Annotated in this window: 33 protein-coding genes, 2 tRNA genes and 3 pseudogenes; 24 read left to right on the top strand and 14 right to left on the bottom strand. The window is 48.9% G+C overall.

All coding sequences use genetic code 11. The features are described from left to right. Positions 1–120: 120 nt before the first annotated feature. Complete coding sequence (locus EA392_12505; GenBank protein TVR37577.1) at positions 121–489, bottom strand: XRE family transcriptional regulator; 369 nt, start codon at positions 487–489, stop codon at positions 121–123. Positions 490–745: 256 nt separating this feature from the next. Here EA392_12505 and EA392_12500 point away from each other — a divergent pair, with 256 nt between their 5' ends. After that, positions 746–1,786, top strand: coding sequence for a DUF1016 domain-containing protein (locus EA392_12500; GenBank protein ID TVR37576.1), 1,041 nt, complete (start codon positions 746–748; stop codon positions 1,784–1,786). A 942-nt stretch (positions 1,787–2,728) separates the two neighbouring features. Continuing rightward, a complete protein-coding gene (locus tag EA392_12495; protein ID TVR37575.1) occupies positions 2,729–3,247 on the top strand; it encodes an ORF6N domain-containing protein in 519 nt (172 codons plus the stop codon). A 393-nt stretch (positions 3,248–3,640) separates the two neighbouring features. Here the strand turns inward: EA392_12495 and EA392_12490 are convergent. Together EA392_12490 and EA392_12485 are read right to left on the bottom strand one after the other, a co-directional pair. Next, positions 3,641–3,717 (bottom strand) — tRNA-Asp (locus EA392_12490). A 72-nt stretch (positions 3,718–3,789) separates the two neighbouring features. Further along, a tRNA-Pro gene (locus EA392_12485) sits at positions 3,790–3,865 on the bottom strand. A 201-nt stretch (positions 3,866–4,066) separates the two neighbouring features. Between EA392_12485 and EA392_12480 the strand changes: the two genes are divergently transcribed. The 4 genes from EA392_12480 to EA392_12465 all read left to right on the top strand — a co-directional run bounded on the left by EA392_12480 (position 4,067) and on the right by EA392_12465 (position 11,079). After that, entirely contained in the window at positions 4,067–5,362 is a 1,296-nt protein-coding gene (locus EA392_12480) for a DNA repair exonuclease (protein ID TVR37574.1), read from the top strand. Further along, positions 5,359–8,844 carry a hypothetical protein gene (locus tag EA392_12475; protein ID TVR37573.1) on the top strand — a complete coding sequence of 1,162 codons (3,486 nt, stop codon included), beginning with the start codon at positions 5,359–5,361 and terminating at the stop codon, positions 8,842–8,844. The genes EA392_12480 and EA392_12475 overlap by 4 nt, the downstream gene beginning before the upstream one ends. Positions 8,845–8,905: 61 nt before the next feature. Next, entirely contained in the window at positions 8,906–9,826 is a 921-nt protein-coding gene (locus tag EA392_12470) for an L-lactate dehydrogenase (protein TVR37572.1), read from the top strand. After that, complete coding sequence (locus EA392_12465; protein TVR37571.1) at positions 9,826–11,079, top strand: NAD(P)/FAD-dependent oxidoreductase; 1,254 nt, start codon at positions 9,826–9,828, stop codon at positions 11,077–11,079. The genes EA392_12470 and EA392_12465 overlap by 1 nt, the downstream gene beginning before the upstream one ends. On the opposite strand, the gene EA392_12460 is transcribed toward EA392_12465, so the two are convergent. Continuing rightward, positions 11,051–12,199, bottom strand: a complete 1,149-nt coding sequence (locus EA392_12460; protein ID TVR37579.1) for an acyl-CoA dehydrogenase — start codon at positions 12,197–12,199, stop codon at positions 11,051–11,053. The two genes, EA392_12465 and EA392_12460, sit on opposite strands and share 29 nt — an antisense overlap. A 211-nt stretch (positions 12,200–12,410) precedes the next feature. Here EA392_12460 and EA392_12455 point away from each other — a divergent pair, with 211 nt between their 5' ends. Further along, complete coding sequence (locus tag EA392_12455) at positions 12,411–12,752, top strand: hypothetical protein (protein TVR37570.1); 342 nt, start codon at positions 12,411–12,413, stop codon at positions 12,750–12,752. A gap of 148 nt (positions 12,753–12,900) precedes the next feature. Here the strand turns inward: EA392_12455 and EA392_12450 are convergent, their stop codons facing one another. From EA392_12450 to EA392_12425, 6 genes are all read right to left on the bottom strand, one after another. Next, a complete protein-coding gene (locus tag EA392_12450; GenBank protein TVR37569.1) occupies positions 12,901–15,951 on the bottom strand; it encodes an ATP-binding cassette domain-containing protein in 3,051 nt (1,016 codons plus the stop codon). 372 nt (positions 15,952–16,323) lie between these two features. Further along, positions 16,324–16,965, bottom strand: coding sequence for a potassium channel protein (locus EA392_12445; GenBank protein ID TVR37568.1), 642 nt, complete (start codon positions 16,963–16,965; stop codon positions 16,324–16,326). Positions 16,966–17,006: 41 nt separating this feature from the next. Further along, positions 17,007–18,467 carry a hypothetical protein gene (locus tag EA392_12440; GenBank protein ID TVR37567.1) on the bottom strand — a complete coding sequence of 487 codons (1,461 nt, stop codon included), beginning with the start codon at positions 18,465–18,467 and terminating at the stop codon, positions 17,007–17,009. A gap of 46 nt (positions 18,468–18,513) precedes the next feature. Then, the gene (locus EA392_12435; GenBank protein TVR37566.1) at positions 18,514–19,101 is read right to left on the bottom strand and encodes an NADPH-dependent oxidoreductase; all 588 of its coding nucleotides are present in this window, start codon (positions 19,099–19,101) and stop codon (positions 18,514–18,516) included. After that, positions 19,079–19,321: a CDGSH iron-sulfur domain-containing protein gene (locus EA392_12430; GenBank protein ID TVR37565.1), complete on the bottom strand. Its 243-nt coding sequence runs from the start codon at positions 19,319–19,321 to the stop codon at positions 19,079–19,081. The genes EA392_12435 and EA392_12430 overlap by 23 nt, the downstream gene beginning before the upstream one ends. A 41-nt stretch (positions 19,322–19,362) precedes the next feature. Further along, positions 19,363–20,223, bottom strand: coding sequence for a mechanosensitive ion channel family protein (locus EA392_12425; protein ID TVR37564.1), 861 nt, complete (start codon positions 20,221–20,223; stop codon positions 19,363–19,365). Positions 20,224–20,454: 231 nt separating this feature from the next. On the opposite strand from EA392_12425, the gene EA392_12420 reads away from it, so the two are divergent. The 6 genes from EA392_12420 (at position 20,455) to EA392_12395 (ending at position 30,067) form a co-directional block, all read left to right on the top strand. Beyond that, positions 20,455–24,591, top strand: a complete 4,137-nt coding sequence (locus EA392_12420; GenBank protein ID TVR37563.1) for a T9SS C-terminal target domain-containing protein — start codon at positions 20,455–20,457, stop codon at positions 24,589–24,591. Positions 24,592–24,684: 93 nt separating this feature from the next. Beyond that, positions 24,685–25,536, top strand: coding sequence for an SDR family NAD(P)-dependent oxidoreductase (locus EA392_12415; GenBank protein TVR37562.1), 852 nt, complete (start codon positions 24,685–24,687; stop codon positions 25,534–25,536). 65 nt (positions 25,537–25,601) lie between these two features. Then, positions 25,602–27,728 (top strand): ComEC family competence protein, encoded by a 2,127-nt coding sequence (locus EA392_12410; protein TVR37561.1) that lies wholly within the window; start codon positions 25,602–25,604, stop codon positions 27,726–27,728. A 33-nt stretch (positions 27,729–27,761) separates the two neighbouring features. Continuing rightward, complete coding sequence (locus EA392_12405) at positions 27,762–28,460, top strand: DUF2490 domain-containing protein (GenBank protein ID TVR37560.1); 699 nt, start codon at positions 27,762–27,764, stop codon at positions 28,458–28,460. A 527-nt stretch (positions 28,461–28,987) separates the two neighbouring features. Continuing rightward, positions 28,988–29,365: an XRE family transcriptional regulator gene (locus EA392_12400; GenBank protein TVR37559.1), complete on the top strand. Its 378-nt coding sequence runs from the start codon at positions 28,988–28,990 to the stop codon at positions 29,363–29,365. Between the two features lie 36 nt (positions 29,366–29,401). Beyond that, positions 29,402–30,067, top strand: a complete 666-nt coding sequence (locus EA392_12395; GenBank protein TVR37558.1) for a uracil-DNA glycosylase — start codon at positions 29,402–29,404, stop codon at positions 30,065–30,067. Here the strand turns inward: EA392_12395 and EA392_12390 are convergent, their stop codons facing one another. Further along, complete coding sequence (locus tag EA392_12390) at positions 30,068–30,307, bottom strand: hypothetical protein (protein ID TVR37557.1); 240 nt, start codon at positions 30,305–30,307, stop codon at positions 30,068–30,070. Continuing rightward, positions 30,304–30,624, bottom strand: a complete 321-nt coding sequence (locus EA392_12385) for a thioredoxin (protein ID TVR37556.1) — start codon at positions 30,622–30,624, stop codon at positions 30,304–30,306. Before EA392_12385 ends, EA392_12390 begins: the two co-directional genes overlap by 4 nt. Before the next feature lie 372 nt (positions 30,625–30,996). Here EA392_12385 and EA392_12380 point away from each other — a divergent pair, with 372 nt between their 5' ends. The 9 genes and pseudogenes from EA392_12380 (at position 30,997) to EA392_12340 (ending at position 45,730) form a co-directional block, all read left to right on the top strand. Further along, entirely contained in the window at positions 30,997–31,371 is a 375-nt protein-coding gene (locus EA392_12380; protein TVR37555.1) for a hypothetical protein, read from the top strand. A 102-nt stretch (positions 31,372–31,473) separates the two neighbouring features. Continuing rightward, complete coding sequence (locus EA392_12375; GenBank protein ID TVR37554.1) at positions 31,474–32,691, top strand: T9SS C-terminal target domain-containing protein; 1,218 nt, start codon at positions 31,474–31,476, stop codon at positions 32,689–32,691. 142 nt (positions 32,692–32,833) lie between these two features. Next, complete coding sequence (locus tag EA392_12370; GenBank protein ID TVR37553.1) at positions 32,834–36,421, top strand: hypothetical protein; 3,588 nt, start codon at positions 32,834–32,836, stop codon at positions 36,419–36,421. 224 nt (positions 36,422–36,645) lie between these two features. Then, complete coding sequence (locus EA392_12365) at positions 36,646–40,233, top strand: hypothetical protein (protein TVR37552.1); 3,588 nt, start codon at positions 36,646–36,648, stop codon at positions 40,231–40,233. 91 nt (positions 40,234–40,324) lie between these two features. Continuing rightward, positions 40,325–44,155 (top strand): PKD domain-containing protein, encoded by a 3,831-nt coding sequence (locus tag EA392_12360; GenBank protein TVR37551.1) that lies wholly within the window; start codon positions 40,325–40,327, stop codon positions 44,153–44,155. A gap of 72 nt (positions 44,156–44,227) precedes the next feature. Beyond that, positions 44,228–44,434 (top strand): annotated as a pseudogene (locus EA392_12355) (Kazal-type serine protease inhibitor family protein). A gap of 54 nt (positions 44,435–44,488) precedes the next feature. Next, positions 44,489–44,779, top strand: a pseudogene (locus EA392_12350) (hypothetical protein). 69 nt (positions 44,780–44,848) lie between these two features. Next, positions 44,849–45,088: pseudogene (locus EA392_12345) on the top strand (hypothetical protein). A 135-nt stretch (positions 45,089–45,223) separates the two neighbouring features. Continuing rightward, positions 45,224–45,730, top strand: coding sequence for a T9SS C-terminal target domain-containing protein (locus tag EA392_12340; protein TVR37578.1), 507 nt, complete (start codon positions 45,224–45,226; stop codon positions 45,728–45,730). Between the two features lie 49 nt (positions 45,731–45,779). Here EA392_12340 and EA392_12335 read toward each other — a convergent pair whose 3' ends face one another. Next, the gene (locus tag EA392_12335; GenBank protein TVR37550.1) at positions 45,780–46,475 is read right to left on the bottom strand and encodes an NAD-dependent deacylase; all 696 of its coding nucleotides are present in this window, start codon (positions 46,473–46,475) and stop codon (positions 45,780–45,782) included. A 41-nt stretch (positions 46,476–46,516) separates the two neighbouring features. Here EA392_12335 and EA392_12330 point away from each other — a divergent pair, with 41 nt between their 5' ends. Continuing rightward, positions 46,517–47,509: a T9SS C-terminal target domain-containing protein gene (locus EA392_12330; protein TVR37549.1), complete on the top strand. Its 993-nt coding sequence runs from the start codon at positions 46,517–46,519 to the stop codon at positions 47,507–47,509. Between the two features lies 1 nt (position 47,510). Here the strand turns inward: EA392_12330 and EA392_12325 are convergent, their stop codons facing one another. Then, positions 47,511–48,110 (bottom strand): transferase hexapeptide repeat family protein, encoded by a 600-nt coding sequence (locus EA392_12325; protein TVR37548.1) that lies wholly within the window; start codon positions 48,108–48,110, stop codon positions 47,511–47,513. A gap of 75 nt (positions 48,111–48,185) precedes the next feature. Here EA392_12325 and EA392_12320 point away from each other — a divergent pair. Then, positions 48,186–49,091, top strand: a 906-nt coding sequence (locus EA392_12320) for a peptidase S10 (GenBank protein ID TVR37547.1), incomplete at its 3' end; no start/stop codon positions are given.

Genomic DNA, 49,091 nt, shown 5'->3' with positions numbered 1-49,091 from the left:
AAACTCATATCACGCATTTTTGTGCGCGAAATTCAACAGGTTTTTAGCGATTGCCCAGATGGGGTTGGTCGGGGGGATACAGCGTAGCGATGCTTGTGTGCCTACCCAAAGCCCTCCCCCTCACCTTTTAAAAGCCGCCACCACGGCCTGTAGTGCCTCGATCTGCGCTCCGTCCAATCCTTCCAGGTCAAGGTCTGGCGGTGCGTGAAGCCCGCAGAGCCTGTCGAGAGAAACATTGTAGAACCTGGCCAGCAGCGCGGCATTGTCAATAGATGGGGCGGTCTGCCCGGCCTCCCAGCGCCATACCTGTGTGAGAGAAGTACCAATATGTTCGGCCACCTGCTGCTGAGAGAGGCCTTTTTGTACTCTTATGTCCCTGATATTGTCTCCAAAAACGCCCATAAAAAGATTTTTTTGTGCCCTGAGCCCTCTCTGGCCAGCGCGTGTCGCACGGACCAAGTGTAGAATGCGCATTGCGCAAATCTTCATTTCATCGGTTTTTCAGCAACGGATTGAATTAGCCCTGACTTACCGGAAAATGCTATTTTAGTGGGGTGAATGGTGCTAAAAGAATCTACCGGAATGCAATACTGCCCATGTGAAAGGATTGGTTACGCCGAATTTGCGTTCGCACGGGAGTGGGGAAATCCGGAACTAACTCCGGGGTTCCACCCGATTGGATAAATGGAATGTATTTTAGCGTTTCCTTTAATCAGGAGTTATTTTAAAGACCAACACCAGATAAATGAGTAAAAAGAACATCCCTTCAAAGCAGATAGAAGCCCTGTACGATGAGATCAGGCAAATTATAGAAGAAGCACGCAACACGGTTTACCGGACGGCCAACTTTGCAATGGTTCAGGCCTACTGGAATGTGGGCCGGCTGATTGTAGAGCAGGAGCAAAAAGGAAAGGAACGTGCAAAATATGGCGAAGAGCTTATCCGGCAGCTATCCGAACAACTTACATCGGAATATGGGAGAGGATTTACCGCCACCAATTTAAAGTACATGCGCCAGTTTTACAGCACTTTTGAGAAAAGTCACGCACTGCGTGACGAATTAACCTGGACCCATTATCGCTTGCTTTTAAAAGTAGAAGAGAAAGAAGCCCGGGAGTTTTACTTGCAGGAGGCAATTGAATGCAATTGGAGCACAAGAAGCCTGGATCGACAGATCAACAACCTTTATTATCAGAGAATGGTAATGAGTAAAAACAGCAAAGAAGTTAAGAAAGAAGCCATCCGGAAAACACAAAGACAAGAAGCGAGAGATATCATTAAAGACCCTTATGTATTGGAATTTCTCGACTTGAAAGACAATACTGATTTTAGGGAGAATGAACTGGAACAAGCTATTATAGACAAGCTGCACGATTTTTTACTGGAGTTGGGCAAGGGCTTTGCTTTTGTGGGCAGGCAATACAGGCTAACTACAGAAACAGGCAAACATTTTTATGCAGATTTGGTTTTTTACAACTACATTCTAAAATGCTTCTTAATTATCGATCTGAAAACTAAAGAGCTAAGCCATCAGGATATTGGGCAAATGGACATGTATGTGCGCTATTTTGAGGATAAAGTAAGACAAGAAAATGACAACCCGACAATCGGGCTGATCCTCTGTGCGAAAAAAGACCACACTATTGTCAAGTACAGCGTACTGAATGAAAATAAACAGCTTTTCGCTTCAGAATATAAAACCTACATGCCCAGTGAAAAGCAGCTGAGACAAGAAATAGAAAGAGAAAGAGAGATCGTAGAGCAGGAGAAGCGATTAAAGAAGTAAGTTTTTGGATACAAATGGATACGTCTTGGATACCGGCCTGCCGGACGGGCAGGTATCCATTTAACATTGAAACAGGAAAAGTCGTGTTCGTCATCGGTCGTCCGCAAAAAGCCACCCCGCTACCGCGCGAAATGAAATTCGACGAAGTCAATCCTTTCGCGTGGGCTTTACTATCAATGAAATGAACTCCACCCCGTACCCGCAAAGCCCTGCTTCGTAGGTGTTACTCCGGCCAATCAAAATCGTTGTTCAAAACACTCCAAAACAACAAAAGCGATGGTGTCTGGGGCTCAAATGAGGTTGATTCCACGTAAAAACCTGAGTTCGATTATTCTTCAGGATTCAGAACGCCTATAAATAGTGAGTTTCATGTGTTCATGTTTACTTTAAAAGGTCACATGGAACTCGCCATTTCAACCATCCTCCTGTGTTTTAATATTTTCTACGTAGCTCGTTTCAACTAAAAATGATGAAGGAATAGCGGGCTATTTCATCTGTTGTATTCTGATTTTAAGCGGTCAGATGGAACCTCGCAGGCTCGGTTTCAAGTCATTTTTAGGCAGAAAATCGCTGTTTAGAGGTGTAAATTTTATTGGCTTGTCCATAAAACACCAAACTACTTCGTTGCATTCTCGCGCTTTAGCCCGCTAAAGCTTTGAAAATGCGCCTTGTATTTTGGTGTTTATGAACCTCTGAATTCCCGAATAATAATCGAACTCAGGTTAAAACTTTGAGACTTTACCGAACCTGCGGAATTAAGGATTAATGACATGGATGATCTGAGCGAAGACATTACCAGGTTCCATCCTATCGGGTAGGTCTTGATTTTCCAAATGGGAATATCAAACCGAAATAATAGTTTTACAAACCCAATAAAAGCCTGGGTCAATGAGCAAAGAGACCAACAAATAAGGTCCGCAAACACCAGTAAAATCAGAAGAAATGAGTGAGCAGATAGCGATACCGGAAGAAGTCATTGTAAGCAAAATCTATCACATCAGAGAAAAAAAAGTCATGCTGTCCCATGATCTGGCAGAGCTCTACCAGGTGGAGACAAGGCGGCTGAATGAACAGGTAAAAAGAAACCCCGGTAAGTTCCCGGAAAGGTATATGTTCCAGCTTACACAGGAGGAATACAAATCTTTAAGATCGCAGAATGCGACCTTAAAGAGAGGACAACATTCCAAATATCCTCCTTATGCCTTTACAGATCATGGAATATTGATGCTGTCCAGCGTATTGAGAAGCGAAAGAGCAGATAAAGTAAACATGCTCATCATCGATACGTTTGTAAAGTTGAATGAAATGCTCTTGACCCACAAGGATATTTTGCTCAAACTCGAAGAAATGGAGAAGAGAGTAGCCGGTCAGGATGAGAAAATACAAATGGTCTTTGAATACCTGAAACAGTTCATCAGAGAGCAGGAAACCCCAAGAAAAAAGATCGGGTATAAGAAATAACGACAGGAAAAAATAACCCCCGTACCCGCAAAGCTCTGCTTCGTGGGCTGTTAATGCGGCAAGTTCTGCTTTGCCGTACAACTTCCACAAAGAATCCGTAGTAACCACTCCGGTATACCGGAGTTTTGAAATGGAAGAATGAAAACAAGCTGTACATTAGCGCAGCGGAGAAATCTATTATGAGATAAAAGTGTGAACTGAATGAGATTTCTCTCCCGAAATTCTTCGGGGCTGGCTACTCCGTACTTCGACCCTCAGCACTCCGGTCGAAATGACAACGGGATGTGGATGGGTTCTTGTTCCTGATTTTGATTTGGACTCGAACCCGCTATTCCGTAATCAACGAAAACCAATGGCAAACAAAAAAGCCTCGAGAGCAAACTCCCAAGGCTTTAGCGGTCTGGACGGGACTCGAACCCGCGACCCCCTGCGTGACAGGCAGGTATTCTAACCAACTGAACTACCAGACCTCTTAAAAAGGTGCCTTTCGACTAAGGCGCTGCAAAATTAGCGCAATTTTTAATCCGCGCAAATCATTTTTTTCGTCGGGGTGACTGGACTTGAACCAGCGACCTCTACGTCCCGAACGTAGCGCGCTACCAACTGCGCCACACCCCGAAAATCAACACATTCACTATACAAGCGCATGCTGTGGTGTCAAACTAAAAAGATCGCTTTTTCTTTAAAGGAGGGCAAAAATAGCGAAGAGTGACGCTCTTTTGCAAGTCCGGAAAAATCATTTTCAGGCCATTATTTTGCCCGGCCACACTTTGCGGCAGATGTGTATCTTCGGGGCATGGGAAATAAACCATTCCAAAGATGATTAAGCTGCTGGCAACAGGAGATTTGCACCTCGGGCGCAGTTCCACCCAACTGCCCGCCGGCGCCGACGAGTACCCGGTGTCGAAAGTCTGGAAGCGCATCGTTGAAAAAGCCATCAACTTGAAAGTAGATGCCTTGCTGCTTTCCGGGGATATCATCGACCGCGAAAACCGGTTTTTCGAGGCGGTGGGGCAGTTGCAGTCTGGTTTTGCGAAACTGCGCGATGCCGATATTCCCGTGTATATGGTCTCGGGAAACCACGATTTCGATGTGCTGCCGGATGTGCTCAACCATGATAACTCCGCTCACGTTCACCTTTTGGGTGCTTCGGGAAGTTGGCAGACAGAAGTTTTCGCCAAAAACGGCATCCAACTGCAACTTGTCGGCTGGTCCTTTCCAACCCAATATTTCCGCCAGGATCCAATCAACAGTCTTTTACGGGAGCAACTCAATCCATCATGGCCCACCATCGGTTTGCTTCACGGAGAAGTGGGCGCGCCAGATAGTTCGTACGCTCCGCTTGAGGTTTCCCGGCTACAGTCGGCAGGAGTGGGGTTGTGGGTGCTCGGCCATATTCACAAACCAGAGCATTGGGCATCGCCGGGCTGCGATATTTGGTACCCCGGTTCTCCGCAGGCACTCAGCCCAAAAGAGCAGGGGGTACACGGACCATTGCTGATTGAAGTTCATGGCATCAGTGATATTCGAACCACCCAGGTTCCGCTTTCCCCGGTGCGGTATGAAACGTTGTCGGTTCCCATAACGAGGTCTGCGGGGATTCGCGCTGAAGTAATGTCGGCTTTTAACGCCTTTGCCCATTCTGAGGATTTTGCTGCGATGGGCGTGGAGCATTTGGTGATTGACCTCATACTGACCGGAGAACAAGATGATATTACGTCAGTGGACGGTGCCTTGAAAAATATGGTAGAGGACTTGAATCTCGACCTGAACGGCATCGGTTTGTCTGTCAGAAAAGTAATCAATCAGCTCGTGCCGGCCATCAGCAATATGGAGGAACTGGCTCAGCAGTCGTCGCCGGCCGGATTGCTGGCTGAGTCTATTCTCGCGCTCCAACGCGAGGAAAGTACTCCGCTGCTCGAGAAAATGAAGGAGGAGTGGAACAACGCATTCTCCAGGGTGAAATCCGGAACGGCCTATACGGATTTGCAAGGGCGCGGTAAGGATGTGCTTTTTTTGGATGAACAGCAAGCGCGTAAAAATGACTACCTGCTCAATGCCTGCAAAAAGCTGCTCGGCGAATTGATGCAACAGCAAAACTCCGGACAACCATGAGCCCGCAGGTGCTCCATATCAGCAAGCTGAAGATATCTCGCATGCCGGGATTCAGGGACGGATTGCGCATCGACTCCGAATTTTCGCCACAACTCAATATCGTGTACGGCCCGAACGCCTCGGGAAAAAGTTCGGTGGCCCGCGCTATTCAGGAGGTTATCTGGAAAGACAATACGCGGGAATACACCATCAGTGCCCACGCCAAACTGGAGAGCGACGATTGGTATTTTGAATTGGACGCCGGTTTTTCAAGGTCGCAGCGAAACGGTCAAACGCAGGATTTCCGCACTCCACTGGCCGAGGACCGTCAGCGCTACCTCCTTGCGCTGCACGAACTGGTGACTGCAAAGGAATCGGAACTGGCAAGTGAAATTCACCGGCAGCTCAGCGGTGGCTTTGATCTCAACGCAGCACAAGCCAAACTGGAGTTTTCCGACAAAGTCAGCCGAAGAACCATTGCTGAAACTTCGAATCTTAAGAATGCGCGGCGGAATGTGCGCGATGTTCAAAACAAACAGGCGGAACTGAAGCGGAAGGAAGACGAACTGGCCTCGCTGCGCAAAAAATTACAGCACCTCGACGAGCAGCTGGGCAAAGAACGGCTGTATGAATACGCGTTGAAATTCAGAAAAGCAGCTTCCGCCAAAAACGCTGCGCAACTTGAACTGGAGAAGTTCCCTGTAGAGTTGAGCAAACTCAATGAACAGGACTTGAGTGACGTTGAAAAATGGGAAGGTGAATGGGCCACTGTAGATCAAACCGTCCGCCATGAAATGGCAAAACTCGCCGATCTCGAAACCGAACGCGACGAACTTTCTTTGCCGAAGGAGGGAATGAGCGACCAACAGGAAAGTGATTTCAACGCTGTTTTGCGCGACCTCGAAGAATTAACCCGACAGCACCGGGAGATAGCAAAAGACCTCACTTCTGCGGCGCAAAAACTGCAAAATGCCTCCGACAATCTCGAGCTCAAAAATCCTGACACCGAGTGGCCCGGACTTCGAATCAACCAGATTAAGCCCATTGAAGACGCATGGCTCAACACCTGGCAGCAACTGTCGGAGCAGAGAGCGCTGGAAAAAGAACTTTCTGCATTCAATGAAAGGTTAAATGCGCTTCCGCCCGAATTGGCCGACCGCGACACCCTGGTAAAGGGCATAGGTATGCTGACCAGTTGGTTGCAGGAGCAGCAGCCATCCACAGGGTCTTCGGTAAACACAGTACCTCAGTGGTCGCTTGTTGCGCTTTTCTTGCTCGCCGTGTTGGCAGCCGTCGTGCCTGTGTATTTTCCGTGGTTGGGATGGGGTTTGGTGGTGGCCCTGATTGCGGTTGCTATTGTTTTTCTCGCAAGGCGGAATCAGTCCGCGCAGCATGCTACAGTTAACGCAGGTACCTACCAACGCGATTATGAGCGTACGGGGCTTACCACGCCTTCATCCTGGAATCCCGAAGGAGTGAGCACATGCCTGGGTGAATTGGCGAAGCAGATTCAGCTTGCCGAAGAAAAAAGAGCGATAAACGAACACATCTCCCGCTGTGAAAAAAGACGAACCGACGTCAAGGGCGCTTTGGACGACTTCCAAAAACTGCTCGATCAACACCGCGAAGCGCTTGGTATGGCTCCTGTCACTGTGGATGCACAATCGCCGGGTGCGATGTACTTCTTGCTCAGCAATGCACGCATCTGGCAGCAGGCGCGTGATGAACGCGATGCACTGAAAGCCAATCTGTCGGAGATAAAAGAAAGGGCAACCAATAAAATAGCGACCTTCAATCATCTGCTCGCAAAATTTGATCGTCAACCTGTAGAAAGCTCCAGCCAGGCTACAGAGGTTTTTAAGCAATTGGAGAAAGCCGAACGCCGCAGAAAAGAACTGCGGTTGGAGATCAACGCTTGCAACCGCACCATCGAAGATAAGAACGGAGAGTCTGAAAAACTCAACGAACAAATAGATGCGGTCTATGCGCGGCTTCAGATTGAAAACCGCGACAAGTATCAGCTCCGCGAACTTCACAAGCAGTTGCCCGATTATCTTTCCGCAAAAGAAAAACTAAGCAATGCAACGCGCGATTCTGAGTTCACCCGGATTGATTTGGAGAATCACGCGCTGTACCAATCAGAGCGCACGGAAGTGGAAGAGTTATCGGCCGAAGAACTCGAGCAACGAATGGCCCGATTTGAGGAAATCCGCGAGAAGCGTAAAAAAGTTTACGACGAGGTGATCGAAATTCAAACCCGCGTAAGTGATACCAAAAAGGGCCACGACCTGGAAAAGGCCTTGCTGGAACAAGAACATTGCTTTGAAGCACTGGAAGGGGCATTTGAATCGAACCTGCAACAATTCACCGGAGCCGTTGTTGCCGAAACCTTGCGCAGCGCACACCACGACCAAAACGACTCAAAACTCTATCAGCAAGCCAATGTGTTGTTTAGAACCATTACCCAGCAACAGTATTCGCTGCAGATTCCCGACGGAGCCAACGAATCTTTCCGCGCGATGGACGAGGTGAAACGGGTAGGGCTTTCGCTCGAAGAACTCTCCACCGGAACGCGCATTCAGTTGCTGCTGGCGGTGCGATTGGCTTATATCGAAACACAGGAAAACCAATACCGCTTGCCGCTGCTCGTGGATGAATTACTGGCTAATGCCGACGACGTTCGGGCGCAGGCCATCATCGAGGCACTGGTGGCCATTAGCCGAAGCGGGCGACAGGTGTTTTACTTTACCGCACAGGCCGACGAGGTGAACAAATGGCGAGCTTATCTCCATGATCACTCTGATGTGGAGTACCGCGCTATTTCGCTCGACGGAAAAGCCGGAGCGCCTTTGGATTTTCAATCGCTGCCGGAGATCTCAGAAGTCACCGCACAAGTTCCCGGGCCGGGAGACTTGTCGCACCGGGAATACGGTGCTGCCATTGGCGTCAAGCAATTCAGTCTGATGCAAGACCCCATCGAGCGTTTGCACCTATGGTACCTGGTTACCGATACCGAAACCTTGTACCAGTTGCTTCAAAACCGTTTGCAATTCTGGGGGCAATTGCGCCAAATGGAAACAAGGCCGCCCGCTTTTGCCGGAAAGGATTGGTCGAGTCGTTTTAAACGTTGGCTGAACCGCGCCACTTTGGTTGAAAAGTTCCTGTTGTTGTACCTGCAAGGCCGGCCGGCGCCCGTTCAGCGACAGCATCTGGTTGATTCTGCGGCTTTTTCGGATGCACAAATAGAGCCTGTGAACGAACTGCTCGTATCGCTCAATCACAATCCTGAACTGCTTTTGCAGCGTGTCACTGAAATTCCAGGAGTAGGGCCGGGCCGGGTAGAAAAGTTCCGCGAATACCTCGAATCGAAAGGCGTACTTGCTGACGGGCAGCCGAGGTTATCGCAAGACCAAATGCTGGAAGCGCTTTACCCCATTGCCGCCGGTCTCCATATCGAACCCGGTGAAATGCTGGCATTGGTGGAGACGTTGTGGGTGGATTAGTCGGTTCCCAATGAGGTTTTTATGATCGTTGAGAGGATTCAGGAAATAAACACATAAAGGAATGAAGGGTAGCACTGTAGGAATCATCGGAATGGGTTGGGTAGGAAGCAGCATTGCCATTTCCTTGCTTCAGAATGGCATAGCCAAAAACCTTTTGCTCAACGACGTTCGCGAGGGAATTGCAGAGGGCGAGGCGATGGACCTCAATCACGGATCTTCGTTTTTGCCCGCCTTCAATGCACGTTCGGCAAAAATCAGTGAGATGCACCATTGCGACGTGGTGGTGGTTACGGCCGGTCGCGGGGGGAAACCCGGCGAAAGCAGACTGGAATTGCTGAAGGAAAACATCGAGATTACCCGAAGGATTTCAGAAGAGTTAAAGGGCTTTGAAGGCGTGCTGGTGGTGGTGTCGAATCCTGTGGATGTGCTGACTTACGTCTACCAAAAATTTACCGGATTGCCTGTTGGAAAGGTGATTGGCACCGGTACTTTCCTCGACTCGGTTCGTTTGCGCGACATGATTGGCGAAGAGATGGGTATAGAACCCAAGAGCATTCAGGCGGATGTACTTGGCGAACACGGCGATTCGTCTGTGATGTTTTGGTCCAAGGCGAGTATTGGCGGTATTTCGCTGCGAAACTGGGAGGACTGGAACCCTGAAGAGGAGCATGTTTTCCGCGACAAAGTGCGCAAGGCAGCGCAGGAAATCATCCGACGAAAAGGAGCTACCAACCACGCTATTGGTTTGGTTACGGCTTCTCTGGTAAAATACATTCTCCGCGATGACCGCCGCGTGGTTACGCTTTCGGTGGTGATGGAAGGGGCTTATGGCCTGAAGAATGTGGCGCTCTCGTTGCCCTGCCTTGTGGGAGGAAACGGTGTTGAGCGCGTGTTGGAGCCCCGTCTTGACGAACATGAACGCGAGCAACTTATGCATTCTGCCGAGGTGCTGCAGCGCGCCATTCAATCTGTTGATGCCTAATGGAATACTGCCCGATTGTAGTTGTCGGAGGCGGTGCTGCGGGCTTTTTCGCAGCCATCCATGCCGGGCAATCCGGCCATCCCGTAGTTTTGCTGGAGAAAACGCAAAAGCTGCTCGCCAAAGTAGCGATTAGCGGAGGGGGGCGTTGCAACGTTACCCACGCTTGTCCGCACACCAGTCAATTGGTGCGCCATTATCCGCGGGGCGGCAAACAACTTAAAAAGGCATTTGATATTTTCGGAACGCTACACACGGTCCATTGGTTTGAGAGTCGGGGAGTGGCCCTGAAAACCGAGGCCGACGGGAGGATGTTCCCCGTTTCTGATAACTCGGCCAGCATCGTGAATTGCCTGATGAAAGAAGCCGCGAAAGCCGGGGTTGAAATTCGGACGGGCTGGGCTGTTCAATCGCTGCAAAAGAAGCCTGATGGAATGTATCTGCTCCGCTCGAAATCGGGCGCCGAACTGCTCACCCAAAGCCTGATTATTGCCGCTGGTGGTTTCTCAAAAGAGACGGATTACGATTTGTTTGAGTCGTTGAATATGAAAACAATAAGCCCTGTTCCTTCACTCTTTACTTTCAATATTCCGCAGGGCGGCATGAACGACCTGATGGGGCTGTCGGTGCCAAAGGCTGCGGTGCAGATTGAAGGCACAAAATGGAGGGAAGAAGGCCCCGTGCTCATTACGCATTGGGGGTTGAGCGGCCCGGCAGTTATCAAGCTTTCTGCCTGGGCAGCACGCGATCTGCACGGCCGAGCCTATCGCTTTAATGTGTTGGTGAACTGGACCGCCACAGGAGAAGAAGAAGTGCGAAACGCGCTGCTCACAAGGCGCGAGAAGCATCCTCGTCAGCTCCCGGCGTCTCACTCCATGTTTGATCTTCCCGCGAGGCTTTGGCATCGCCTGCTGGAGCGTGCTGGCATTCACCAAAAGCCCTGGAGCGAACAATCAAACCGCGAGTTGAATTTGCTCACGGAGCAACTGGTTCGCAGCAAGTTTGAAGTGAATGGAAAAACCACGTTTAAGGAGGAATTCGTTACTTGCGGCGGCATTGATTTATCGGAAGTTAACCTCAAAACTTTTGAGTGTCATGCTCACCCCGGACTTTTCTTTGCGGGCGAAGTACTCAATGTGGACGGTATTACCGGAGGATTTAACTTTCAGCACGCATGGACCAGCGGTTTCCTCGCGGGAACCCGTGCAGCGCAGAAAATGGCTGAACTTAGTCCTTTAACAGGTGACGTGAAATAACCAGCTTCTGGATCTCAGAAGTACCTTCGCCAATGGTGCAGAGCTTTGAGTCGCGGTAGTACTTCTCCGCCGGAAACTCTTTGGTGTAGCCGTATCCACCGTGAATCTGAACCGATTCATTGGAAATCCACACCGACGCTTCAGAAGCGTAATACTTTGCCATGGCCGATTCCTTGGTCATCGGTTGGCCGTTTTCTTTGAGATAAGCGGCGTTGCGCGTAAGAAGCTCAGACGCTTCAATCTTTGTTGCCATATCTGCCAGTTTGAACCCGATAGCCTGAAACTTAGCAATGGCCTGCCCGAATTGCTCGCGCTCTTTGGAGTATTTCAGGGCACATTCGTAGGCTCCGCGAGATATACCGATAGAGAGGGCAGCAATTGAAATTCTTCCGCCATCCAGTACTTTCAGCGCCTGAACAAAGCCTTCACCTTCCTTGCCTAACACGTTGTCTTTGTGTACGCGGCAGTTGTCGAAAAAGAGGCCCGCTGTTTCACTGGCGCGCATGCCGAGTTTGTCTTCTTTCTTTCCACCGCTGAAACCGGGTGTACCTTTCTCAATCACAAATGCGGTCATACCCCGCGAGTCGCCTTTTTCTCCGGTGCGCGCAATCACCACGGCAATTTCACCGCTGATAGCGTGGGTAATAAAGTTCTTGGAGCCGTTCAACACGTAGTAATCACCGTCTTTCTCAGCAGTGGTGGCCATCCCTCCGGCATCTGACCCAGTACCCGTTTCGGTGAGGCCCCAGGCGCCAATCCATTGCCCGGTAGCGAGTTTGGGTAGCCATTTTTTCTTTTGCTCCTCATTTCCGAATTGGAGAATGTGGCCGGTGCAAAGCGAATTGTGTGCAGCCACTGAAAGCCCAATGGAGCCGCATACTTTGGAAATCTCCACAATCACAGAAATATACTCCTGGTAATTCATTCCTGCACCGCCGTATTCTTCGGGTACAAGAACACCCAGGAAACCGAGTTCACCCATTTTCTTGAATGTCTCAACCGGAAATTCCTGGCTTTCATCCCACTTCATCATATCGGGGCGGATGTACTGTTCCGCAAAGTCGCGTGCACTTTGCTCAATAAATTTCAGGTTTTCGGCGCGTTCTGGACTGAGATACATCATTGCTTTGGGGTTTGCAGATTTGGGCTGCAAAAATAGCAGTTCCCAAGGATTGAATCAGATTTCGGTTTCAAAACGAATGGATCTTCTCTTTTGTTCACGAAACGCAGCGAGCCTTGCGGTGAAATGAGAATCATTACCTTCGCGCCAAATCCACTCCATGAAAGCGTCTTCCGTTTTTTGTCTGATCGCCATTGTTTTTTCATCCGCAATGATTACCGGATGTGGTTCTATCCTGAAGTCGCTGGTGGGATACCACAATGTGAACTCTGTTGACCTTGCACGGGAGTGCATGACAGACTCCGCTCTGGTAGTGGTGCGTAAGGGCAAGGAACATCACAGTGCGCTCACATTGTCGCACGGTTCTGTGCTTGAGGTGTTGTATTTGCAGGAATTGGGCAGAGATGATGAAGCGCGCGCGCTTTATAGCAATGCGGTTAAGAAGTCGCCTTTTCTCCGAAATACGAAGCAGTTGGAACGCGAAGTGAAAAAAGCCCGTAAGGACCTTGAGCGCCATCGAAAGCGTCGTGGGTACACTTCGGATTGCCGTTAGTTACGGCCTGCTGAAAAGCGACGAAGATTTTGATTGCTAAGCCTTGGTTCATTTTTAAGGAATCAAACTGCAAGGATTTTGAAGATTTACAGCCGCTGCACCTTTTACTTTTTCACTAGACACTGATTCGTTGGCGTGATAAGGTGGGCTATTTTCTACCCAAACGGCTTGTCCACCGCAAAAACTTCTTTAGCCAGTTGCCCAGAAGCGCTGCATAAAGAAGCAGATTCATGGCCCAGATAACCCCGATATTAAACCAGGAGGTCTCTATGAGTTGATTTCCTAATCGTTTGACCGGCGAATAGAATGGGGCGCCACCTGCAGGGTGGGAAGGAGTTTGATAAATGTAGTCGGCCTTGCGGATAAGACGGCCATTCACCTCGCGCAGTTTTTGCAATTCCTGCTGGTTGCGAAGATGATTTTCAAGCTTTTCGTTGTGGTGTTTTTCCATCAGAGCCGTGGCGCCGCCCTGATGGGCAAATATCTCGTCCAGTTCCGCATGGGTAGCACGAATGCGGTCATCGGCTGTTTGCCAATGTTTTCGGTAAATGCGCTCCATTTCGCGCAACCACGCTCCGAGCAGTTCTGAGGTCAGGGTATTGAAGTTTTCAGGTGCAAGTTTCTCGTACTCACTGAATTTCAGCATGCTCACAGTTTGTAACTGCTCTACTTCATCGCGCAGGAGGTTGAGGTTGCTCACGAGTTCTTCTCTCCGGTCTTCCTTGCCGATTAGTTCCTCACTTTGCTCGTTGATGGCTTGCAATTTTGGAATTCGCAGCGAAAACATAAACAAGGCCTCGTTCTTATCACGTTCGTATTCAAAGAAATGCTGGTTGAATTTGTTTCGCTTAAAGTGCCCCACAGCCAGGGCTTCGTAGGCCCAGCGCGACACCATTATATTGGCCACGACAGGCGTTCCCTGGCCTTGTTTTTCAGGACTTTGAAGGGTGTCGAAATCCACAATCACCCCGCTCAGCAGTAATTGGGGTACCACCAAAAAGGGCACCAGGATGTAAATAGTAACCACCGATTTCAAAGCAGAGGATATGTTGAGGCCCAGTAGATTGGCGAAAATGAAAGTAGGGAAGAGGATGGCCAGGAAGGTCAGCCAAAGTCCCTCAATTCCCATCCAGAGGTTGCCAATGAGCACCAGCAACACGGCTTGAATGGCAGACAAAATAACAAGATATAACACCTTGCTGTTTAGGTAGCTGAACCTACTCAAGTTAAGAAATGATTCACGCTTGAGTATTTTGCGGTCGCGGATGATTTCCTCTGCACTGATTTGTAGTCCAACAAATATGGCCACCACAATGCTCATAAAGAGGAATGCCGGAAGGTTTTTGTTGTAGTAGAGCAGGTAAGCGCCGGGGTCGTCGTTTGTTCCTGCGGCATAGCGGGTAAAGTAGCCAATCATTGCAGCCAGCACAGGCACTTCCAGCAAGGCAATGACCATGTACGACCTGTTTCTCAATTTGGATTTCAGGTTACGGGCAAAGTACACGGCAAATTGCTCCCACACGCCGGGTGTGTTGTATTGGGCTTCTGATTGAACGGAAAAGCCTGATATTTGAGGGGTTTCTGTATGTTTAGTTGATTTTTGCTGCCGGTAGATGTCGTACCATTCCTGCGGGGTGCGAACTCTGTTTTGGGTTCTTCGCCCGAATTCGTCCACTTCGCGGGCCTCGAGTATGCGCAGCATTTCATCGGGGTCGGCGTAGGCAGCGCCTTTGCTGAGTTGCCCCGTCGCATCTACATAACCTGCTCTTTCCCTGAACCAGGCGGGAGCGGTCATGGGATGGTTGTTGTACACCAGCCTCCCGCCTTTGTCTAGCAGTATCAACCTGTCTAGCAGTTTGTAAAGATGCAGCGAGGGTTGATGAATCACCGCAAATACCAGTTGCCCCTTAAAAGTGAGTTGCCTGAGCAGCCCCATTACCATTTCTGAATCCTGCGATGAAAGTCCGCTGGTGGGCTCATCCACAAACAAAACAGCAGGCTCTCTCAGTAATTCCAGTGCAATATTGAGCCGTTTTCTTTGACCGCCGCTGATGAGCTTATCGAGCACCGAACCCACGCGCAGATTTCTGATTGTGTGCAGATCGATGCGCTCCAGAAGTCGATCAATTCTGGCAGTGAGCTCGTCGTCTTCCAGGCGCGGCAAACAAAGTTTACCGTTGTAGTAGAGGTTTTCAAAAACGGTGAGCTCTTCAATCAGAAGATCGTCTTGCGGAACGTAGCCAATCCACTTCTTGGCTTCCCTGCTGGCGGTTTCCATTCCATTGATGGCGATGCTTCCTGTATGGGCCGGCAGATTTCCGTTGAGAACATTGAGCAGGGTGGACTTACCCGCACCAGACGCCCCCATCATGCCGATGAGTTGCCCTGAAGTGGCCAGCAGATTCATTGGGTGAAGCCCAATCGATCCATCGCTGAATTGATGCGTTATTTCCCTGGCTTCAAAGAGAATATGTTGCGAAAAATCAGCACGGAAGTAGTGTTGAAGCAATTCGCTCTGGTAGATATACCCTATCTGTTTGCCGAAAAGCAGACTCCCGCGTTCCATTTGGTACACGGTTCCGGGCTCAACTGTTTCGTTGTTGAGCAATATCAAATCACTGCCCTGGTAGCGCACGTACACATCGCCGCTTTCCGGCAACACATGGGCCACCAGTTGTCCGGCCATTTCCCGGCGCACAAGTTTTCGTTTGGCATCGCTTTGGGCGGAGATGTAAAGCAACTGGTCGTGGTCATTTTCACCTCCGGTAACAAAATGGTCTATAAGCAGGTAAACAGATTCGTCAATATTGAAAATGCGCGTAAGTGTATGGAGAAATCCTGTTTCGCGAAAAGCAATCCGGCCGCCTTTGTGCACAAATTCTATCAGCCTTATCAGGACTGTAATCTTTTCCGGGCGCATCAGCTCCTCGTTTATTTCCTCGCAGAGCATCAGTACTTTTACTGAGCTGAGGGAGCTTTTTTTGCGAGCCGATTTTTCGCTGTCGGGCCTGGCCGGTTTGTGAAAAGCGCGCAGGTAATCGTCAAACTGACCGAGGTAATCTTCCAGCTTATCGGGAGCTACTCGTGGCGCCAGAAAGGCTTTAACCTGTGCGTGTGCCAGTGAGTCACTTTGCTGTTCGGAAGTTTCTGTAACCAGCGCAAACAATTGCAGCAGTGCATTGAGAACAGATTCCCGCATTAGCTTAAAAAATTATTGCGGCATTGACCTAAACAGTTCATGAAGAGTAAAAAAGTTGGTGCCTGGTGTGACTTCTTGAAATAGGTTGCGATGCAAGGTAACAATTCAAAAACACCCATGGTTAAAAGTACAAAAACTCCGGCTACGCCCAATTCCAGGTTTGATTGTTTATTCGCTCTGTGCCGGCTTCCAAGGTCAGGTTTCGTTTTTTTGAGCTTGACGTATGATTTGTTGAGATGGGGAGTTTCGCTTAGATAGGGTCGTGAGAAGAATCGCAAATCAGGAAAAAAGCATCACCAAGGTTGGTTCGGTTTGCACCGGGCCTCATTCTGGTTGTTCAATGAACAAATGAGACAGGTGAGGATCTCACAATTAGAGCTCTTTACCGGTGTCGGGCCCTGCATCATTGATTGAGGCCAGCTTTTCGTTCATGTAGGTAAGTACAGTCCCAAAAGCAACTAATCCGTTGAAAATTAGCACTACAGACAAAATCCGGCCCAATCCCGTGGTTGGGTAAAAATCGCCGTATCCAACCGTTGTGATGGAAACAAAGGTCCACCAGAGTGCCTCATCGGCTGTACGGATATTACCAGTGTCTTTTTCCACATAAAGTACGGCCACCGAGCATACAATCACCGACAATGAGATGAGGAGTACAACGATGCCGTACAATGACGAGCGCCGGTGGCTTCGCAAGAAAATCCACAAAAGGTTAAGTGACTTGATGACCCTGAAAACCCTGAAAACCCTGAAAAATCTGGCAAACCTGAATGCACCTATCATGGGAATGGAGGAGAGCAAATCCAGCCAGCCGTAGGTAAAAAAATAGCGTGCTTTACTTTCGGCTTTTGAAAACTGAATATAGAAGTCGTACAGAAAAACGAGACACAACCCGAAGTCATAATAGCCTATCAGTCTGGCCACCTCAGAATCTTCAGGCATAAACACAGATGCGCTGAGCAGCGCAATGGAAAACAACGAGAGTACGGCAATAACCAGTTTGTAAACGCTCATAGCAGATAGGTCTGCCAAATATAGGGGATTTCAATCGGCGGTTATTGAACTTTGAAGCCAATCATCACCACATCGTCAAGTTGCTCTTCACTTCCTTTCCAGTTTTTGAATTGATGCTGAATCATTTCGTTTTGCCTGTGCATGGGGTAGTGGTACACTTTGCTCAACAATTCACGCAGTTGTTTGGACCCGAATTTGCGATTCTTCGGACCTCCGAACTGATCCGTAAAACCATCTGAGTACATGTAGAAACCGTCTCCGGGTTCAATCTTTATTTCTGTCGTGCTAAAACAAAGGTGGTCTTTTCCGGGGTAAGCTCCTACGGGCATGCGGTCGGCTGAAATTTGGGTAACTTCACCGTTGCGCACCATCAACAGCGGGTTGAATGCTCCTGCAAAATGTAAAGTGCCGGCCTCGCGGTTGATCACACAAATGCTCATATCCATACCTCCTGATGCAGCCTCGGTTCCGTTTGGCCGAAGGGATTGAATCACGCCGTGTCTCATAAAATCGAGAATTTTAGCAGGGTCTGTTTCATGGTTATCAACTACAGCTCTGCTGAGCAAAGAGTGACCCAGCATGCTCATCAGAGCCCCCGGAACCCCATGGCCGGTGCAGTCAACAGCAGCAACGATTAAGTGCTTGCCTGAGTCGTAAAACCAATAGAAATCACCGCTTACAATGTCCCGGGGTTTAAAGAACACAAAAGACTCGTCCACCATCTCATTGAGTAAGTCGGGGTTGGGCAACATGCTGTGCTGAATTTTCTCGGCGTAGCGAATACTGTCGGTAATATCGCGGTGGTTTTCCTCGATGATTTCTTTTTGCTCTTGAAGAATCTTCTTGGATTCAGCAAGTTGTAGCCTCGCAATAATCTCGCGCTTGTTCAACCTGTAGCGTGTTTGGATCAGCAATACCGAAAAACATGCCACCGAGCCTACCAAAATTCCGCCATTTGTCATGATTTCTTCCAGGGTCAATTGGCTATGGGTTTTCAGAAAGGCCACATTGGCGAGAGTGGAAAGAATCACCACGGCTACAGAAAAGTAGTATTGCCAAACAATCAACATGGCCGCACCTATATAGATAGCCATGTACGCAAGAGTGTGCGTTCGAAAATCGACGACCTCCATGAAACTCCACATGTAAGCGTTCTCAATACAAATCAGCACATATGGTACAAAAATCATGTAGGCCGATGGGAATCTGTAGTGCCGCCAGATCAGCAGTGTAATGAGTGTTGCTGCCGAAACCCCGGCACGAAAAACAAAGAAACGGAACCACTCCTCCTGAATAACAAAATAGTCGTTGAGCGAGAAAACAAGGTTAAAAACCACCGCCACCCAAGCGCCAATTTCGTGGTAGCGATCAGCAGCTTTATTGAGCTCTTCTTTCCATTTCAGGTTTTTGGCTTCTGAAATGCCGGGTAGCAGGGGGCGTAGCCCGAGAGAAAGCGACTTTAGAGGTAGCTGAAGTGGGTATGTTTGAACTCTGCGAGGCACCGGAGTTTGTACGCTGCCCTGCTACAAATGTTACTGAAAACGACGATTACCTTGATGCGCTTGTGATGGCGTCGGCGAACCAGGCAAACTCATCGGCAAACCTTGCAGACGCCTTGAGATACCTTTCGCCCACGGCATTACCGTCCTCTTCGAACATTTTACCCACTTCGGATACATACAGCCGACTGGGTGAAACAAAGGCGCCTATTCGCATAAACATCACCGTAAGTTCCTTGTGGGCAAGGTTTCCGCCCATGCTTCCGCTGCTCACGCTCACAATACCCACAGGTTTCTTGCGGTATTCGTCGAGGTAATAATCCAGCGCGTTTTTCAGTACTCCGGGATAGCTGCCGTTGTATTCGGGTGTAACCACCATCAGAGCATCTGCATTTTCGAGGGCTATACCAAGTTTCTCGGCTGCGGCCGGCAAGTTCGGGTGCTGTCCGCGACGCTCCTGCATCATGGGCAGGTTGAAGTCTGCAAGATCCAGCAGTTCTACCGACTCAAAGGCAGGGTTGGATTGAAAGGTGGTTTCCAGGTGCCTGGCTACGTGAATGCTTTTTCGGCCCATCCGGACGGAGCCGCAAAGAATAGCGAGTTTCATAGGGTTTTTAGCAGTGTTTGTGCGATCCATCGCAGTACGGCGGATTGCTGGTTTGTTTGCATTGGCAGAGCCACACAGACTGATCTTTTTCAGCTGTCACAATCATCGGCTTCATATCTGTTGAGCGGTGCGAGCCGTCGCAGTAGGGTTGCCTGGCTGAGTGACCGCATGTGCACCACGCGTAGCTCTTGCCAGCTTCAAACTGACATTGAACGGGGACTTTGGCGGCTATTTTCTTTTGATCGGACATAATGAAGTATTTGGTTACCTCTTTCTAACGCGGGTGGCTAATCATTTGTTTGCAGCATCGGGTTTTTCGTAGTTTTTGATTTCAATAATACTGCCAGGCATGGCAATCCCTTCGTTTAGCAGCATTTCGTGTACGCGCTTCATAACGCGGCTCTTGATGATCGGTGACGACGTTTCAATTTCACGCAGGTTGAGCCACAAAAATACCTTGAGTTTTACCGTATTCGACCCAAATGAGTCAATCAAAACAAAAGGCTTGAGTCGTTGAGCTTGCTGAACCTGCTGTACGCCCTCCATTGTTTTAATAATGAGTTGAGTAACCTTTCCAATATCTTCGCTGTCGTCAATTTCAATCAAGAAGTCGTGGCGCATTAAACCATCACGCGTATAGTTGGTGAGCACCCTGTTAACCAGTAAGCTGTTTGGGATGAACACGTCTCGTCCGTCGGAAGTGCGCAGGTGTGTATTGCGTAAATTGAGCTGCAGCACACGACCGCTGTTACTGTCAACCTCAATTCTGTCGCCTATCTGAAAGGGTCTGCTGAATGCAAGCAGGATACCTGCCAGAAAGTTTTCACCAATATCCTTAAAGGCAATCCCGATTACAATGGAGATGAACCCAGCCCCAGCCAGCAATCCGGCGGTGAGCCTGCTCCAGCCCATCTCGCGCAGAAACAATGAAAGCCCAACCACAACCATTACAGCCATCATAATATTCCCAATAAAGCCAATGACCACACCTTTTTCGGGTGTTTTGGCGGCTTGTTTCAGGAGTTTTTTTCTTAGAAATGAGCCGATAAAACTGAAGAGAGCCAATAAAATGACTCCAACCAGCAGGTCCGCGCCTTTGGTCGAAAACCAATCCAGGGTATTGTGTAGTTTTTCCGCGAGACTTTCAATCATTTTACATGACTTGGAGAGGTGAAAGGTAGTTTTTTTCGGGTTTTTAGACTCTTTTCCGTGATTTGCTAGAACGGGGATGAATATTACAAAGACCTTTCTTGGCTGCGATTACAATAAACTAAAAGGTTTTGCTACCTTTAAGGCAACCAATCTGAAGCATCAGCCAGTCCGTTTCAACGAAATCACGCGTAGATACCGGACTTTCGTTAGCTTGAGCAAATCTTTACTGCCATGATTTCTTACACTACTTCACACAACAGATTCTTCGTTTCGCTATTTACGCTTCTTCTTTCTTTTTTCCTGTCAACCGGTTTAATTGCTCAGAATGAGTGGACTGTTTCGGTCTGGTCAAACTCGTGGGGTGATGCCACCACCTGGCAGTTAAAAGACAATACAGGAGCGGTAATTCTTTCTGGTGGGCCTTATGGGAATGGCTACATGGAAAACCTGAGCATTGAAACAAGTAATGAACCTTTGAGTTTCACCATTTCATCGGGCTTGAGTGATAATACACCCTACTTTTCTGTTTGGTGTGATGTGAATGTGGTTGAAGGAGTGGTAACCGAGGAAGCAACCTACGTTTTCAGTAATCTGAATTGTGGTGTGCCTGTTTCAGAGCCTGACCCTACAGTTTCCGTAAGTGGAACAGTAATCATTGACCAGAATTGCAACGGACAGCTGGATTCAGATGATATTGGCATGGGGGGTGTACCCGTGTATAGCTCGGTGGATGGGCTTTTAGGTAACAGTGGCCAAAATGGGGTTTTCAGCTTTGAAATCACCACGGGAGCTATACATGAGATTTATACAGACGCCGCTGCCGGGTTTGACCAAACGATTAACGTATTTGTAGATGCTACGGACACCGTTTTGGTTTTTCAGGATATGGTGTTATCTCAGTGTCCGGAATTTGACTACCACGATCTCGGTATCACCTGGTCGCACACCCCAAACACAGCTTCTCTATGGTCTCCCGGGCAGATAAAGACATTTTCGCTTTGCGTAACCAATCACGGCATAAACGCTGCCGATGGAGATCTTGTGTTTCAAATTACAGCCGACCCGATTGTTGTTGTGGATGGTGGTGGCGGAGCACAATCGGGTATTGGTGATTTTCAGGTAGTCACATTTGAGGTGGACGATTTGGCACCCCAGGATCAGGTTTGCTTTGAAATTTCTCTTTTGGTTGACTCTACGCTGGCTGCTTCTACCACTATCAACGTTTCAGCCGAAGTTACACTGACTTCTGCGGGCGGGCTGGATTACAACAGCGCGAATAACCTCGTATCGCAGAACTTCGAGAGTATCATTGCTGGTATTGGTAATTTTTTCTGCGACCAGATACAATCCTTCCCCGGATTTCCTGCAGACCCAGCCTGTGAAGCGGTTGTTTGTGCAGCAGATATATTTTGCTGTACAAATTTTTGGGATGGCGTTTGTGCCAGCATTGCCAGCAATGCACCGCAATGCGCGGATTGTTTATCAAGTGCTGTTCTGAGTACTATTGAAGGTGCGGTCTTTATAGATTACAACTGTAATGGAGTGTGGGACATGGAAGACCTGCCTTTACCTGATGTTTCGATATCAAGCAGTCAAAGTGGGCCGGTAGCTAATGCTGGTTCAGACGGATTTTACTCAGGCCAGTTGCTTCACAACCTGGTTCATGCCATTACAGGTCAATTCATGCCCGGCTTTACAAGCACAGACAGTTACGAAGTTATCACGCCGGAAACGTCAGCATTGTTTGACAACTTAAACTTCGGCTACTGCCCTGTACCCGATTACTACGATCTGTCTTTGAGCCTGAGTCCTGTTTTTGGTGATGGGATTTCGCTTCCCGATAATTTTCAAGTGTTATCCAACCATCAGGTGCAGTTCGAGATTTGTGTTACCAATAATGGAGCGTGGAGTGCCTTGGGTAGCATATCACTCGAAGCCGACGACAGTGGCTTTTTTACGCTGGTAGATTTGGGCGGAAGTGGCACAGTGGACGCAAACAGTGTGCTATGGGAAGATGTGGAGTGGAGTGCGCTTGAAACTCAGTGCTTCATTGTTGAATTTGTTCTCGATAGCGATGCCGGCATTGGAGAAACCGTGAGTTTCCAGGCAGTGACCACGCTGGACGGCTCCTTGCCAGCAGATCAGGTGCCGGAGAACAATATTTCGCAGACAATAACCATCACTGTGGGTGATTTAACCGGAGGCCCCTATTGCGATCAGATCCAAAGTACACCGGGCTTTCCGTACGATGTCGCATGTGAAAATATAATTTGTGCTACTGACCCTTTTTGCTGCAATACACAATGGGATGGGTTTTGTGCCTCTACAGCCGCAACTGAGCCGCTGTGCATCGGTTGTCTTGAATCTTCGAATTCTGCATCCGTTACGGGAAATGTATTTGTTGATTTGGATTGCGATGGCATCTTTGGTGTAGATGATGTATTAGTGGCTGGCGTTAATGTTTTTCGCAATGACCAGCTTGTTACCACAAGCAACCAGTCTGGTGCGTATTCCTTGCTTTTTCCGCTGAATGAAAATGTAGTTCTTACCCTTCAGGACCTACCCGGCTTTACGGTAAATGAGCACAATGTTTATTCAGATGTGGTGCAGAATTTTTCCGATCTAGATTTCGCCCTCTGCCCAGTCTCAGATTTCCTCAACCTCGGCGTAAGTATTACCCCCATTGGACTTCCGCCGCGCCCCGGCTTTAATCACAGTTATAGCCTGTGTATTGAAAACATTGGCTCTCAGCCATCAGGAGATTATGAGGTGGAGTTAGACTTTTCCAATATGCAGGGCGTTTCCCTGGTAAATGATGCAGGAGGAGATGTTTCGGGTACACAGATAACATGGGTAATGAGCGACCTCGGTGTCTTTGAGCAGGATTGCTTTGTTGTCACCTTCAACGTGCCGCCTGGTACACCTCCTGGTACTGTAATGAACCCGGTACTTTCTGTGAATGCCATGCCCGACCCGGCCGCAGACCCCTATCCTGAAAACAATGTTCACTCCTTTACACACTCTGTAGTAGCAGCCTTCGACCCCAATGATAAAACAGTAGATCAACCCCAGGTGAACCATACCGAAATTCCCGATGGCGAAGGAGTGGAGCTCGAATACCTGATTCGCTTTCAGAACACCGGTAATTTCTTTGCCACATTTGTAAGGGTAGAGGATGAACTGCCCGATTTACTCGATTTGAACTCGCTCGAAATGATTCACTCCAGCCACGACTATGAAATCATCTTCCACGAAGGTCAGCACATTGAGTGGTTTTTTGACAACATCATGCTGCCCGACAGCACTACGGATGAGCCTGGCAGCCATGGCCATATTCATTTCAGAATTAAAACTGTGCCCGGTGTGCAACTGGATGATGTCATTATGAACAAGGCCTACATCTTTTTCGACTTTAAAGAACCGGTGATAACTGAATACGCAGTGACAACGTTTATGGATTGCTCAGAGGGTAGCCTGAGCATAGTCATGAACGAAACGGCCTGTACAGGTGTTCCTTTTACACTCACTTCCAACAGAACAGATTTTGACGATTACGCGTGGGTAGTCAACGGACAACCCTTCAGCGGGGAGGAACTGGAGTTTACTGCTTCAGGCCAATCGGTAACGGTAGAACTCACCACAACCAATGCTATTTGTACGCTTAGCACATCGCTCGAAATTCCGTTGCTGCCTTCGCCGTCCATTGACTATACCATGGAGGGTTTTGTGGTTTGTGGCCTTGATACTCCGCTGGAGATTTCGGCCGAGGGCGAGGTAAACTGGTATTTGAACGATGTATGGGTGGCCGAAGGACATACGGTGAATCTCGCTGAATCGGGCATGTACACGCTCATTGCAGAAAATGAATGCGGCGTTGCAGAAGTGAATGTTCAGGTGCAGATCGCAGATGTGCCCAATGAAGTAACCCTCGAATTTGATGGCGAGCAGTTGATTGTTTCACCGCAAGGCAGCAGTTACATGTGGTTTCTGGATGGGCTTCCCTTTAGCCAGGACGGGCCCGCTATCACTCCAACAGAATCGGGTGAGTACTCTGTGATTGTGTATTTCGACAATACATACTGCAGCCTCAGCAGCAACATGGTTGTTGTGTCTGTTTCGGTACAGGAACTACTTGAAAGCACAGTAGCGATTTACCCCAACCCCGCTACCGATGTGGCCATTTTGGAGCTTCCGACAGGCATGTGGCATGTGCAAATGCTCGACGCAACCGGCAAGCAGGTGCGCAACCTCGGAAACCTCAATACCACACGTCATGAGCTCAATGTACACGGCCTCGCAACGGGGCTTTATTTTGTGCAGGTGCAGTCAGATGAAGGTGCGGTGGTGAAGAAATTGGTGGTGAGGTAGCTTGTGTGGCACTCCAACAAACGGAGCAGGCATTGATCTTTTTTAAGATTTGAGCACACCGTTTCTTCCATCTGTTTCGCTACCTTTTGCTCCATGAGTAGCGACGAAAAATCATTGCGCATCTTTATGACAGGTGCCACTTCGGGATTGGGAAAAGAGGCCGCACTGACGTTGGTAGGTGAGGGCGCAAAACTTTGGTTTTTAGTTAGAACCAAGGAGCTATCGGAAGCTTTGACCGCGGAATTCAAACAGCGATACCCTGATTCACACGGCCAATTGATACCTGTTGAAGGAGATCTGGCAGATTTGCACTCCGTAAAAGCTGCATGTGATGCAATCACCCATCAAACAGACTCCCTCGACGTGCTCATTTACAACGCGGGTATCTGGAATTTCAGCTTTCGCGAAACAACAAACGGTTTGGAGGAAACCTGGCAGGTAAACGTGGTATCTCATGTGCTTATCAATAACTTGCTGATGCCAACGCTCAAACAGAGCTCAGAACCGAAAATCCTGCTCACAGCCTCGGGACTTCATCAGGGCAAGATCTATTTTAACGACCCGGAGTTCAGATCCTCTTTCAGCGGTTTTAAGTCGTACCGGCAATCCAAGCTAGCGGTGATACTTCTCACAAGGCGTTGGGCCGGAACGATGGCAGGAGATGGGGTATCGGTCGTTTGTCAGCATCCCGGATTGGTAGATACCCGCCTTGGAAGAGACGCAGGTTGGTTTGCGCGCTGGTTCTTCAAAACCTTTGGGCGCACTCCGCAGAAAGGTGCTGAAACACTGATTCACCTCGCGCAATCAACAAGCGCTCTTCTCGAAGCGGGAGCTTTTTACAAGGACAAAAAGGTGCACAAAACCACCGCTTACAGTTACCGGCAGGACGAAGCCGACAAACTTGAAAAAAACATTCAAGAAGTCCTTGCTGTGCTTGGATTTTGATGCATTGAAGCATTGGTTGTTATTGAATTCGGTTTGTGCTATATTTATGGACACAAACGGTTGCCATGAAAATCAACTTCTGGAGGACAGTTCCTGTTTTTCGCGTGTTGTTGCCGTTTTTGCTGGGCCTTCACCTTGGTAAGTCTGGTTTGATTCCGCTTTCATGGTTTGTTTCAGGGGCTACTTTAGGCATGATGTTGATGGGCGCCATCTGCTTTTGGCCTGTTTTACGTGAGCACGCGGAAAAGCTTTTTGCGGCAGTGTTTTTGTTGGTTTTTGTGTCGCTCGGAGGAGCCGTTGAACGTGTTTCAGATCTCGTCTCGCATCCCGAACACCTCAAAAACAAGCGGCGCGCAGATTTTGTGGACCTGGAGCTTCTGAATCATGCTGAAGAAAGTCCGCGCTCAAAGAAAGTCACGGCACGGGTAAGGGGAATCTACCATGCAGATGGATATCAGGCGGCCAACGCAAGGGTTCTTGTTTACTACCGAAAGGAGGAAGTATTTGGATGGAAGAGGGGAGACAGGATACTCGTTGCCCGTACGCCACAAGAGGTAAGGCCTCCAATGAATCCATACGAATTTGATTACCGGCGGTATCTCTATCGCCGTGGTATAACCCATACGCTTTTTCTGCGCGATCCCTCTGAGGTCCGTTTGCTTTCAAGTTCCCACCAAACCGGCTTCCGCAATTGGGTAGAAGACTCGCGCAAAGCACTGGTTGGCCTGCTCAGAGGAGCTGTCAAAGATGATGATGCTTTTGGCGTAAGCGCAGCACTGATACTTGGTCAAAAGGATCATTTGTCGAGAGAAATACGCAACGCGTATTCTTCAAGCGGAGCCATGCACGTACTGGCTGTATCCGGTCTCCACGTCGGAATCATATATATGGTGCTTGTGTGGCTGCTGCGTTGGCTCGGCAACCGTGGTGCCAGGGGGTGGTTGCGGCTGTTCATCATCATTTTGGCACTTTGGAGTTATGCCTTGATTACAGGAATGTCGCCTTCCGTAATGCGGGCTTCCACCATGTTCACGGCCATTGCAATTGCGCAAGGTATTTCCCGATCCACAAACATCTACAACAGCATTGCAGGTGCAGCACTTGTGTTGATTTGTTTCAACCCGCTCATCACCGAAGAGGTAGGCTTTCAGCTTTCCTTCGCAGCGGTGTTGGGCATCGTGCTGCTGCAACCCAAAATTTACGCCCTTTGGCATACACGCAACTGGTTGCTCGATAAATTGTGGCAACTCACCGCCGTATCCATTGCCGCGCAATTGGCTACTTTTCCGCTGGGTATCTACTATTTTCATCAATTTCCGAATTACTTCCTGCTTTCAAATTTCATCGTAATACCGGCCGCAACAGTAGTTTTGATTGCCGGATTCGCAACCATGGCGTCGGGTATCATCCAGCCCTTGTACGAGCTACTCGGAACAGCTCTCAATGCCATAGTGAGTGGTTTGAACTGGCTCATAGTGTCCATTGAAAACCTTCCCGGGTCACTCACCGAAAACTTGTACTTCAGCGAAATGATGCTGGTGCTGGTATATGTTTTTCTGGCATTTTTTACAGTTATGGTTTATCGCCCTAAGGTTCAAACCTTACGCGCTTTGACTCTTTTGTTGGTGCTTATGTTGACATTGCGCACCACCTACCTGGTTGAACTAAAGAATCAAAGGATGGTGTTGGTAGCGCATGTACCAGGCTCAACCTGTGTAAACTTCGTTGATGGTGAGCAGAACATCGTTGTGACCGACGAGTCATTGATGCGCAACCCGGAAAGGCTAAACTTTCATCTCGGAAACTTCTGGGTTCGTTTTGGACATTCAAAACCGCAGTTTCTCACCTTGCAGGATGATGTGCCCAAACGGAGCAATTCTTTTTTCAGGCAAGGCACTTTGGTTTCTTTTCACGGAAAACGGCTCGCAATTCGCAGCGATGAGCATTCCTCTCCTGACCAAAGCACATTCCCTCATCTGGAAATGTTGGTGATGGATGGAAAGTCGAAACTATTTCCGGATGAAGGGTTTGTTGGCGACGTTATTCTTGGTTCAGGATACCGCTATAGAACGCTTTGCTGTAATGACCCCGACAATTGGACCTATGATGTAAGAACAGAGGGGGCGAGGCTGTGGGACATGCGCCACGAGTTAAACTCAGGGAGCAGTCGGCACGGGCTGTTGTTTAAGTGATGCCGAAAGCTTTACTTTGCGTACTTCAAGGAAATGATGAACCGCAGATTTTGGTGTGTAGCAGCCTCGCTGTTGTTTGCCACACAATCCTTTACGCAGGAAGAGCGAACGATTGGACGCGAGGACTTCGCGATATGGGCTTATTATGAGTTCGACTATCGTCTGAAGAAAAACACATGGCTGCACTATAAGAACCAGTATCGCCTTAACGAGAACGTTTCGCGGTTTGACTACAGCTTCTTTGATGTGGGGCTCAACCAGAACATTGCTCCATGGCTCCGCGTAACAGGAGCCTACGTATTCAACATCAAGAATCACTGGCGCGATGGAGTTTTGTACCGCCACCAGCTTTACGCCAACGCCAAAGTGCATCATCGCTTTGGTAACTTCCGGATTCGCAGCCGAAACCAGATACAAACAGGAGTTGAGGATATCTTTGGCCCGGGCGAAAACACACGTGGAGCTTTCTTTTACCGTCAAAAGCTTTCATTGCGGTGGTACTTTGCCAAAAACTGGCGCGTTACCGGCTCGGGTGAGGCATATTTTCGCTTAGGAGCGAGACCCACCTGGGAAAGCCAGGTGTATCGTCAGCGTTACATACTTGGGCTGCAACACAAGTTGAGTCCCAAAGAACGCCTGGAGGTGTACTACCTCTATCAAAGCCAAATCCGGCAACGCCGTCCTGATTTCATTTACGTTCTAGGCATGGGATACACCCGGTCTATTCGCTAGGTAGATTTGCTTCTGCTTGTTGCCTTCGTCTTTTTGAGCTCTAAACTATAACAGCCTTTTTGCACACGAAAGGAAAGGGGAGAAGAACCCATAACCGGGAGCAGTTAATCTTGCTCCTTTCTCTCCATGATGGTTCTCAAAACATCATTTCCGAAAGCATGTCAGGGGTATGTAAATCTCGCCTTTGCTCCCCATGAAAAAGGCGTTCCAAGGTCGTCATCAAAATGCGTGATGAATGATAAATAAAAAAAAGCACCCCATATGTTAAGTGGGTGGCTGAAAATGTATGTGCTCGCAGCACAGAACACCACGTGGTTTACATTTGTAAACAGCGTTTTTGCCCAGAAATAAGTACAAAATCCCCTCAATTGATTACATTTGTAACGAGAACGAACTGAATGTACACTTGTAACTTTATAATCAGCTATTTGAGATTGATTAGCTCAAGTGATTATTGTGCAAAAGCAAGGTGTTTTTGACCGCTGAAGGGTATGATTTATGGGGAGTACAGTGTAGAAATGTAAACAATGGAATTGATTGATCGCATACGTGTTGTTATCAAAGTGAATGGACTTACGCCGTCGGCTTTTGCTGATGAAATAGGTGTGAAACGCTCTAACGTGTCGCACATACTTTCTGGTAGAAATAAGCCCGGTTTTGAGTTCCTTGAGAAGCTCCTGATTCGCTTTCCGAAGGTGAATGCGCATTGGCTTATTACGGGGGTGGCATCGTCGGCGAGTACGGTTTCGGAGATGCCTGTGGAGAACAAACCAAAACCCTCGGAAGAATCTCAGGAAAGAGATGAGTCTGCGAAGTCCATTAAGGAGGAAGAAGTGGAGCGCATGGTGGTGTTTTTTCGGGATGGCACTTTTGCGAATTACGTGCCTCGAAAAGAGAAGTCGTAAGCGAACTTGTTATCTTGCGGCCCGGATACAGAAACTATGCAAGTACGATTACATCCCTCCTGGGCATCAAGGTTAAAGGGCGAATTCAGAAAGCCTTATTTTACCTCTTTGGTTGACTTCGTGAAGACGGAGTACCGGCAGCACACGGTCTATCCGTCCGGAAAACACATTTTTCTTGCATTGGATTCCTGCGAATTTGAAGCTGTTCGGGTAGTGGTGTTGGGGCAAGACCCGTATCATGGACCCGGACAGGCTCACGGCCTGTGTTTTTCTGTACCCGAAGGAATTGGATTACCACCATCGCTTGTCAACATCTACAAGGAGCTGGAAAGTGATTTGGGATGCCCCAGACCTGTTTCCGGAAATTTATCGTGCTGGGCAGAGCAGGGGGTGTTGCTACTGAACGCCACCCTCACTGTGCGGGCACATCAGGCGGGCTCGCACCAGGGCAAAGGCTGGGAGGAGTTCACAGACGCCGTGATCAATACGTTGGCTGGTGAACGAGAAAAAATTGTGTTTATGCTTTGGGGAAGCTATGCGCAGCGCAAAGGCCGCATGATTGACCGGCAGAGGCATTTGGTATTGGAAGCTCCTCATCCTTCGCCACTGTCAGCACACCGCGGTTTTTTTGGCTGCCGGCATTTCAGCCAAGCCAACAGTTACCTTCAGGAAAACGGCCATGCACCCATCAGGTGGTGTTGATTAGCTGATGGATTTTCGCACCCTTTGAGAATAAGCGCGCACAGCTTCGTTCAACGTTTTACCTCCCTCCATGGAGCGCCGGATTTCGATGGCCGCAAGCACATGGGTCAGTTGTTCGCCCTCGTCATCACCGGTTACCTCAATGGTGGGCTTTTCTTCGTTGAGAATGGCCTCTTCGGCTTTCTCAAGCGTAGCAATGTTGTGCTCCTCTGCCAGCTTTTTGATTACAGGAACCTTCATGCATCCAGTTTTTCCAAAAGTGCAATTACCTGTTCTTCCTTAGAGGTGGAAGTGCCTTCAACCAATTCACCATTTTGAAAAACCGCGAAGAATGGCAGGTTGTCAACCCCGGCAGCTTTGCGGGCCCTTTCGTTTTCCTCCGCGTTCACATCTAGAAAAACAACGCCCTGAAAGCGCTCATCTTCACTGAGGCGCCGGTATTTGGGGGTGAATAACTTACATGAACCACACCAATCGGCGTAGTATTTCACAATCACTTTGTTGTTGGATTCCAGTAACTCCTGAAACCCGGTATCGTCCGTTTTTTGAATAGCCATAGTTCCTGATTTATGGCCGCAAAGTTACAGCCAACACTGCAAAGAAGTTTTTTCAGGCCATCATATGATTTGATGCACTTATCACCAAAAGTTATGTAGCTGAGTCTTACCGGATGGAAGACCTAGCTCATTATCCAGATGGCTAGGATGGCCATAGAAAATAAGAGTAATGCGAAGATTACCGGTCCTGCGATTTCTGCCTGATTGTGGTCATTGGATTCCATAGCGAACAAGATTTTGGGCAAATATAGTATTCCGGAGAATAATCAAAACTTGTGTGCGAATGCTCTCGCTTAAAAAGGGTCACTTAATGCGATAACTGGTTATTTCAGTAAACATTGCTATATTGCCATCGTTTTCAATATTGTAGTCATGAATGGAACCGAGATAGAAGAAAGGCTGTGCAAAGAATGTGGTGACAAACTTCACGGCAGGGCAGATAAAAAATTCTGCGATGATCTCTGTCGCAATGCCTATTACAACCGTGTAAACAGGGGGCAGATTCAGTTGGTAAGAAACGTAAATCGAATTTTAAGTAAGAACCGAAGTATTCTTGCAGAGCTCAATCCGGACGAAAAAGGAAAGACCCACAAGAACACTTTGGTTCGATTGGGTTTCAATTTTACCTACCATACGCATACCTACACCACCAAGGCAGGTGCGGTTTATTTTTTCTGTTACGACAAGGGATATCTGCCCATTGACAACGATTGGTTCCTGCTCATCACGAACAAGGATAGGTTGTAAACAGCCGTCTGATAATAACTGAAAACTGGTGTTTGCCATCATGTGGCGCATTGCCTATATTCGCGGGTTGATTTTAAAATTTTATCCAACCCTGCAAGACACATGAAAAAACTTCTACTCACTGCACTTGCCTTTGTAACCATTTCAAGTGCTTATTCTCAATGTATTCCTGAATACGGAAAGTTGGTCATCAACGAGTTTATGGCCCGTAATGTTGTCATCCCAAATGAATTCGACGAGTTTGAAGATTGGGTGGAAATCATGAACGCCGGTGATGAGCCCATCGACATCGGCGGATACTTTCTCTCCGACAAGCACGGTAATCGTACACGGTACACATTCCCGGATATGACACTTGATCCCGGCGATTATGTGGTGGTTTGGTGCGATGGCCAGCCCTGGCTGGGTGAGTTTCATGCAGATTTCAAGTTGCAAGGGTCATTGGGCGAAAAAGTCGTTCTTTCGAACCCCGATACCATTGTCATTGATCACTACACCTTCGGGCCGGTTGACAATATCCAGTCGCTGAGCCGAACGCCCAATGGTTCCGGACCGTTTTTGTATGCAACCCCATCTCCCGGTGCCCCCAATAACCCAACCGATTATTCCGGTGCTTCACTTACTGGACGCGGTTTGGTGGTAAACGAGTTTCTGGCGCGAAATACCGATGCCGGAACGGATGAGTTCGGCAACAATTTCGATTGGATAGAGATTTACAACAATACCAGTATCGTTCTGAATATGGGCGGATACCTGCTTTCGGACAAATCCAACAATCCGGGCAAGTACACCTTTCCGGAGCCGACCATTGTAGCGCCCGGAGGCTACGTAGTGGTTTTTGCCTCTGGTATTGACGGTATCGATGAAATCTGGCCCTATCACACTACATTCTCCCTGTCAGGCTCCGGCGAATATGTTCACCTTTACAACAAGGATACTGTGACATTGGATTATGTGAAATTTGGACAACAACAGCAAAACATATCAGAAGGTCGTTTTGAAAACGGACTCGGCCCCATTACATGCCTGGAGCCTACCATGGGCTTTACCAATGATCCCGGAACAGTAAGTGTTCAGGAGTTTGATGTACCGGAGGAGTTCATGTTCTCCATTTACCCCGTTCCTGCCACTGACTACATCAACATCCAGATGACGGATTGGAGGGAGGGCACGATCCAGGTGTTTAGCGCCATTGGGAGCCACGTTGCCAACTATAATTACGTGGGTGCCGGGCCGCATTTCATCGATGTTTCCGGATATACACCAGGTGTTTATCTGGTTCGAATACAAAACCAAACCAAAAGAATTGTGGTAAAGTAATCTCTTTGTGCAACCATCCCAAAAACAATGCGTCAAGTTAACGTGAATTAAACCAACACTTCATATACCTTTATACAGCAACTCCGGTCTGAGCCTGCATCCAGACATGTGAGCCAAGTTTTGAAACCAAAAACCAAGACCAATGAACCGCATCACTGTCTGGAGTGTGATAATGGGCTTACTGTGCTCAATTTTGTGTGCCACTGGAGCAGAGGCTCAGGTTGTCATCAACGAATTTATGGCAACCAACCTGGGAAACAACCTCAATCCGAATCAAATTCAGGATAATTTTGGCCAGCATGAAGACTGGGTAGAGTTGTACAACCCTACCGGAGCTCCTGTTAACCTCGCGGGCCATCACCTTACCGACCGATTGTCTAATCTCTCAAAGTGGACTTTTCCGGCAGGTTCAACGATTCCGGCCAACGGTTTCTTGCGTGTATGGCTTTCCGGCCGAATTGGAGTTCCTTTTGACAATAACCACCTGCATGCTAATTTTCGCATAGGTCAAACCCAGGAAAATGAGGTGATTGCTTTTGTGGCGCCCGATGGAAGTACCATTCTGGATGTGAACATGATTGAAGAAACATCGCAGGTGGGCCACACCCGCGGCCGCTATCCCGACGGAGCTGACAACTGGGTGGTCTTTACCCAACCTACTGTTGGGGCATCCAACAATACAGCCACCCCATATGATGGATATGCGCCTACCCCGGTGTTCAGTCAACCGGCGGGCTATCATGGGGGTGCCATTAACGTTGAAATTACCATTCCCGACCCAAGCCCCGATTATGTTATTCGCTACACACTGGATGGTTCCTTTCCCACACAGGCATCTCCGGTTTACAATGGGCCCATCAATATTTCGGAAACAACTGTACTGATGGCGGCTACGTTCTCCAACAATCCGAACATGTTGCGTGGCTTTTATGAATGGAGCACCTTCTTTTTGGGTATGGATCAACACACACTACCCGCTTTTTCTGTTGCCGGAACACAGGTATTGACCCTTCTCGGGGGGCAGCAAATTGTGCCCCTTACCACCATGGAAGTGTTCAACGAGAACGGTGAGCGCATTTCAAAATCCCTCGGTGATACCAATAAACACGGTAACGATAGTTGGGCATACCAGCAGCGTGGCATTGACTGGATTGACCGAGATAAAATGGGTTATAGTGGTTATACCGAACTGCAGCTTTTTCGCATGAAAGACAAGGCGCAATTCAAGCGTTACATGTTTAAAGCAGCAGCAAACGACAACTACCCATTTCAAAACGGAGGAGCCCACATACGCGACGCGTACGTAATGTCGCTTTCTCAGGTTGGAAACCTCGATCTGGATGAGCGCACGGTGGAGTTCTGTGTGCTCTATGCCAACGGTCAGTACTGGGGTGTGTATGACTACCGCGAAAAAGTAGATGACTGGCGTTTTACTGAATACTACTACAATCAGAACCGCTTCCAGATGGACTTTATCAAGACATGGGGAGGCACCTGGGCCAAATACGGCACCCAACAAAATTGGAACACCCTCCGGAATTTTATCACGGGCAACGACATGAGTGATCAGGTGAATTACGACTACGTAAAAACCCAACTCAACGTAATCAGCCTCATTGACTATTTTGCTGTAAACACCTGGATTGTTGCCTCTGACTGGCTTAACTGGAACACGGCGTGGTGGAGGGGGTACAACCAGTTTGGAGGTGCCACCGAATGGCGTTATACGCTGTGGGATATGGATGCCGCTTTTGGCCATTATATCAACTATACCGGAATCCCCAACACAGGTCCTACTGCAGATCCGTGTTTCGGGCATCAATTGAACAACCCCGGAGGCCAGGGGCATACTCAGATTTTTAGCGCGCTATTGAACAACGAGGAGTTTTTCAACACCTACATCAATCGATATGCGGATCTCATCAACTCGGTGTTCAGTTGTGAGTTTTCTATAGCACACCTCGACAGTTTGATTGGCATTATTGAACCAGAAATGCCACGGCAGATTCAACGATGGGGGGGCTCAATGGCCGGCTGGCAAAACAACGTAAATGCCTTGTACAACTTTATTGAGACACGTTGCGCTGAGGTGATCATTGAGGGGATGGAGGATTGCTACGACCTAACTGCAATTGATGTGACCATCGTGATTGAAGGAGAAGGTGAGGTGCAACTCAATGGCATCACCATTACCCCCGGTGATTCCCCCTGGACGGGAACATACTTTGCCGAAGTTCCTTTTGACCTTACAGCCATTCCGACAGGTGACGATGCGTTCCAGTTTTGGGAAACCCTTGTAGGTAACCTTGAATACGATGATGAAACCGAATTATCTATTACGGTAAACCCCGATGGCAGCGTAACCATTGTGGCTCATTTCATTCCGGTTGAGATGTATCCCGTAACCTTCTGGGTAGAGCCCGAGGGATCAGGCTTTATTGAACTCAACGGAGAGACCATCCTGAACTATCCTTACACCGATTCTCTCACCGCGGGCCCAACCCACAACCTTGTGGCCATTCCTGAACCCGGGTGGGCGTTTAGTCATTGGGAGTCCACCACACACGGGCCCATTTTGTTTGATCCTTCCGACACCACCGATGTGGTATCCATCATCATTGAGCAAAGCGATGAGATTACGGCGCACTTTTATCTCTTGCCTGTGGATCTCGTTATCTCGGTTGAAGAACCCGGAATGGGAACTGTGATTTTCAATGGGCAAGAACTAGAAGATTATCCGGCCACAGTAGAAATTGTGCCGGGAAATATTGCCCAACTTGAAGCTGTTCCGGCAGAAGGCTACGAATTTGTAGGCTGGACATTCCAAAACCACACTTTCAGCAACCTCAACGATCTTTTCCTCTCCTTTGAAGTCGTAACCTTCGACTCCATCGTAGCCCACTTCCAGGTAATCACCATTTTCAACGTGGTTGTGATGACCGAGCCGGCTGAATTCGGAACAGTAGAGATACACGGTGTTGATGAAGGCTCCTTCTGGCAAGGAATGCTTTCAACTCTTTCAACCCACCCACTGCGCGCGGTTCCCTCGCATGAGTTCTACGAGTTTGTGGGCTGGCAATCTACCAACGGAGGAGAGTTTACTCCTAATGCAGATATGCGAAACGTGCAATTGCAGATATTCAATGAGGATACCATCATTGCGCAATTCATTGAGTTGCCCAATTTCCCCATTACCGTGCGCGTAGAGCCTGAGGGAAGCGGTTTTGTTGCACTGGATTGGAGCGTGCTGCCACAGTACCCGTGGACAGGCAACGTACTCGCCATGAACAACACGCACTTTAAGGCCCTTCCCAAAAATGAATGGGAGTTCAGCCGTTGGTCAACGATATACCACGCGCCGGTACCATCTGTGGAAAGCGATGAGATGCGCATCAATATAGCCGTTCCCGACGAAATTGTTGCTCACTTCGTACCTCGCGAGTACGCTGTGTACATCCCGAATGCGTTTACCCCCGATGGTGATGGCGTGAATGAAATCTTCCGACCACTGGGTAATGAATGGGATCCTTCGCATTTCCGCATGCAGATATTCAATCGCGCCGGAAAAATGGTATTCGAAACCACCGATGTGAATCAGGGATGGAATGGCTCGGAAGCTGGTGGACAATACTACACACAACCCGAGGTTTACGTGTACCGAATTGAAGTCAAGAATGCCATCAGCAAGGAAATAAAGACCTATATGGGGCACATCACCGTAATCAGATAAGCACGAATACATTCTCGTAGAAAACGCTGCGGATTTTTCCGCGGCGTTTTTTTTGTCCGCTATTCCCTGAAATTCAGATAGACATAACGGATAAGGAGATATGTTAATTTATTTGGGCAACCTTAGCATTCTGCCTGTCGTCAGTTAGGTAACAACAAAATCCTGCAAGGTGGCGTTGTCAAGTACATACTATTGTTTTTGAAATCAATACCGTTAACTAAACTATGTTCTACCGAGACGACTGGCTTACCAAAATAGCGCTACTGACTTTTGCCTTGTTTGCACACACCATGCTCTCCGCTCAGGTTGTGATCAATGAAATAGGCGCCACCAATCTTTGCTCTGTCCACAACCCCAACCAGGTGGAAGACAACTTCGGCGAGTGTGAAGACTGGGTTGAACTCTACAACACCTCGCCAACCCCCTATGATCTCAGCGGTTACCATATGACGGACCGCATCACCAATCTCGACAAATGGACATTTCCCGCGGGCTCTGTAATCCCGGGTAATGGTTTTTTGCGAATATGGCTTTCGGGCAGGATGGGGCTGCCCTTTGACCTTAACAATCTGCATGCTAACTTCAGACTGGGACAAACCCAGGAAAATGAAATCATCGCGTTGGTGGCTCCAGATGGCAGCACCATTGTGGATGTGAACATGATTGAAGAGACCAGTCAGCTTGGGCACACGCGCGGACGCTACCCGGATGGAGCAGATAATTGGGTGGTTTTTACCCAGCCCACCATCAACGCTTCAAACAATACTTCAACGCCATACACCAATTACGCTCCAACACCCGAATTTGATCAACCCGCCGGATATCACGGAGGTGGAATTACTGTCGCCATCTCGCTGCCAGACCCCAGTCCGGAATTTGTGATTCGTTACACCCTGGACGGTACCTTTCCTACCGAAGCCTCGCCGGTTTACAACGGTCCCATCAACATCAATGAAACCACCGTGTTGATGGCAGCTACTTTTAGCAACAACCCCGACTTCCTGCGCAGTTTTTTTGAATGGAGTACATTCTTTGTTGGTGAAGATCAGCATACGCTGCCCGCTTTCTCGGTAGCCGGTGATGAAGTGCTGATCCTGTTGGGTGGAGTTCAAAATATTCCGATTACCACCATGGAGGTTTTTGACGAAAACGGGCAACGAATCTCAAAGTCGTTTGGTGACACCAACAAACACGGAAACGACAGTTGGGCCTACGCGCAACGCGGCATTGACTGGATTGATCGCGATAAAATGGGCTACAGCGGTAAAACCGAACTAGAGCTTTTCAGAATCTCAGACCGTCCTCGTTACAAAAGGTACATGTTTAAGGCCGGTGCCAACGACAATTACCCTTATGAAAATGGTGCTCATATTCGCGATGCCTATGTACAGTCGCTCTCTCAGGTAGGAGGGATGGATTTGGATTGCCGCTCCACTGAGTTTTGTGTGCTCTATGCCAACGGCCAGTATTGGGGAGTGTACGATTACCGTGAAAAAGTTGACGATTGGAGATATACTGACTATTACTACAGTCAGGACAAATTCAGTATGGACTTTATCAAAACCTGGGGGAACACCTGGGCAAAGTGGGGCACCATGGACAACTGGAATACCCTGCGCAACTTTATCACGAACCAGGACATGACCGATCAGGTGAATTATGACTACGTGAAAACCCAGCTCAACGTGATCAGTCTTATAGATTACTTTGCCATCAATACCTGGATTGTGGCCGCAGACTGGCTCAACTGGAATACAGCATGGTGGCGTGGTTACAACGAATTTGGCGGAGCAACCGAATGGCGGTACACCTTGTGGGATATGGATGCGGCCTTTGGGCACTACATCAACTACACAGGTATTCCCAACACAGGGCCTGATGCTGATCCTTGCTTCGGACATCAGCTTAACAACCCCGGAGGGCAGGGGCATACCCAAATTTTTAGCGCCTTGCTTGAGAACGAAGAATTCTTCGAAACCTACATCAACCGCTACGCCGATTTAATCAACTCCACATTGAGTTGCGAGTTTGCGCTGGCTCACTTAGATAGCCTTCTTAACATGATTGACCCTGAAATGCCAAGGCAAATTGAGCGCTGGGGCGGTACATACGCAGGCTGGCAGAACAACGTGCAGTCATTGATAGACTTTATAGAAGCCCGTTGCGAGGAGCAGATTGTAGAAGGGTTGGAAGATTGTTACGACCTGACCGCCATCGAAGTAACCATAGAGATTATCGGCGAGGGCGAAGTGGTGCTTAATTCTATTACCATCGGCCCGGGAGATTCACCCTGGACAGGTACCTATTTTGCTGAGGTGCCCTTTGATCTCACGGCCAACGCAACCGGTGAGGCAGCCTTTCAGTTTTGGGAAACACTGTTGGGGGAGTTGGAATACGACGATGAAACACAGTTCGAAATCACAGTAAACCCTCAGGGTGACGTAACGATTGTCGCTCACTTCATTCCGCTGGAGGAATACCCCATAACCTTTAATGTTGAGCCTCCCGGAACAGGATGGATAGAACTCAATGAGTTTCTGATACCGAACTATCCATATACCGACTCCTTAGCGGCATTGATAGAACACGATATTGTGGCAACCGCAGAGCCGGGATGGGCCTTCAGCCATTGGGAAACGGTACATCAGGGTGATACCGTGTTTGCACCCAACGACACAAGCGAAGTAGCCACATACACCACCGCTCAAACCGATGAAGTCATTGCTCATTTCTACCAACTGCCTGTTGAACTTATTGTTACGGTCGAAGAGCCCGGTATGGGTCAAGTGGTGTTCAATGGTGAAACACTCGAGGATAATCCGGCAACGGTTGAAATCGTTCCTGGTAATACGGCGCAATTTGAAGCCGTTCCTGAAGAGGGCTATGAATTTGTTGGGTGGACATTTCAAAACCATCTTGTGACCAATCTCAACGACCTGTTTATCAGCTTTGAGGTTGTGCAGGCAGATTCTATTGTTGCCTTGTTTCAGGTCATTACAGTATTCAATGTGGTGGTAATGACCGATCCACCTGAATACGGAACTGTGGAAATCCACGGCACCGACGAAGGTTCGTGGTGGGAAGGTATGTTGTCAACCCAGGAAACCCACCCGTTGCGGGCAGTTCCCACCAGTGAATTCTACGATTTCATTGGTTGGCAATCAACCGATGGCGGCACCTTTGCACCCAATGCGGATATGAGAAATGTGCAACTCCAGATTATAGGGGAAGACACCATCATAGCCTCGTTCATAGAACTTCCAAACTACCCCATAACCGTGCGCGTAGAGCCCGAAGGAAGTGGATTTGTAATGCTCGATTGGAACATGTTGCCCTTCCTTCCCTGGACTGGAAATGTGCTGGCCATGAACAATACGCATTTCAAGGCGATACCTCAGCAGAAATGGGAATTCAGCCATTGGAGCACCGTGCAGCACGCACCCGTACCCTCTGATGAAAGCCCTGAAATGCGTTTGAACATTCAGGTGCCGGATGAGATCGTTGCGCACTTCACACCCCGTGAATTCCGCGTGTTTATTCCCAATGCATTCACGCCGGATGGTGATGGTATCAATGAGATCTTCCGTCCGATGGGGAACGAGTGGGATCCTTCGCATTTCCGCATGCAGATTTTCAATCGTGCCGGACAGCTCGTGTTTGAAACCACCGATGTAAATCAGGGCTGGAATGGTGCTGAGGCAAGTGGTGAGTACTTTACACAACCCGAAGTATACGTGTACTCCATCGAAGTGAAAAATGCCATCACGCAGGAAGTAGAACAATACCGGGGACATATAACCGTCATCAGGTAGTGAACTACCTAAGTCTTTTGCGGGTGGCAACACTTTACCTTTCCAAGATTGCCGAAAACATTGTGTGCTGAATCAACGTGTATTTTGTTAATTGTACCTCCGAATAAATTTGAAACCACGGGGCGTTCTGAACCAATGCCTCAAACCGAATGTTAACCTGCAAGTAACTTTAATCATGACCTTTATGAAAAAATGGCTACCTACGTGGCTCGCCCTGTCGTTGGTGGTGTCTTTTGCCACAGCTCAATCTGAAACAGACGTTTTTTACCCCGGTGAACTTTGGGTTCAGGTATCTCCTGAAGCCACCAAACCCATTCAGTGGGAAAAGAAGGAGGTTCAGCTTGATTCATTTCTCCGTTTAATAGGAGAGGAGCTGGCCGAAGAATTTGGCATTCATACCGTGCGCAAGCCCTTTTACTTTGCCCGCACCAACGATATATCGGAGGTGTATCAACTGTATTTCAATAGGGTGGGGGATGAAGAGTTGCTAGCGAGAGAACTTGAAAAGCTCGAAGTGGTAAACTACGCAGAGCGGGTTCCCATCATGAGGCCTACCTTCACACCCAATGACCTGGGGCCTCAAACGGGAAATGGCAATCAATGGGGGCTTTGGAGAATCAGCGCCCAGGACGCGTGGGACATTACCCAAGGAAGCACCGAAATTCGCGTAGCCATTGTAGATGACGCAGTACTTACCACACATCCAGACCTGATTCCCAATCTTGTGGCCGGTTACGACGTGTCTCAAGACAACGCCGACCCCAATCCCAACCAAACCGGAATGACACACGGAACCCACGTGGCCGGTATTGTTGGTGCAGCTACCAACAATGGAATCGGCGTGGCTTCCATCGGGTTTAATATTAAAATCATTCCGGTGAAGAGCTCAAACTCTGCCCAATTTATCTCCGATGCCTATGCAGGCGTAATCTGGTCTGCCGACAATGGTGCGGATGTCATCAACATGTCGTGGGGAGGCTCGGGCTTCAGTACAACAGGCCAAAACATCATCAACTACGCATTCAATGCCGGTTGTGTAAACATTGCAGCTGCCGGAAACGACAACGTAAGTACCATTTTTTACCCTGCGGGCTACAACAATGTGGTAAGCGTGGCGAGTACCGCGAGCAACGATGCCAAGAGCAATTTTTCGAATTTCGGAGGCTGGATTGACATAGCTGCGCCCGGTAGCCAGATTCTGAGCACCTACTTTAACACTTCCTATGCACCCACATACGCCAACCTAAGCGGTACTTCTATGGCTTCACCCATGGTAGCCGGCTTGGCTGGCCTTGTTCTTTCGGTGAACCCCGAATTGCCACAGCAGCAAGTGGTTGATTGTATTTTAAGTACCGCTGATAACATCAACAGCGTCAACCCGAATTTTATCGGGCAACTCGGCTCAGGGAGAATCAATGCTCACCAGGCCGTGCTTTGCGCTCAGGCCACGGTAAATGCTCCTCCTGTAGCTGTGGTGAGCAGCAACAACGCAGTGGCATGCCCCGGAGGCTCTGTGCAGTTTTTTGGTAGCTCGGGTGGAGGGCTTGCAACGAATTATAACTGGACATTCTCCGGAGGTAACCCCGGAACCTCAACCTCGCAAAACCCTATTGTGAACTACAGCTCTGAAGGGTTTTACGATGTGATTCTCGAAGTATCAAACGATTTTGGAAACAACACCATCACCATGCCGGGGTATGTGGAGATTTCGTCCAATGGCCTCGATGTGTTTTTTCTAGAAGACTTTGAAGAAGGAACTTTTGATGATATGGGATGGACGGTTGAGAACCCGGACAACAGCATTGGTTGGGAGATTTTCACCGTAGGAGGTTCCGTAAACGGCAATAAAGCAGCAGGTATCAACCTGTATAACTATGATGATCAGGGTCAAAGAGACGGTTTGATAACACCTGTGCTCGATTTTTCCGGTCATCAGAATATTCAACTCGATTTTCAGCACGCCCACCGACGCTTTTCAGCTCAGTTTGCCGACTCACTCATCGTGATGGTTTCAACAGACGGTGGTGCCACCTATCCGCATCGCGTTTTGGAGGTGGCAGAAAATGGTCAGGGGACTTTTGCTACCGGAACCATTCTCAATCAAAATTTTGTTCCTGCCAACGGAAATGACTGGTGTTTTGGTGGTGATCTTGGTTCGGGCTGTTTCACCATTGACCTCAGTGAATTTGACGGAGAAAGTGAGGTGCGGATCAAGTTCGAAACGTACAACGATTACGGAAACAACATCTACGTTGACAATGTGCAGCTCACCGGAAACTGTCTCACCGTGCAGGCTGCTCCTGTGGCTGACTTTACCTCAAACTCAACATCAGCCTGTGTAGGAACTCCGGTTCAGTACATCAACCAAAGCCTTTTTGCACCCACATCTTTTTTCTGGGAATTTGAAGGAGGTACACCCGCAACGTCGGATCTGGCCTCACCAGAAGTTACCTATGATCAAGCGGGTGAATACAATGTAACGTTGACCGTAACCAACCCGTGGGGTAGCGATGAAATTACCGTTGTTAACTACATATCTGTTTTTGATTCTCCGGTATTGACCGTAAACACAACCGAGGCCGTTTCATGCGGAGGTGAGCCCGTAACCCTTATGGCATCAGGTGCCTCAGAGTTTTCGTGGTCTCCTGCATTCGGACTTTCCGCAACCGAAGGCGAAACGGTAGAAGCCTCGCCGGCATCAAGTACTACATACACCGTGGTGGGAACCGCTGCCGGGTGCTCATCGCAGCTAGAAATTGACGTAGTCATTTTGCCTCAACCTCCTGTGCCATCGTTGGTGAGTCAAAACCAAACAGCTTTTGCGGTACTCAATCCCGCCGAAGTTCAGGGCCATTACTCTTTTCAAGGCGTTGGAGCAGGCTGGGGGTCGCCCAATCTCAACAGTGTAAGTGTAACTTCAAACCTCGTGATAGCCCGCGATGGCACTGCCGCTGACAGCTTACTCTGCGAAAATGCAGTAAACGGAGCCGCTCTGAGCGGCAACATCGCCGTGATTTACCGCGGCGGCTGCGAATTTGGATCCAAAGCTTTCAGTGCCCAGCAAGCCGGTGCGGTAGGGGTTATTATTGTAAACAACGTTCCCGGTGAATTGATGGAAATGGGTGGAGGTGCCCAGGGCCCCAATGTGACCATTCCAACAGCCATGGTGACCGCTGAAACAGGTGCCTGGCTCAATGCCCAGATCAACAGCGGCAACACCCTTGCAACTCTTGGTCAGTTCAATGGAGGTCCTTTGCAAATCTGCCCCGGCCAGAGCATTCAAATTGCTGCCCCGGGCGGATGGACGGAGTACCTTTGGAACAACGGCCATACCGGAGCTGTGATTGAGATCAATGCGCCAAGCGTGTACAGCGTTCAGGTATTCAGTGGTGAAGATTGCAGCACTTCTTCGCAATCCATCACGGTTACCATGACCAATATCACGCAGCCTGTAATTGATGCCATAGATACTGACCAACTCGGAATAAATCCTGTTGGGGGCGCTACCTACCAATGGTTCCTCAATGGCGAACCCATCCCGAATTCAAACAGTCCTGTCATTGAGATCATCGGCCCCGGAACCTATACCGTGGAAATTGAAACAGGAAATGGTTGCACGGAAATATCAGATCCGTTTGAAGTTGTACCTACCAGCGTAGGTGAACTCAACGCTGATCAAAGCCTCCATATCTTCCCGGTTCCTTCCAGAGACCGGGTAACCGTGGTGCTGCCTGCCGGATTTCAAACCGAGGCTCTGCGCGTGTTTACACCAGATGGACGCATGATTAATGAGCCTGTTCCTTACAACGGGCAATCAGAACAGGTCATTATTGATATCCAGCACTGGGCCTCCGGAACCTACCTGATTCAGATTTCAGGGAACGATACTGTGTTGCACGGAAGATTTATCAAAACGAATTAAAATTCATAACGGGTTTCGGGCAACCGAAGTGAGGGTTCACAGTCAATATTGTGAACCCTCTTTTTTTTTGCCATGAAACGACTTTATACCCTCTTGTTTTTTCTGCCCACACTGCTCCTGTCAGCGCAGGAAGACTGCATTGATCCATCGCTTATTAACCCTGATGCCATTTGCTTCGACATTTTTCAACCGGTGTGTGGTTGCGATGGTGAGACCTACTCCAACGAGTGTTACGCCGTGAATTCCGGTGGTGTGACATCCTGGACAGAAGGCGAATGCCCGATTTTTGCCCCGGGTGACTGTCCTGAGCTTGACCCCGGACTGGACTTTGGAATGTGCGCAGCCATCATTGGAGTTGCGCTCATCAATAATGAATGCATTGCCGTTTCAGGCTGTGGCACCATTGCGTCGGACGGCGTAAATTACTCCGCGTATTTCTATGAAGACCTGGCCGATTGTCAGGCTTGTTTGCAAAGCGACTGTATCAATCCCGATCAAATTGACCCCGACGCCATATGTATTGAAATTTACGATCCTGTTTGTGGTTGTGATGATGTAACCTACGACAACGAATGCTATGCCTTTTACTACGGCGGAGTAACCAGTTGGACGCAAGGTGAATGTGCCGGACAACCGACTGAACCTGCCGAACCTTGTACCGACCTGGAAGATATTGACTTCGGACTTTGTGATATGTTTCTTGGATATGGAGTGTTGGCAGGCGCTTGTGAGCCCATATCCGGATGCGGCTGGGAGGTGGAAGGCGTGGATTATACACCAGCCCTTTACGACTCTCCAGAGGAGTGCGAAGCTTGCCTTGAAACCAATGATTGCATCAACCCCGAGCAGATTGACCTTGATGCACCTTGTCCTCTAAATGATGATCCCGTATGTGGATGCGATGGAATTACCTATGTGAATGAATGCCATGCTTATTATTATGGTGGCGTCACCAGCTGGTTTGCCGGCACTTGCGAAGAGCCCAATCCCTGTGCACCGCTTCCTTCGGGACTTGATTTTGGCGAATGTGATGCTGTAATTGGTGTCGCTATCGTAAATAATGCCTGCATGTCCATATCCGGTTGTGATATGATTGCAGACAATGGGGTAGATTACAGCGCGTACTTCTTCGATACCTTTGCAGAGTGCGATGAATCGTGTTTTGCGGTAGATTGCATCAATCCCGATCAGATTGACCCTGAAATAATGTGCCTGGATATTTGGGATCCTGTTTGCGGCTGTGATGGAGAGACTTACAGTAATGACTGTTATGCATTTTACTTCGGTGGGGTAACCAGCTGGACGCCCGGTGAATGCCTTCCAACAAGTGTGGAAGAAGCCGACAAGAACCACCTTGTGATTGAACCACGACCCGATTTCACCGTGCGTGTTCAGAATGGGCAGCTGATTGAGCGCTTTGATGTGTTTGACCTCACCGGAAAGCACATTTTATCACGTGAGAGTCTCGCCCCAGGCGAGTATTTCTTTCAACTTCCGGTACGCTACGCAGGATTGTACATCATTCGCGCACAGGGAAGCAATGAAGTATTGAGCCAAAAGGTGCTGTTGCATTAATTTTAAAGCAATTGCACTACTCCGAAAGCCTCCGCCTACGCAGGGGCTTTTATTTTATCTTGATGAAGCGCTTCAGTTCCTCCAGACCTTCGGAAGCGCCGGCTGCAATCGTTACAATTGGTGGATTTCGGTGGGGTAGGTAGGGGATTTCGGGGTCAATGCAATAAATGGGCACTTCATCCGGTGCGTAGTGCACGAGCCCTGCAGCAGGATAAACCACCATCGAAGTTCCTACTATAACCACCACATCGGCCTCTGAAACCAAATCGGCAGCAGGCTCAATCATGGGCACCATTTCGCCAAACCACACAATATGTGGACGCAACTGAAACCCTTTTTCGCAACATTGCCCCATTTCAATTTTCCAATGGTCTAGCTCATACACGAGCGATGGGTCGCCGGTACTCCGGGCCTTCATGATCTCACCGTGGAGGTGAAGCACCCTTGTGGAGCCCGCGCGCTCGTGAAGATTATCAATATTCTGAGTGATAATGTGTACGTCAAAATCTTCTTCAAGCTGAGCCAGTATTCTATGGCCTTTATTGGGTTCTACCTCCATCATCTGTTTGCGACGCTGGTTGTAGAAATCCAGAACCACCTCAGGCTGTTTCATCCAACCTTCGGGAGATGCCACTTCCTCAATGCGATAGCCTTCCCACAGGCCGCCTGCGCCCCTGAAAGTAGCCACGCCACTCTCTGCACTCATACCAGCCCCTGTTAAAACCACTAACTTTTTTCGATTCATTTCGTTGAAACGGGTGATTACAGCGTAAATTTAAGCCTCTTATGCCATCTGCCATGAAAACCAACTTGCTTACCCTTTTTTTTGCAGCCACTCTGATGAACCAATTCGCCCTGGGCCAAATGGGCAATTGCGATTCCCTTAGCATTACACGCATGGAAATCAACCCCTTCAACATGAACCAGATTCTGGTTCGTGCGGAGTACACCGATTTCGACAACTTCATCACCCATCCGGGTTTTTTAGTTGCCGACGCAAACCAGGCCACCATTGCCCTCGAAGAAGTCTTTTTCTTCGGAATGGCCACCGATCAGGTGCACACCATGGAAATCATTGATATGACCGTTCTGCCCAATACTCCGATACCCGGGGAGTTACAACTCTGGAGCTTGTTTTATGAGGGTTTTGAGTGCGCATTCCCCGGGCCCTTCTTGTTATGGCCGGAGCTCGACTGCGTGCCGCTGGTGCTTTCAATATCACGGGCTGGTGGAACCCCGCTGTTTACAAACGTTGAATGGACGCTCTCCCAGAACGGAATGGAAATGGAGTCGGGCACGGTGGTCTTCAACGGAGAGAACACGCAAGAGCAAGTGCCGTTTTGCCTGCAACAAGGCTGTGGCTACACACTTGAACTCAACGTGGAGGATCTCGAGGGAGTAGGTTTTACGTACAATCTGCACTACGGAAACTTCTTTGCTATTGGGGCAACGGGCGGTGTACTTGAGCCCGGCTTTGTGAGCCACGATTTTAACCTGTATGAATGTTTGGTTACCAACGTTGAAGAGGCGGCACCGCTTGAGTTCAGCATGTATCCCAATCCTTCTTCCGGCTTTTTTCAGGTCTCATCATCCCGAAACCAACCATTACAAAGTGTAACTGTCAGCGACCTTTCGGGAAGGATGTTTTTGCACGAATCTGCAAATCATCAATCAATCATTCACGTTGACGCATCGTCCTGGCCGGCGGGCATGTACATCGTCACTGCCTGCGGCGAGAATGGCGAAAGCGCGCACCGCAAGTTGATTCACACCCGATAGTTTAGTCGCCCTTATCGCGGTTTTTCCAGATATCGTACACGCGAGCCTGGGTTGGTCTGTTGGGCTCAGGTTCTGTAAGCGGCTCACACTCGCGCAAATGTTGGTGGCAATGTGCAGGTAGTTGCTGGTAGAGCCGGGTGCCCTCGGTTTTCCACGCCAGCATTTCGTCGGTAACAGGTTTCACTACTTTGGCCGGGTTGCCCACCACCACACTTCTCTGTGGAATGTTGGTTTTGGCTGTAATCAGCGCAAGCGCACCGATGATACACTCATCGCCAACCACTACTTCGTCCATGATTACCGCATTCATGCCTACAAGGCAATTTTTACCGATGGTGGCTCCGTGCACAATGGCTCCGTGGCCGATGTGCGCGCCTTCGTGCAAAACGACTTCCACACCCGGAAACATGTGAATGGTGCAATTCTCCTGCACGTTGCATCCGTCCTCAATGGTAATCTGACCCCAGTCACCCCGCACAGCAGCACCCGGGCCGATGTACACGTTTTTACCGATAAGCACATTGCCGGTTACCGCAGCCAGTGGGTGAACAAAAGAGGAGGGGTGAACCACCGGGCGAAAACCTTCGAACTCAAAAATCATGACGCGCTTCAGTTAGAATGAACAGCCTCAAAAGTCGTAAATTCGGGGCGGAAACCATCAAATAAAACCTGCAACATGGTACGATTGCTCACCCTTCTTTTTCTGGTATTGATTTCATTTCAGTGTTTTGCCCAGGGCGAAAAGGCCGACAAAACGAGTAAAAGCACATTCAGTTTTCCCGATCCTGTGGTTACCCAACACACCATTACCCTCGAAGGAGAGCGCATCAACTACACGGCTACTGCGGGTCACTTACTGATGCTCAATGAGAAAGGGGAGGAGAAGGCGCGCATTTTCTACATAGCTTACACCCGCGATGGCGTAAAAAACCCTGCCGACAGACCCATCACCTTTTCCTTCAACGGTGGCCCCGGCTCCAGCTCGGTTTGGTTGCACATGGGGGCACTGGGTCCGAGAAGGGCGGTCATGACCGACGAAGGTCTTGCTCCCGCGCCGCCCTACAAAGTGGTTGACAATGAATACTCATGGCTCAATGTAACGGACCTGGTGTTTATTGACCCTGTGGAAACCGGTTTGAGCCGCCCGGCAGGAGATACCGATAAAAAAGAGTTTACCGGCTACGAAGAAGACCTTCGGAGTGTGGGTGATTTTATTCACCGCTATGTAACGCGCAATGCCCGATGGAACTCACCCAAATACCTTGCGGGTGAAAGCTATGGAACGACCCGTGCGGCTGGCCTGTCGGGCTATTTGCAAGACCGCCACGGTATGATGCTCAATGGACTGGTCCTGATTTCGGCAGTGATGAATTTCCAAACGCTGTATTTTACCAGCGGAAACGACCTGCCGTATACCTTGTTTTTACCGGCTTTTGCGGCCACAGCCTATCACCACGGTAAAATTGACAAACAACGTTACCCCGATTTCAAACAGTTTCTTCAATCTGCCGAGGAGTTTGCGTTGGGTGAATACAACAGTATGCTGATGAAAGGTGACCGGCTTACCGAATCCGAAAAGGAA

Source organism: Cryomorphaceae bacterium (genome assembly GCA_007695365.1).
Classification (GTDB): domain Bacteria; phylum Bacteroidota; class Bacteroidia; order Flavobacteriales_D; family SKUL01; genus SKUL01.
The sequence above is the reverse complement of the archived record's forward strand: the minus strand, read 5'-3'. Positions and strand labels throughout refer to the sequence as shown.

Excerpts from the sequence above, each read along its gene's own strand:
- EA392_12420 (TVR37563.1), top strand. The coding sequence starts at position 20,455 with ATGATTTCTTACACTACTTCACACAACAGATTCTTCGTTTCGCTATTT.
- EA392_12340 (TVR37578.1), top strand. The coding sequence starts at position 45,224 with ATGTCCATATCCGGTTGTGATATGATTGCAGACAATGGGGTAGATTAC.
- EA392_12500 (TVR37576.1), top strand. The coding sequence starts at position 746 with ATGAGTAAAAAGAACATCCCTTCAAAGCAGATAGAAGCCCTGTACGAT.
- EA392_12335 (TVR37550.1), bottom strand. The coding sequence starts at position 46,475 with ATGAATCGAAAAAAGTTAGTGGTTTTAACAGGGGCTGGTATGAGTGCA.
- EA392_12480 (TVR37574.1), top strand. The coding sequence starts at position 4,067 with ATGATTAAGCTGCTGGCAACAGGAGATTTGCACCTCGGGCGCAGTTCC.
- EA392_12330 (TVR37549.1), top strand. The coding sequence starts at position 46,517 with ATGCCATCTGCCATGAAAACCAACTTGCTTACCCTTTTTTTTGCAGCC.
- EA392_12385 (TVR37556.1), bottom strand. The coding sequence starts at position 30,624 with ATGGCTATTCAAAAAACGGACGATACCGGGTTTCAGGAGTTACTGGAA.
- EA392_12400 (TVR37559.1), top strand. The coding sequence starts at position 28,988 with ATGGAATTGATTGATCGCATACGTGTTGTTATCAAAGTGAATGGACTT.
- EA392_12455 (TVR37570.1), top strand. The coding sequence starts at position 12,411 with ATGATTACCGGATGTGGTTCTATCCTGAAGTCGCTGGTGGGATACCAC.
- EA392_12370 (TVR37553.1), top strand. The coding sequence starts at position 32,834 with ATGAACCGCATCACTGTCTGGAGTGTGATAATGGGCTTACTGTGCTCA.
- EA392_12445 (TVR37568.1), bottom strand. The coding sequence starts at position 16,965 with ATGAGCGTTTACAAACTGGTTATTGCCGTACTCTCGTTGTTTTCCATT.
- EA392_12390 (TVR37557.1), bottom strand. The coding sequence starts at position 30,307 with ATGAAGGTTCCTGTAATCAAAAAGCTGGCAGAGGAGCACAACATTGCT.
- EA392_12365 (TVR37552.1), top strand. The coding sequence starts at position 36,646 with ATGTTCTACCGAGACGACTGGCTTACCAAAATAGCGCTACTGACTTTT.
- EA392_12410 (TVR37561.1), top strand. The coding sequence starts at position 25,602 with ATGAAAATCAACTTCTGGAGGACAGTTCCTGTTTTTCGCGTGTTGTTG.
- EA392_12395 (TVR37558.1), top strand. The coding sequence starts at position 29,402 with ATGCAAGTACGATTACATCCCTCCTGGGCATCAAGGTTAAAGGGCGAA.
- EA392_12450 (TVR37569.1), bottom strand. The coding sequence starts at position 15,951 with ATGCGGGAATCTGTTCTCAATGCACTGCTGCAATTGTTTGCGCTGGTT.
- EA392_12430 (TVR37565.1), bottom strand. The coding sequence starts at position 19,321 with ATGTCCGATCAAAAGAAAATAGCCGCCAAAGTCCCCGTTCAATGTCAG.
- EA392_12375 (TVR37554.1), top strand. The coding sequence starts at position 31,474 with ATGAAAAAACTTCTACTCACTGCACTTGCCTTTGTAACCATTTCAAGT.
- EA392_12465 (TVR37571.1), top strand. The coding sequence starts at position 9,826 with ATGGAATACTGCCCGATTGTAGTTGTCGGAGGCGGTGCTGCGGGCTTT.
- EA392_12470 (TVR37572.1), top strand. The coding sequence starts at position 8,906 with ATGAAGGGTAGCACTGTAGGAATCATCGGAATGGGTTGGGTAGGAAGC.
- EA392_12435 (TVR37566.1), bottom strand. The coding sequence starts at position 19,101 with ATGGATCGCACAAACACTGCTAAAAACCCTATGAAACTCGCTATTCTT.
- EA392_12495 (TVR37575.1), top strand. The coding sequence starts at position 2,729 with ATGAGTGAGCAGATAGCGATACCGGAAGAAGTCATTGTAAGCAAAATC.
- EA392_12460 (TVR37579.1), bottom strand. The coding sequence starts at position 12,199 with ATGTATCTCAGTCCAGAACGCGCCGAAAACCTGAAATTTATTGAGCAA.
- EA392_12405 (TVR37560.1), top strand. The coding sequence starts at position 27,762 with ATGATGAACCGCAGATTTTGGTGTGTAGCAGCCTCGCTGTTGTTTGCC.
- EA392_12325 (TVR37548.1), bottom strand. The coding sequence starts at position 48,110 with ATGATTTTTGAGTTCGAAGGTTTTCGCCCGGTGGTTCACCCCTCCTCT.
- EA392_12505 (TVR37577.1), bottom strand. The coding sequence starts at position 489 with ATGAAGATTTGCGCAATGCGCATTCTACACTTGGTCCGTGCGACACGC.
- EA392_12475 (TVR37573.1), top strand. The coding sequence starts at position 5,359 with ATGAGCCCGCAGGTGCTCCATATCAGCAAGCTGAAGATATCTCGCATG.
- EA392_12415 (TVR37562.1), top strand. The coding sequence starts at position 24,685 with ATGAGTAGCGACGAAAAATCATTGCGCATCTTTATGACAGGTGCCACT.
- EA392_12425 (TVR37564.1), bottom strand. The coding sequence starts at position 20,223 with ATGATTGAAAGTCTCGCGGAAAAACTACACAATACCCTGGATTGGTTT.
- EA392_12380 (TVR37555.1), top strand. The coding sequence starts at position 30,997 with ATGAATGGAACCGAGATAGAAGAAAGGCTGTGCAAAGAATGTGGTGAC.